Annotated in this window: 54 protein-coding genes and 1 tRNA gene (2 of these 55 cut by a window edge); 22 read left to right on the top strand and 33 right to left on the bottom strand. The window is 63.0% G+C overall.

The features are described 5' to 3' along the window. The 6 genes from ACFT1A_RS07830 to ACFT1A_RS07805 form a co-directional block, all read right to left on the bottom strand. Positions 1 to 532 carry the 5' portion of an amino acid--[acyl-carrier-protein] ligase gene (locus ACFT1A_RS07830; RefSeq protein ID WP_378446493.1) on the bottom strand. Its footprint begins 440 nt before the window's first position, so only the first 532 of its 972 coding nucleotides appear in the window; it begins with the start codon at positions 530 to 532; its stop codon lies beyond the left edge, outside the window. Beyond that, the gene (locus tag ACFT1A_RS07825; protein WP_378446492.1) at positions 529 to 1,719 is read right to left on the bottom strand and encodes an acyl-CoA dehydrogenase family protein; all 1,191 of its coding nucleotides are present in this window, start codon (positions 1,717 to 1,719) and stop codon (positions 529 to 531) included. The genes ACFT1A_RS07830 and ACFT1A_RS07825 overlap by 4 nt, the downstream gene beginning before the upstream one ends. Continuing rightward, entirely contained in the window at positions 1,716 to 1,958 is a 243-nt protein-coding gene (locus tag ACFT1A_RS07820) for an acyl carrier protein (protein ID WP_283301892.1), read from the bottom strand. The genes ACFT1A_RS07825 and ACFT1A_RS07820 overlap by 4 nt, the downstream gene beginning before the upstream one ends. Beyond that, complete coding sequence (locus tag ACFT1A_RS07815) at positions 1,951 to 2,397, bottom strand: holo-ACP synthase (RefSeq protein ID WP_378446491.1); 447 nt, start codon at positions 2,395 to 2,397, stop codon at positions 1,951 to 1,953. Before ACFT1A_RS07815 ends, ACFT1A_RS07820 begins: the two co-directional genes overlap by 8 nt. 286 nt (positions 2,398 to 2,683) lie before the next feature. Next, positions 2,684 to 3,325, bottom strand: a complete 642-nt coding sequence (locus tag ACFT1A_RS07810; RefSeq protein ID WP_003946317.1) for a ScbR family autoregulator-binding transcription factor — start codon at positions 3,323 to 3,325, stop codon at positions 2,684 to 2,686. A 189-nt stretch (positions 3,326 to 3,514) separates the two neighbouring features. Continuing rightward, positions 3,515 to 4,168, bottom strand: coding sequence for a TetR/AcrR family transcriptional regulator (locus ACFT1A_RS07805; protein WP_095972137.1), 654 nt, complete (start codon positions 4,166 to 4,168; stop codon positions 3,515 to 3,517). 154 nt (positions 4,169 to 4,322) lie between these two features. Between ACFT1A_RS07805 and ACFT1A_RS07800 the strand changes: the two genes are divergently transcribed. From ACFT1A_RS07800 to ACFT1A_RS07775, 6 genes are all read left to right on the top strand, one after another. Beyond that, positions 4,323 to 4,393 (top strand) — tRNA-Gln (locus tag ACFT1A_RS07800). A gap of 90 nt (positions 4,394 to 4,483) precedes the next feature. Next, positions 4,484 to 5,974: a bifunctional UDP-N-acetylglucosamine diphosphorylase/glucosamine-1-phosphate N-acetyltransferase GlmU gene (glmU, locus tag ACFT1A_RS07795; protein ID WP_378446490.1), complete on the top strand. Its 1,491-nt coding sequence runs from the start codon at positions 4,484 to 4,486 to the stop codon at positions 5,972 to 5,974. Then, positions 5,971 to 6,951 (top strand): ribose-phosphate diphosphokinase, encoded by a 981-nt coding sequence (locus ACFT1A_RS07790; RefSeq protein ID WP_019744654.1) that lies wholly within the window; start codon positions 5,971 to 5,973, stop codon positions 6,949 to 6,951. Before glmU ends, ACFT1A_RS07790 begins: the two co-directional genes overlap by 4 nt. A 239-nt stretch (positions 6,952 to 7,190) precedes the next feature. Continuing rightward, on the top strand, positions 7,191 to 7,847 hold the full coding sequence (locus ACFT1A_RS07785; protein WP_378446489.1) for a hypothetical protein: 657 nt from the start codon (positions 7,191 to 7,193) through the stop codon (positions 7,845 to 7,847). A gap of 79 nt (positions 7,848 to 7,926) precedes the next feature. Further along, entirely contained in the window at positions 7,927 to 9,507 is a 1,581-nt protein-coding gene (locus ACFT1A_RS07780) for an SLC13 family permease (protein WP_378446488.1), read from the top strand. Next, the gene (locus ACFT1A_RS07775; protein WP_378446487.1) at positions 9,507 to 10,394 is read left to right on the top strand and encodes a cyclase family protein; all 888 of its coding nucleotides are present in this window, start codon (positions 9,507 to 9,509) and stop codon (positions 10,392 to 10,394) included. Before ACFT1A_RS07780 ends, ACFT1A_RS07775 begins: the two co-directional genes overlap by 1 nt. 14 nt (positions 10,395 to 10,408) lie before the next feature. Here ACFT1A_RS07775 and ACFT1A_RS07770 read toward each other — a convergent pair whose 3' ends face one another. Continuing rightward, a complete protein-coding gene (locus tag ACFT1A_RS07770) occupies positions 10,409 to 11,614 on the bottom strand; it encodes a PQQ-dependent sugar dehydrogenase (protein WP_378446486.1) in 1,206 nt (401 codons plus the stop codon). A 106-nt stretch (positions 11,615 to 11,720) separates the two neighbouring features. After that, complete coding sequence (locus ACFT1A_RS07765; RefSeq protein WP_378446485.1) at positions 11,721 to 13,262, bottom strand: DUF222 domain-containing protein; 1,542 nt, start codon at positions 13,260 to 13,262, stop codon at positions 11,721 to 11,723. A gap of 95 nt (positions 13,263 to 13,357) precedes the next feature. On the opposite strand from ACFT1A_RS07765, the gene ACFT1A_RS07760 reads away from it, so the two are divergent. Continuing rightward, complete coding sequence (locus ACFT1A_RS07760) at positions 13,358 to 13,702, top strand: DUF4288 domain-containing protein (RefSeq protein ID WP_378446484.1); 345 nt, start codon at positions 13,358 to 13,360, stop codon at positions 13,700 to 13,702. 12 nt (positions 13,703 to 13,714) lie between these two features. Here the strand turns inward: ACFT1A_RS07760 and egtD are convergent, their stop codons facing one another. From egtD to ACFT1A_RS07735, 5 genes are all read right to left on the bottom strand, one after another. Next, positions 13,715 to 14,686, bottom strand: a complete 972-nt coding sequence (gene egtD, locus ACFT1A_RS07755) for an L-histidine N(alpha)-methyltransferase (protein WP_378446483.1) — start codon at positions 14,684 to 14,686, stop codon at positions 13,715 to 13,717. Next, the gene (gene egtC / locus ACFT1A_RS07750) at positions 14,683 to 15,429 is read right to left on the bottom strand and encodes an ergothioneine biosynthesis protein EgtC (RefSeq protein WP_378446482.1); all 747 of its coding nucleotides are present in this window, start codon (positions 15,427 to 15,429) and stop codon (positions 14,683 to 14,685) included. The genes egtD and egtC overlap by 4 nt, the downstream gene beginning before the upstream one ends. Before the next feature lies 1 nt (position 15,430). Then, positions 15,431 to 16,738 (bottom strand): ergothioneine biosynthesis protein EgtB, encoded by a 1,308-nt coding sequence (gene egtB, locus ACFT1A_RS07745; RefSeq protein WP_378446481.1) that lies wholly within the window; start codon positions 16,736 to 16,738, stop codon positions 15,431 to 15,433. Continuing rightward, a complete protein-coding gene (egtA, locus tag ACFT1A_RS07740) occupies positions 16,735 to 17,958 on the bottom strand; it encodes an ergothioneine biosynthesis glutamate--cysteine ligase EgtA (protein WP_378446480.1) in 1,224 nt (407 codons plus the stop codon). Before egtA ends, egtB begins: the two co-directional genes overlap by 4 nt. A gap of 78 nt (positions 17,959 to 18,036) precedes the next feature. Continuing rightward, positions 18,037 to 19,311 (bottom strand): APC family permease, encoded by a 1,275-nt coding sequence (locus tag ACFT1A_RS07735; RefSeq protein WP_378446479.1) that lies wholly within the window; start codon positions 19,309 to 19,311, stop codon positions 18,037 to 18,039. A gap of 14 nt (positions 19,312 to 19,325) precedes the next feature. Between ACFT1A_RS07735 and ACFT1A_RS07730 the strand changes: the two genes are divergently transcribed. Then, on the top strand, positions 19,326 to 20,507 hold the full coding sequence (locus ACFT1A_RS07730; RefSeq protein WP_378446478.1) for an aminotransferase class V-fold PLP-dependent enzyme: 1,182 nt from the start codon (positions 19,326 to 19,328) through the stop codon (positions 20,505 to 20,507). Positions 20,508 to 20,589: 82 nt separating this feature from the next. Beyond that, a complete protein-coding gene (locus ACFT1A_RS07725; protein ID WP_378446477.1) occupies positions 20,590 to 22,050 on the top strand; it encodes an FAD-dependent oxidoreductase in 1,461 nt (486 codons plus the stop codon). Here ACFT1A_RS07725 and ACFT1A_RS07720 read toward each other — a convergent pair. Next, positions 22,047 to 23,252, bottom strand: coding sequence for a GAF domain-containing protein (locus ACFT1A_RS07720; RefSeq protein WP_378446476.1), 1,206 nt, complete (start codon positions 23,250 to 23,252; stop codon positions 22,047 to 22,049). The genes ACFT1A_RS07725 and ACFT1A_RS07720 overlap by 4 nt on opposite strands. A gap of 290 nt (positions 23,253 to 23,542) precedes the next feature. Here ACFT1A_RS07720 and ACFT1A_RS07715 point away from each other — a divergent pair, with 290 nt between their 5' ends. After that, positions 23,543 to 24,151 carry a 50S ribosomal protein L25/general stress protein Ctc gene (locus ACFT1A_RS07715; RefSeq protein WP_230814263.1) on the top strand — a complete coding sequence of 203 codons (609 nt, stop codon included), beginning with the start codon at positions 23,543 to 23,545 and terminating at the stop codon, positions 24,149 to 24,151. 109 nt (positions 24,152 to 24,260) lie between these two features. Continuing rightward, complete coding sequence (gene pth, locus ACFT1A_RS07710) at positions 24,261 to 24,833, top strand: aminoacyl-tRNA hydrolase (protein WP_317554351.1); 573 nt, start codon at positions 24,261 to 24,263, stop codon at positions 24,831 to 24,833. A 3-nt stretch (positions 24,834 to 24,836) separates the two neighbouring features. On the opposite strand, the gene ACFT1A_RS07705 is transcribed toward pth, so the two are convergent. After that, on the bottom strand, positions 24,837 to 26,471 hold the full coding sequence (locus tag ACFT1A_RS07705) for a fatty acyl-AMP ligase (RefSeq protein ID WP_378446475.1): 1,635 nt from the start codon (positions 26,469 to 26,471) through the stop codon (positions 24,837 to 24,839). 352 nt (positions 26,472 to 26,823) lie between these two features. Between ACFT1A_RS07705 and ACFT1A_RS07700 the strand changes: the two genes are divergently transcribed. The 3 genes from ACFT1A_RS07700 (at position 26,824) to ACFT1A_RS07690 (ending at position 29,712) form a co-directional block, all read left to right on the top strand. Beyond that, a complete protein-coding gene (locus ACFT1A_RS07700; protein ID WP_378446546.1) occupies positions 26,824 to 28,428 on the top strand; it encodes a peptide chain release factor 3 in 1,605 nt (534 codons plus the stop codon). After that, the gene (gene pnuC / locus ACFT1A_RS07695; RefSeq protein ID WP_378446474.1) at positions 28,428 to 29,084 is read left to right on the top strand and encodes a nicotinamide riboside transporter PnuC; all 657 of its coding nucleotides are present in this window, start codon (positions 28,428 to 28,430) and stop codon (positions 29,082 to 29,084) included. Before ACFT1A_RS07700 ends, pnuC begins: the two co-directional genes overlap by 1 nt. Positions 29,085 to 29,403: 319 nt before the next feature. Beyond that, positions 29,404 to 29,712, top strand: a complete 309-nt coding sequence (locus ACFT1A_RS07690; protein ID WP_283301934.1) for a hypothetical protein — start codon at positions 29,404 to 29,406, stop codon at positions 29,710 to 29,712. Positions 29,713 to 29,727: 15 nt separating this feature from the next. Here ACFT1A_RS07690 and ACFT1A_RS07685 read toward each other — a convergent pair whose 3' ends face one another. From ACFT1A_RS07685 to ACFT1A_RS07660, 6 genes are all read right to left on the bottom strand, one after another. After that, the gene (locus ACFT1A_RS07685) at positions 29,728 to 30,402 is read right to left on the bottom strand and encodes a pyridoxal 5'-phosphate synthase (protein WP_378446473.1); all 675 of its coding nucleotides are present in this window, start codon (positions 30,400 to 30,402) and stop codon (positions 29,728 to 29,730) included. A 25-nt stretch (positions 30,403 to 30,427) separates the two neighbouring features. Next, positions 30,428 to 30,928, bottom strand: a complete 501-nt coding sequence (locus ACFT1A_RS07680; RefSeq protein WP_283301938.1) for a nuclear transport factor 2 family protein — start codon at positions 30,926 to 30,928, stop codon at positions 30,428 to 30,430. Positions 30,929 to 31,025: 97 nt separating this feature from the next. Next, positions 31,026 to 31,667 (bottom strand): TetR/AcrR family transcriptional regulator, encoded by a 642-nt coding sequence (locus tag ACFT1A_RS07675; RefSeq protein WP_378446472.1) that lies wholly within the window; start codon positions 31,665 to 31,667, stop codon positions 31,026 to 31,028. 21 nt (positions 31,668 to 31,688) lie between these two features. Then, a complete protein-coding gene (locus tag ACFT1A_RS07670) occupies positions 31,689 to 33,425 on the bottom strand; it encodes an ABC transporter ATP-binding protein (protein ID WP_378446471.1) in 1,737 nt (578 codons plus the stop codon). After that, on the bottom strand, positions 33,422 to 35,311 hold the full coding sequence (locus ACFT1A_RS07665; RefSeq protein WP_378446470.1) for an ABC transporter ATP-binding protein: 1,890 nt from the start codon (positions 35,309 to 35,311) through the stop codon (positions 33,422 to 33,424). The genes ACFT1A_RS07670 and ACFT1A_RS07665 overlap by 4 nt, the downstream gene beginning before the upstream one ends. After that, on the bottom strand, positions 35,308 to 35,454 hold the full coding sequence (locus ACFT1A_RS07660) for a hypothetical protein (RefSeq protein ID WP_378446469.1): 147 nt from the start codon (positions 35,452 to 35,454) through the stop codon (positions 35,308 to 35,310). Before ACFT1A_RS07660 ends, ACFT1A_RS07665 begins: the two co-directional genes overlap by 4 nt. A gap of 551 nt (positions 35,455 to 36,005) precedes the next feature. Between ACFT1A_RS07660 and ACFT1A_RS07655 the strand changes: the two genes are divergently transcribed. Next, entirely contained in the window at positions 36,006 to 36,980 is a 975-nt protein-coding gene (locus tag ACFT1A_RS07655; protein WP_378446468.1) for an ABC transporter substrate-binding protein, read from the top strand. A 1-nt stretch (position 36,981) separates the two neighbouring features. Here ACFT1A_RS07655 and ACFT1A_RS07650 read toward each other — a convergent pair whose 3' ends face one another. From ACFT1A_RS07650 to ACFT1A_RS07630, 5 genes are all read right to left on the bottom strand, one after another. Next, the gene (locus ACFT1A_RS07650) at positions 36,982 to 38,022 is read right to left on the bottom strand and encodes an ABC transporter substrate-binding protein (RefSeq protein ID WP_378446467.1); all 1,041 of its coding nucleotides are present in this window, start codon (positions 38,020 to 38,022) and stop codon (positions 36,982 to 36,984) included. Continuing rightward, complete coding sequence (locus tag ACFT1A_RS07645; RefSeq protein ID WP_378446466.1) at positions 38,019 to 38,870, bottom strand: ABC transporter ATP-binding protein; 852 nt, start codon at positions 38,868 to 38,870, stop codon at positions 38,019 to 38,021. The genes ACFT1A_RS07650 and ACFT1A_RS07645 overlap by 4 nt, the downstream gene beginning before the upstream one ends. A gap of 23 nt (positions 38,871 to 38,893) precedes the next feature. Further along, positions 38,894 to 39,943, bottom strand: coding sequence for an iron-enterobactin ABC transporter permease (fepG, locus tag ACFT1A_RS07640; protein WP_378446465.1), 1,050 nt, complete (start codon positions 39,941 to 39,943; stop codon positions 38,894 to 38,896). Then, positions 39,940 to 40,920 (bottom strand): Fe(3+)-siderophore ABC transporter permease, encoded by a 981-nt coding sequence (locus ACFT1A_RS07635; protein WP_228118027.1) that lies wholly within the window; start codon positions 40,918 to 40,920, stop codon positions 39,940 to 39,942. The genes fepG and ACFT1A_RS07635 overlap by 4 nt, the downstream gene beginning before the upstream one ends. Before the next feature lie 173 nt (positions 40,921 to 41,093). Continuing rightward, positions 41,094 to 41,981: a siderophore-interacting protein gene (locus tag ACFT1A_RS07630; protein ID WP_378446464.1), complete on the bottom strand. Its 888-nt coding sequence runs from the start codon at positions 41,979 to 41,981 to the stop codon at positions 41,094 to 41,096. 257 nt (positions 41,982 to 42,238) lie between these two features. Here ACFT1A_RS07630 and ACFT1A_RS07625 point away from each other — a divergent pair, with 257 nt between their 5' ends. After that, the gene (locus tag ACFT1A_RS07625; protein ID WP_378446463.1) at positions 42,239 to 43,897 is read left to right on the top strand and encodes an ABC transporter ATP-binding protein; all 1,659 of its coding nucleotides are present in this window, start codon (positions 42,239 to 42,241) and stop codon (positions 43,895 to 43,897) included. Beyond that, on the top strand, positions 43,894 to 45,651 hold the full coding sequence (locus ACFT1A_RS07620) for an ABC transporter ATP-binding protein (RefSeq protein WP_378446462.1): 1,758 nt from the start codon (positions 43,894 to 43,896) through the stop codon (positions 45,649 to 45,651). The genes ACFT1A_RS07625 and ACFT1A_RS07620 overlap by 4 nt, the downstream gene beginning before the upstream one ends. Here ACFT1A_RS07620 and ACFT1A_RS07615 read toward each other — a convergent pair. After that, positions 45,593 to 46,318, bottom strand: coding sequence for a hypothetical protein (locus ACFT1A_RS07615; RefSeq protein WP_378446461.1), 726 nt, complete (start codon positions 46,316 to 46,318; stop codon positions 45,593 to 45,595). The two genes, ACFT1A_RS07620 and ACFT1A_RS07615, sit on opposite strands and share 59 nt — an antisense overlap. A gap of 171 nt (positions 46,319 to 46,489) precedes the next feature. Here ACFT1A_RS07615 and ACFT1A_RS07610 point away from each other — a divergent pair, with 171 nt between their 5' ends. From ACFT1A_RS07610 to ACFT1A_RS07600, 3 genes are read left to right on the top strand one after another with little or no spacing between them, the layout of a single operon-like run. Continuing rightward, positions 46,490 to 47,767, top strand: a complete 1,278-nt coding sequence (locus ACFT1A_RS07610) for a histidine kinase (protein ID WP_378446460.1) — start codon at positions 46,490 to 46,492, stop codon at positions 47,765 to 47,767. Continuing rightward, the gene (locus ACFT1A_RS07605) at positions 47,758 to 48,411 is read left to right on the top strand and encodes a response regulator transcription factor (protein WP_208114824.1); all 654 of its coding nucleotides are present in this window, start codon (positions 47,758 to 47,760) and stop codon (positions 48,409 to 48,411) included. Before ACFT1A_RS07610 ends, ACFT1A_RS07605 begins: the two co-directional genes overlap by 10 nt. Continuing rightward, entirely contained in the window at positions 48,408 to 49,184 is a 777-nt protein-coding gene (locus ACFT1A_RS07600) for a DUF4097 family beta strand repeat-containing protein (protein WP_378446459.1), read from the top strand. Before ACFT1A_RS07605 ends, ACFT1A_RS07600 begins: the two co-directional genes overlap by 4 nt. 6 nt (positions 49,185 to 49,190) lie before the next feature. Here the strand turns inward: ACFT1A_RS07600 and ACFT1A_RS07595 are convergent, their stop codons facing one another. Next, the gene (locus ACFT1A_RS07595; protein ID WP_003946247.1) at positions 49,191 to 50,015 is read right to left on the bottom strand and encodes an AraC family transcriptional regulator; all 825 of its coding nucleotides are present in this window, start codon (positions 50,013 to 50,015) and stop codon (positions 49,191 to 49,193) included. 139 nt (positions 50,016 to 50,154) lie between these two features. Here ACFT1A_RS07595 and ACFT1A_RS07590 point away from each other — a divergent pair, with 139 nt between their 5' ends. After that, a complete protein-coding gene (locus ACFT1A_RS07590; protein ID WP_378446458.1) occupies positions 50,155 to 51,645 on the top strand; it encodes an acetyl-CoA acetyltransferase in 1,491 nt (496 codons plus the stop codon). 95 nt (positions 51,646 to 51,740) lie between these two features. Here the strand turns inward: ACFT1A_RS07590 and ACFT1A_RS07585 are convergent, their stop codons facing one another. Then, positions 51,741 to 52,979 (bottom strand): DUF222 domain-containing protein, encoded by a 1,239-nt coding sequence (locus ACFT1A_RS07585; RefSeq protein ID WP_378446457.1) that lies wholly within the window; start codon positions 52,977 to 52,979, stop codon positions 51,741 to 51,743. Between the two features lie 288 nt (positions 52,980 to 53,267). Here ACFT1A_RS07585 and ACFT1A_RS07580 point away from each other — a divergent pair, with 288 nt between their 5' ends. Continuing rightward, positions 53,268 to 53,765: a TetR/AcrR family transcriptional regulator gene (locus ACFT1A_RS07580; protein WP_378446456.1), complete on the top strand. Its 498-nt coding sequence runs from the start codon at positions 53,268 to 53,270 to the stop codon at positions 53,763 to 53,765. On the opposite strand, the gene ACFT1A_RS07575 is transcribed toward ACFT1A_RS07580, so the two are convergent. From ACFT1A_RS07575 to ACFT1A_RS07560, 4 genes are all read right to left on the bottom strand, one after another. After that, on the bottom strand, positions 53,762 to 55,570 hold the full coding sequence (locus ACFT1A_RS07575) for an ABC-F family ATP-binding cassette domain-containing protein (protein WP_003946255.1): 1,809 nt from the start codon (positions 55,568 to 55,570) through the stop codon (positions 53,762 to 53,764). The two genes, ACFT1A_RS07580 and ACFT1A_RS07575, sit on opposite strands and share 4 nt — an antisense overlap. Then, complete coding sequence (locus ACFT1A_RS07570) at positions 55,570 to 56,505, bottom strand: 4-(cytidine 5'-diphospho)-2-C-methyl-D-erythritol kinase (protein ID WP_378446455.1); 936 nt, start codon at positions 56,503 to 56,505, stop codon at positions 55,570 to 55,572. The genes ACFT1A_RS07575 and ACFT1A_RS07570 overlap by 1 nt, the downstream gene beginning before the upstream one ends. 81 nt (positions 56,506 to 56,586) lie before the next feature. Then, positions 56,587 to 57,363, bottom strand: coding sequence for an ABC transporter permease (locus tag ACFT1A_RS07565; protein WP_378446454.1), 777 nt, complete (start codon positions 57,361 to 57,363; stop codon positions 56,587 to 56,589). A 37-nt stretch (positions 57,364 to 57,400) separates the two neighbouring features. Further along, on the bottom strand, positions 57,401 to 57,671 hold the end of the coding sequence (locus tag ACFT1A_RS07560) for an ATP-binding cassette domain-containing protein (protein WP_378446453.1). It continues 710 nt past the right edge of the window; only the last 271 of its 981 coding nucleotides appear in the window; its start codon lies beyond the right edge, outside the window; the stop codon is at positions 57,401 to 57,403.

Here is a 57,671-nt window from a genome sequence, read left to right as displayed (position 1 = left end):
GAGCCGGATCGATCGCCGGTTCGTGCCGGAAGCAAAAACCGTAGATGTCCAGCAGTACCCCACCTTCGGGGAGAACTCCGGTATACCGCGCATAGGCGGGATGGCATGCAGCGGACACGAGCATGGTCTCGGTCGGTTCGAGATGGCGATCCCACGATTGCCCATCGGCGCGATCGGCCAGCAGTCGCGCGTGATCGCGATTGGAACCGGCGAAGGTGTTGATGGCGCCGGTGAGGTTGGGAAACGAAGCGATGTAGTCGGTGCGCTCGAAACTGCTCCGCGGGAACACCGGCGGGAACCGCAGGCGGGTCGCAGCTGCGCCTGGCCCCGCTGCAACCACGACGCGATCAATGCCGTCGACGATGTCCTCGAACACACCGGAACGCCCGTAGAGTCCCGGTACTTCCGTCTCTACGAGAAGCCCTTCGACAAGCAGTTCGCGTTGAAATGCAGCTCGAGCCCGATCCAGATCGGTTTCGGTTGTCGCTGTTTCGGTTGTCGCTGTTTCGGTTGTCACAGTCTCGGTTGTCATAGCGTTCCCCGGTATCCGATAGCCATGTGAGCTGAACTTGCCATGATTCGATCGTTGTTCACCATCACCGCTGCGCCGTGCGCATCACGAAGGTGGCGGCCGAGCGAGAATTCGGTGTCCTCGCGATATCCGGAGATTCCGCAGATCAACATTGCCTGCCCCACGATTTCCACCACCGCGGTGGAGGTGGTGACCTTCAGGTTGTTCATCGCGAGCGAAAAGCCCACCGCGCCCGTCGCCTCGAAATCGGCAGCGCCTTCCTCAGCGTGGACTGCGCGGTCGTACCTACGCGCAGAAGCGTCCACGAGATCGGCGAATTGTTGTGCCGAAGCAGCAACTTCGGCGAGACGCAGCGCTCCGGGCGAAGTGACTCCTGGCTGCTTGCGAGCGGCGGCACGTACGTACTTGCGCGCCTTCTCGACTGCCGCGTCGGCAATTCCCAACCACACCGAACTCCAGACGACGTGCGAGACCGGGAGCATCGTATGGGTGGAGATATCGGAATACGGTACGTCGGCGACCATCTCGGGTGTCGAGGTGGCCCGAAGGATGTAACCCAGGCTGCAAGTTCCCCTCAGCCCCAGCGTGTTCCACTCGGTGGTGCGTTCGAGCGTCAGGTCTGGGGTGCGACACACCACGAGAACCTGATCGTTGGGCTGGCTCTCCGGCGTTCGCCGAGCCGTCACGACTATCGCGTCGGAATGCTCACCGTAAGAAATGACGGGCGCATTCTTGATCAGTAGTAGATGACCACCCAAATCTTCTACGGCGCAGTAGCTCCGGCTGACGTCACCACCGATTCCCAGCTCGGTAGTCGCCGACGCCAACAGCAATTGCTTGTCGGCAGTTTCTTCGACGAACTCGCGGAGCGCTTCGGTATTGCCGTGCTTGACCAGCGAGTAGATCTGCGTCTGATGCATCGCAAAAATCATTCCGCTTGCTGCACAGCGCGTTCCGATCACACGGGCGATATGCGCCACCTCCTGCAGCGAGAGCCCTTCGCCGCCGAGCTCCCTCGGTACAGCGACGGACAGCAGCCGTTCACTGCGCATGGCGTCGACGGCTTCACGCGGAAACCTTGCCTCGGCATCAACTTCGTCGGCCCACACCGCTGCAACTTCGTCGGCCAACCGAACGGCCCGCTCGAGAGCCGTCCCGGTGGAGCACTGCGATTGCGGAGCGTTCATGCAGCACCCAACTCTGCCAACGCACCCTCGATCGCCTTGACGCTCGCGAAAGTACTCTTCCGCAACAATTCGTCCGGAAACTCGATGTCGAACGAATCCTCCAGCGCCAACATGACATTCACGCTCGCGTGCGATGTCAACCCCAACTCGTAAAGATCGGCCTCTCCGTCGATCGTGCTCACGTCGACTGCCAGCCGACCGTGCTCGACGAGCACTTTCCGAATTGCCTGATCAATCATCAGCGATGTCGTCCTTCTTTTCGATGCGAGCGCCCGAGCGCGTTGCGATCACCATTGCGATGGCCACGTCCGCTTCGTGCGAGATAGATACTTGAAAGTCGTGCAGATCCTGGGCCCGCGCGAGTTCCGCGGCATTGCCGGACAGAGTCACCCCACAACCACCCCACTCGGCCCGAGTGATTTCGATGGATGTCCACGGCACGGGAACGTCACCCGGCCTGAGCACCTTCACAACGGCCTCTTTGGCCGCGAAACGCGCAGCCAGTCGTTGATCCCGCGCCGGCCCGGCGCACGTCTGCGATTCATGAGGAGTGAAGGTCCGATCGAGATACCTCCGCCCGAAGAGGTCGATACTTCGAGTGACATCCACGACGTTCACGACGTCACAGCCGATCCGCGGACCGATGTCGAGCATCGGCGTCGGTGCAGTGTCACCCATCTTCTGACTCCCCCCTTTGGGGTCGTACACGCCGGGCAGCCCCCTATGCTGCCCGGTGTGCCGACGCCGTCACCCTGCCCTGACAAACCTGCATACTCAGCAATTCTTCAGCTACCGGTAGAACATACCGCAATCCGAAGATAGTCGGCAAGATCGGACTTCCAGATTCCCATCCACACTATAAACATACTCTCAGTTTGTTTCGAATGCAGAACAAAGAGAACAATCTCCCTACCAGGACATTTCCAACAAATTGATCAAAGGAGCGCGCGGAGAGCCCGTGCTTTCAGTGATCGCTGGCGAGACGTCGCGCTGCGAATTGTCTGAAGTACTCCACTTTGGATTCCGGGACCACGATCGGAAGTATCAGGTTCCACGATGCCTTCATGGAGTCCGAAAGCTCACGAACAGTCCCGGTCGCCGCTGCCATCAGCCGAACTCCGGACGCCACTTCCAACAGGAAACGAGCGATATCGGCAGAATCCGCGTCCGAACGCAGATCACCTTCGTCGGCGGCGCGGCTGGCAAGTTCGCGGTAAATGTCGAGCCAGACATCCAGCGTTGCCGGCCCGGATCCCCGATAGTCCCCGATCTCGACCAGCAAGCGGAAAGTCGCACGAACCATCGCGTCGTGCGCACCGATGTCGACGATGACGGACGAAATACCGATCAACGACTCGAGCGCGGGAGTGCGACGGTCCAACCAGAGTTCACATTTCGCGTCGAACCGTGCCGAACCCTCGTCGATCACCGCCCGCGCGAGTTCTTCCTTGGACCCGAAATGGAAGTACAGGGCGCCTTTGGTCACCTGTGACTCGGCGATGATCTCGCTCAAGCTGGCATTGGCATAGCCCAGGCGCAAGAACACCCCCGCTGCTCCGCGCAGCACCGAATCACGGGTGGCTTCTGCCCGCTCTTGCCTCACCATCGATCCGGCCTCCAATCACCACACATCGAACGAATCCTTGGTCTTACCCGTTCACAGCGTCAAAATGGAAGGCACGGTTCGGCATTCAACCCACCTTGCAAACAAATGAGACATTTGCCCATCAAACGATCGTGATACAGCGAACACAGCTTAGACCGCGATCCATCTCTGCGTGGCAGGCGCGCCTGGTTAACCCTCCAATTGTGGGTCGGCTTCCAGATTCGTCAGGCCATTCCAGCACAAATTCACGAGGTGAGCGGCGACAACTTCTTTGGACGGAGTCCGTTCGTCGAGCCACCACGTAGCCGTCGTGGACACCATGCCGACAAGCGCCTGGGCGTACATCGTTGCTAGTCCGGGGTCGAAACCGCGTCGGGAGAAGTCCCCCGCCAGCAGGTAGCCCACCTGACTGATCGCGTCGTTGAGCAAGCTCGAATACGTCCCACTCGGCGCGACAACGGACGAATCGCGCACGAGTATCCGAAATCCGTCAGTGTGCTCTTCCACGTAGGTGAGCAAAGCCAACGCAACCCGCTCGACTCGAACTCTCGAGCGATTTTGAGAGAGCGACGAAGTGATCATTTCGAGAAGCCGCGACATCTCCCGGTCCACTACGACGGCGTACAGCCCCTCCTTGCCGCCGAAGTGCTCGTACACGACCGGCTTGGACACGTTTGCTCGCTGGGCGATCTCCTCGATCGAGGTCGCCTCGTATCCCCGTTCGGCGAACAGTGCCCGCCCGATCTCGATCAGTTGTTGCCGACGTTGGGTACCGGTCATCCGGATCCGTGTCGCTCGTTCGGGAACTGGATCCCCGCCACCCGAACCGGACACCGTCGCCATTGTCTTCCTCTCGCCGACACACAAATTACTGCTGTGGACGCTCAGCCTATCGGGACTTCGGGGGCCCAATCGGAGGAGCGGTTCGACCTACGACGGGTCGGCATGCGATTATTCTTTCGCGCGTTCGGCCGCAAGGCTCGGCAATGCGTGGCAATCCGCCGTGGTGTAATGGCAGCACCTCTGATTTTGGTTCAGATAGTTCAGGTTCGAGTCCTGGCGGCGGAGCTGGTGAACTACATGCGTTTTCCGAGCGAAAATGCATGTCTTGATCGACAGTTTGATCGACAGTTTGATCGACAGAGGGAGCTCAAACCAGTGCAGACCGCCGTGATCGTTCTCGCAGCGGGTGCCGGTACACGAATGAAGTCGAAGACTCCCAAGGTCCTCCACACTCTCGCCGGACGCAGCATGCTGGCACATTCGCTTCACGCGGCAACCTCACTGAACCCCACGCACCTGGTGACCGTCGTCGGTCACGATCGTGAGCGTGTCACCGAAGCGGTCAGCGCAGTCGCGGGTGAACTGGGTCGCCCTGTCACCGTGGCCGTTCAGGACGAGCAGAAGGGCACCGGGCACGCCGTCAGTTGCGGACTCGAGGGTCTGCCGGCCGACTTCGCCGGAACCGTACTCGTCACAGCCGCCGACGTGCCCCTGCTCGACGGCAAGACCATCGCAGACCTCCTCGCTCAGCACACTGCCTCCCCTGCGGCTGCGGTCACGGTGTTGACGTCGACGGCGCTCGACCCCACCGGCTACGGTCGGATCCTTCGTACGACGGACGGCGAAGTCAACGCCATCGTCGAGGAGAAGGAAGCCACCGATTCGCAGCGCTCGATCACCGAGGTCAATTCAGGTGTATACGCCTTCGACTTCGAGACTTTGCGTGACGCGCTGGCGTCTCTCGACTCCAACAACGCCCAGCACGAGTTCTATCTCACCGATGTGATCATGATCGCCCGTCGCGCAGGCAAGCGTGTTCGTGCGCAGCACATCGCGGATTCGGTTCTCGTCGCGGGCGCCAACGACCGCGTGCAACTCTCGACGCTTGCCCGCGAGATGAACCGTCGGATCCTCGAGACGTGGATGCGTGCCGGCGTCACCGTCGTCGATCCCGCGAGCACGTGGATCGATTGCGGCGTGCAAATCGCACAGGACGTGACGCTCCTGCCTGGAGTTCAGTTGACCGGCACCACGTCGGTGGGCGAAGACGCCGTGATCGGCCCGGACACCACCTTGGACAACGTGAGCGTCGGGGAGCGCACGGTGGTCGTGCGCTCACACGGGACCGACTCCGTGATCGGCGCGGACGCAACCGTCGGTCCGTTCGCCTACCTCCGGCCGAACACCCGTCTCGGTGACCACGGCAAGATCGGCGCCTACGTGGAAACCAAGAACGCCGACATCGGCGAACATTCGAAGATTCCGCATCTTACCTACGTCGGCGACGCCACCATCGGCCATCACAGCAACATCGGGGCTTCGAGCGTCTTCGTCAATTACGACGGGGTGAACAAGAGCCGTACTGTGGTGGGGTCGCACGTCCGAACAGGCTCCGACACCATGTTCGTCGCCCCTCTCGTCGTGGGAGACGGCGCTTACACGGGTGCGGGCACGGTCTTGAAGAACGACGTACCGCCTGGGGCGCTTGCCGTCTCGGGTGGAGCGCAGCGCAACATCGAGGGTTGGGTCCAGAAAAATCGACCCGGAACTCCTGCAGCCGACGCCGCTGCAGCGGCTGCACAACCTGACAGCACAGATCACCACCAGATCGACCGGCAAGTACAAAAGGACGGCATGAACCAGTGACTGCGAATTGGATCGACAACCAGAAGAACCTGATGTTGTTCTCGGGTCGCGCACATCCCGAGTTGGCGGAGCAGGTGGCGAAGGAACTCGACATCCGCGTCACCCCGCAGACCGCGCGCGACTTCGCGAACGGTGAGATCTTCGTTCGATTCGAAGAGTCGGTTCGCGGCTCCGACGCGTTTGTCCTGCAGAGTCATCCGGCACCGCTGAACACGTGGGTGATGGAGCAGCTCATCATGATCGACGCGCTCAAGCGTGGATCGGCAAAGCGCATCACTGCCGTTCTTCCGTTCTACCCGTACGCCCGCCAGGACAAGAAGCACCGCGGACGCGAGCCGATCTCCGCTCGCCTGATCGCGGACCTGCTCAAGACTGCCGGCGCAGATCGCATCATCACGGTCGACCTGCATACCGATCAGATCCAGGGCTTTTTCGACGGCCCCGTCGATCACATGCACGCACACAGCCAGTTGGCCAACCACATTCGCGCCGGATACAACCTCGAGAACATCACGGTGGTCTCCCCCGACTCGGGCCGCGTTCGTGTCGCCGAGAAGTGGGCCGACTCGCTCGGCGGAGCACCGTTGGCGTTCATTCACAAGACGCGCGATCCGTTGGTCCCCAACCAGGTCAAGTCCAACCGCGTCGTCGGTGATGTCGAAGGTCGCACCTGCATCCTGATCGACGACATGATCGACACGGGCGGAACGATCGCCGGCGCGGTCAAGGTACTCAAGGAGGCCGGCGCGGGTGACGTAGTCATCGCCGCAACCCACGGCGTGCTCTCCGACCCTGCGGCCGAGCGTCTGTCGACGTGTGGCGCGAAGGAAGTTGTTGTCACCAATACACTTCCGATCGACGAGTCGAAGAAGTTCCCGACGCTGACGGTGCTGTCCATCGCACCGCTGCTGGCTCGCACCATCAAGGAAGTTTTCGAGAACGGTTCTGTGACTTCGCTGTTCAACGGCAGCGCCTAGTCTTCCGCCGCTCTACGGGCGCGTACCTGTGACTTCACTGTCACCGGTACGCGCCCGTAGTCGTCTTCGCGAACCCCACGAAAACAGACCACGCGGTCATCATGAAACCACCTGTGCGACACACGAATACCAGAAAATGCGGCAAACAGCATGATCTTGATCACGCCCGCGTCGAGAAACCCAGGTCGATGTTGGGGCGGTGTTCACCGCGCCGCAATCTTCGCCTAGTGTGGCTCGTCGTGATCGACGCGCAAACCCTGGAATCCCGGCCCGAATCTCATTCCCTGAATTCATCAGTTCCGACGATCCGGCGGTGGCGCCCAGGATCTTGTGTCTGGTGCGGAGACGACAACTCCGTGGACATGTTCCGCAACGAACCCCGCTGTGGAAAATGCCGTGAAAACGAAGGCATCATCGACGACGCCAAGCGCTTCCTCGGGATGTACGGTCTGCGCCCGATCGGCGGCACGCTGCAGTCCGACGACGACGAAGAGCGCGAGTACCGCGTCAACGCACGTGAGGCACGCCGAGTCCTGAACGAGATCCGCATGGACGTCCTTCCCGATGCGGCCGCTGTTCGCAAGGCAATTCGGCCCCGCGCCGCAACGGTTGTCGCCGACACGTCACCCGCGCGGGCTTCTCGCCCCTCCAGCACGGGCACAGCGACGCGCGTTGCCGCTCCGGTCAAGACGGACACCGTGGACATCGACACGCTCCAGACGCGCGTCCTGGGGCTTCTCGATCAGCTCGGTTCGATCGACGAGCAGATCAAGGTCGCCGAACTCGCACAAGGGTTGCCGGCTCGCGCACGACTGAGCGATCTGAACAAGCAGAAGGCCACGGTTCTTCGCACGCTGGCCGCTCTCGAGAAGGCCCGCATCGCCGCCTCCAACTAATTCTCCTCGCGTCCATCCCACGGCCCCGTCTCGCTTGCGAGACGGGGCCGTTCTGTATGAGCAGGTACCTTTACGAATCGTGAATGACATCACCATCACTTTTGTCGTGCTTGCACTGGTCGTGGCGCTGTTCGTGATCGGCCGAATCCCGGTCGGCATCATCGCGATCGGCACTGCCCTGGCGCTGTACGCCACCGGTGTGATCACGATGGAACAGGCGCTCGCCGGATTCGGCGATCCCACGGTGGTGTTCATCGCCGCGCTTTTTGTCGTCAGCGAGGCCCTCGACGCCACCGGCGTCACTACCTGGGCGGGTGAGAAACTGCTGGCGAAAGTCGGCGAATCCCGAGTCCGTCTCGTGAGTGCGATCATGTTGCTGGTTGCCGCGTTGACCGCATTGATCAGTGTCAACGGGGCCGTAGCCGCATTGGTACCGATGGTGGTCGTCTTGGCGGTGCGTCTCGGTAAATCGACGTCACAACTGCTTCTCCCGTTGGCATTTGCCGCCCATGCCGGATCGATGCTCACCTTGACCGGAACACCGGTCAACATCATCGTTTCCGAAGCAGCCGAAGAATCCGGGGCCGGCGCGTTCGGGTTCTTCAGTTTCACTTTGGTCGGTGCGCCGCTGGTGCTGGGAACTATTGCGATCGCCGTGCTACTCGGGCCCCACGTCCTCCCCCATCGTGCGGGGACGTCCATGTCACCTGATCTGAGTCGGCACGCCAAGACCCTCGCGAAGCAATATCGCCTCATGGGCAAGGATGCCCCGTCCGCCGAACCCTTGATCACCAAGTACGACGGTGTGGTCGAAGTGATCATCCCGCCGCGCTCGGAAATGATCGGCGACAGGGCTTTTCCCGGCATGGTGACCGACAGCGGCGATCTGGTGATACTCGCAGTCCAGCGCGCCGGTGAGGACTGCGGCCCCAAGGGCGTCAAGTTGGCGGCCGGTGACACGCTTCTCCTGCAAGGCAGCTGGGACGATCTCGACACCCACACCGCGGTCGATCCGAACGTCCTCGTGGTCGACGCACCTGCCCAGATCCGTAAGCAGGCAGCCCCGTTGGGAATCCGCGCGGTCATCGCTCTCGTCGTCGTCGCAGCGATGGTCGTGTTGCTGACCTTCGGATTGGTGCCGTCGGCGATAGCCGGACTCCTCGCTGCGTGTGCGATGGTGCTGCTACGAGTCATCAGCGTGGAGCAGGCGCATCGGTCCATCTCGTGGACCACGTTGATTCTCGTCGGCGGAATGATCCCGCTCTCGACCGCGATCCAGCAGACCGGCGCAGCCGAAAAACTCGCTCATGCCTTCGTCGACGTCGTCGGCGGTGCAAGCCCCTATGTCGTTGTCGCCGGACTCTTTGTCGTGACGGCGACTCTGGGTCAGCTGATCAGCAACACCGCGACCGCGCTGATCATCACGCCGATCGCCATCTCGGTTGCCGGCGAACTCGACATCTCGGTGCTGCCCCTTCTGATGACGGTCACCGTCGCTGCCGCGGCCTCCTTCCTGACGCCCGTAGCCACTCCCGCGAACATGATGGTGATGGGCCCTGGTGGGTACAAGTTCGGCGACTACTGGAAGCTCGGGCTCCCGATGTTGTTGTGGTTCCTGGTAGTTGCGACCGTGTTGATCCCAGTGATCTGGAGTTTCTGATGTGCTCACCGAAGGTGTTGTCGGAGGTCTACGAATCGATCGGACGAGAAGGCAGGAAAGTCAGTCGACGATCGATGTTCGCGGCGCTCGGCTCTACGGCGCTAGGCGCAACCGTCGTGGCCGGCGCGGTGCAGCCCACTGCGTCGGCAGCGCCGGCGGGCCAGACCATCGTCGATCTGACGCACGTGCTGACGCCCGATTTCCCGGTGTGGCCGGGCGCGCGCTCGTTCGAGATGAGGAACCTGGCGAAGATCGCCGACGCCGGCGGGTCTCTGGGCTCGCTCGGGTCCGCTGGTTTCGGCGGAAACTTCTACCTCAACGAACTCCGTCTCGAGGAACACACCGGTACTCACATCGACGCGCCTGCTCACGCCAGTGCGGACGGAATCACCGTCGAGAAGATTCCGGTTGCCGACCTCGTCGTACCGATTGCGGTCATCGACATCAGTGCCCGAGCCTCCGTCGACCCTGACACACTGCTCACCCGCCAGGACGTCCTCGACTGGGAAACCCTCCACGGGACGATCGCTCCCCGCAGCCTGGTGGCGATGAACTCAGGCTGGGATACCCGGGCCGGTGCCGGTGGGACCTTCACGAATCGAGATGCACTCGGCGTGCAGCACACACCGGGGTTCGCCCCCGAGGCGATCGACTTCTTGGTGTCCGAGCGCGACATAGTCGCCGTGGGCTCTGACACCCTCAGCATCGACGCGGGCCGAAGCACGACCCACGGGGCTCACCGAAGCGCCTTGGGCTCAGGAAAGTACGCGGTCGAAGCCCTTGCAAACCTGTCCGCACTTCCAGCCGTCGGCGCTACCGTGATGGTGGGAGCGCCGACGCATGCTGGTGGCTCTGGTGGTCCGTGCCGGGTTATCGCCTGGTACTGACGGATGACTGAGGTTTACGGCGTGGGTGTCACCCGGAGCACCTTGTCGCCTGTTCCGTTGTCCGTGGTCACCAGGAGCGAGCCGTCCGCCGTCGGAGTCACCGAGCGCAGGCGCCCGAACTGGTTCACCAATCCGAAGGTCTGAGCGTCGACCGAACGGCCGTCGGCACTGAGGCGGAGGAAGATCAGTTCCTTGCTCTTGAGACCACCCATCACGAGTGCACCGTCCCAGGCACCCCATGCAGCTCCACCGGTGAAGGCAGCGCTGGCGGTAGCCAACGTGGAGCTACCCGAACGCCACACCGCCGCAATCGCTCCCGGCACGCGCACGGGATCGGTCATCGGCACGGATTCGTCGTACGTTCCGGGAAGACGATCCGGACGGTAGCCGTAGTTTCCGCCAGGGGTAAGCAGGTTGACTTCGTCGTCGACGCTCGTGCCCTGCTCAACCGAGTACACCCGGCCGGTTCCGGGTTGCACGGCCAAACCTTGCACGTTGCGGTGCCCGAGCGTGTAGACGGGGCTGCCTGCATTCGGATTTCCCGCCGCCGGAGTTCCGTCGGCGTTGATGTGCAAGACTTTGCCGCCCAGCGAATTCGGATCCTGCGGAACGCTCGGCGTCGCGGTGTCACCCGTTCCGACGAACAGCGTTCCGTCCTGGGCGGCAAGAATTCGGCAACCCCCGTGACGCCCGGACGAGACCGGGATTCCTGGCAATACAGTTCCGGTTCGCGTCAGTGCGGTCCATCCGGCGTCGACGGTCCACGAGATCACTCGAACGTCCGTGACTCCCCCCGCGCTGAATCCCTGGCAGGTGTACAGGGTGCGCGATTGCGCGAAGTCGCGGGCAAGCGCGATGCCCATGAGGCCGGTTTCGGACTGAGCGTAGAGATCCGAAAGATCTGCAGCGACTGGACCTGTCGTGTTGTCGCTTCGGCGCACGAAGAATCCGCCGGAGCGTTGTCCCGTCAGGATTGCACCGTCCGGGGCCACCGCGACGTCCCAGGGGTGATCGAGTCCGTCGACGAGTGTGGTGACCGATAGCTGCGGGAGGGTGTTCTCGATGGGGATGTCCGGGTCTTCACCGCCCAGCGACCCTGTACTTCCGTTGCCGAAACTGCCGGGGTCGAAGGGGAAGGGTTGAGCCACGCTCTGCGTTACCGGCATCACCAGTACTGCAGTCAGGGCCACGGTCAATGCGGCGAGCTTCGGATGACGCACGCGTTCTCCTCGGGTCGGAAACCGTTCTGCGCCTCACTATAAACAGACAAACACCATTTTTCGGGCCGTCGCGGCATACCTGCAGGCCACAGGGCAACAAACCCCTTCAGAAGTCGGCAATCTCCGGCAAAACGTTCGCCAATGCGGACGCGGTCCGCCTCGAGGCAGATCGTGTCTTCCGCCAGCCGGGCACATTCCAGTCCAGGAGGTACTCGAGATCCGCTTCCACTCCCTTGTCCCGCAACCCGAAACGTCGTTCCAGCGCATACTCATCCACGAAATTCAGTCTCGCCGCATCGGTGGCACTCAGTTCGGGGTCGCAGAACGGGCCGACGGGGGCGGTAGCCGCTCGACGCCCTGACGGGTCTTCCCACTCCAAATGACCACCTCCGATTTGCTTCACCGACCACCTGCCAATCGTCTTGATTCGGTGATGTTTTCGACACAGACAGGCCAAGTTCCGCTCCGCAGTAGGTCCTCCCTGGGCGGGGCTGCCGTGATCGAACGGCACCGTGTGATCGATGTCGCAACTATCAGAACGCACAACACAATTCGGAAAGCGGCACGTGCCGTCTCGCGTCCTTACAATCTTCGCCAACGCTGCGGATGGCCGGTACGTGCACTCGGTGCGCCGAGAACCATTGTCCCGCGTCGAGCGATGGCCCCTTGCCACGTCGGGCAAGACCGCCGGCGAGGGCATCGACCGACCCACGTCAATTACGGGCCCAACCGTCCCGGCAGTCGAACACCGTTGCACCTCGGACGGTGCGCGGGTGAGGACTCTCTGCCATGTACTGTCCGCGGCGATCGCGCGCGCAAGGTCAGCATCGATGTGGCCGTACCCCTGCAAATAGCCTGGCAGGTCATCGAATCCGAGCAGGGTGGAAGCATTGACACCCACAAGAATTGTCGCAATCGGGAGCGCGGAGGTCTTCGAGTCATCCCGACGGGTGCAATCGCCGTCGCACTGACAATCCAACGACGTCTTTCCTTCCGCCAATGCGATCAGCGCATCGGCACGACGTTGCCCGAAAGTTCTCGGATCGGAACCACACACCTGCATCGACATCGCACGGAGTCTGGTGGCCAAAGTCTGAGCGCCGACCGCTGGAAGCATTCCGTCCAGAGTCGACATACCGTCGTGCGACGCGCACGTCCGAACGTCCCGATCCGCCTCCGCACGAACTCGCCTGGCACGCACCCCATCAGGGTCGTGCCGAGCAATGAGACCTCGTGCGCGCGCCTTCAACTTGTTACCGGTTGCGCGGCAGGCACCGTCCACTAGGAGTCGCTCGATCTCATCGAGCACGTGCTCGGAAACATTGGCGAGAGCTTCGGACAGTGCCGTCGCTTTGGCCAGATCTATGTCACCGCAAGCAAAAGCGGCCGCTACCCGCGGAAGTCGCCAGCGCAGGTCACACCCCAGTGCAATCATTTTCTGCGCGGCGTACTCCGTAATGCTCAGTATCGACGCGATCTCCACGTGCGCGAATTGACCCCGAAAAGCCTCATTGACTCCAACCGCGGCATCCTCCTCACAACGGTCCAGGTACAGCGCAGTGACCGCGTCGATCTCGAGGAAGTGGGCGCGCGCGATTTCCGCATGCTGCCGAAACAGCGCGTCCGCGGAAGTCTTCGATTCGAACATATGAGCGATTCTACGGGTGCCCACCGACAAGTTTTTCGGAATCACGGGGTATTCACCGATACCCTTTGCGCTCCGATGTCACTACGTTCAATCGCATGACTCAGCATCCGGCACGAGATCAACCGTACTTCGGCATAGCGATATTCGAGTTGGGGAAGAATGACGGAGTCGGGTGCTTCTACCGAGAGGACTGTTATCTCATCTGGGCCGGCGACCCCGCTGAGGCACAGTCAAAATTCGAACGCAAGGCCGGCGAGCAGGAGTATCCGGTCGGCGCGAGCGATGACCAGTCCTATGTAAAACTCGCGCATCTCGTGGATCTTGCGCCGGTGTCCGACACTGTCCATACTGGTACCGTAGATCTCTACTCTCGACACTTCTCAAATATTGCCGCCTACAGAACTTTTGAGGCACTTCTAGGAGGAGACAGTATCCTCTGACGTGCGCCCACTTCACGCCCGCTGCGCGCACAACAGCGCGAAGCGCTGATCCTCATCCGTCCACACCTTCCGCACCCCGAAGCCCGCGGACGCGAGCTCCGCGGCAATCCCGCCCTCGGTGAACTTCGCCGAGATCTCGGTTCGCAGCTGCTCGCCCGCTGCGAAGGTGATCTCCAGATCCAGGTCGTCGATCCGGACCGAGAGTTCACGAAGTGCTTCCAGCCGCATCTCGATCCACTCGTTCTCGGCATCCCAGAGCGCGACGTGACGGAAGTCCTCCAAGGGAAAGTTCGCTCCCAGTTGCTTGTTCAGGACCGAGAGAACATTGAGATTGAACTGCGCGGTCACACCGGCAGCGTCGTCGTATGCGGGCACGAGGACTGCGGGATCGATCACCAATCCCACGCCCAGGATCAGGTTCTCACCGGGATCGAGCACGGCTGCAATGCCCGAGAGGAACTCGGCGCGTTCTGCCGGAACGAGATTGCCGAGAGTTCCACCGAGAAACGCGACCGCTCGCCGTCCACCACCGGGCAGATGGTGCAGCGAACCGGTGAAGTCGCTGACCACCCCGACCACGTCGATGCCGGGGAATTCGGCACCGACCTGCCGCGCCGCGCCTTCCAGCGCCGTCACCGAAACATCCTGCGGTACATACGTTCGCAGAGTTCCACGAGCGGTCATTGCATCGAGCAGCAACCGCGTCTTCTCCGAGGAACCGGAACCCAGTTCGATCAGGATCTCAGGTTCGGTCAACGCAGCGATCTCGTCGGCGTACCGAGTAAGCAGGCCGCGCTCGGTACGAGTGGGGTAGTACTCGGGTAAGGCCGTGATCTCCTCGAACAGTTCACTTCCACGCGCGTCGTAAAACCATTTGGGCGAGAGCCACTTCGGCGTAGCGGTCAGACCCTCCTTGGCCTCGGCTCGCAATGCGTCGACCGATTCGGCCGGTGTCAGATAAACCTCGAGCGTAGGGGTTTTCATTGTTCTCCCATCGGTATCGGGGTGATGATCAAGTGGCCGGGACGCGCGCAGACGATGTGCCGGTCCGGCACCTGCTCCCAGTCCGGCGATCGATCGAACGGTTCGGAAACGATCAGGGCCCGCGACTCGTCGACCCGCGTGTACAACGTGTGGCCCCAGGCCGTGGCCCACAGTTCCTGCCCGTCGCCGAACAGGAGGTTCAGTCGTGAATCCGGTGCCACCGCAGCCACATCGTGAACGAGGCTCGTCACGGCGGCCTCCGCGGGCTTCGAGGTCAACCGATGCCGAAGCACTGTCCACAACAAGGCAGCATCCGTCGGGGCGGGCATCTTCAGCAGTTCGACGGCCGGAACTTCTGCCGCCAATTCGGCAAGGGAACCAGGCCAACCGGATACCGCTCCGTTGTGGCTGAAAGCGTAGGTTCCGTCGACGAACGGTGCGCAGGCACCGATCTCGACGGCCATCCCCTCCGTCGCGGAACGGACGGCGGCGAGAACGGATCCGGAAACGATGTGGGACAACGTCTCGTCGACGGTCGGGTCCGACCAGATCGGCGAAATGCTGCGATACCGCCCCTGCCTTCCGTCGTTCCACCACACCGCGCCGAATCCGTCGGCATTGATGGTCCCGCCGCCACGCATCTCGCGAGGTGCCCACGACTGGCGCATCAGTGAGTTCTCGCCGTCGTGGATGAGTTCACGAACCGAACGCGGCGGCCCGAGATACCCGAGGTGCCGACACATGTCAGGATCTACCCGAAATCGTTCTGGCGCAGCGAAAACCCGAGAAGATCTGGCGCCTGATCGGATGGTCCCAGTTGCGGAACGTCCCCCGGCAGGCAACGCTGTCGGTCCCGAACGATCCCCCTCGCAACACCTTGTAGTCGCCGCCGAAGAACACCTCCGAATACTCCCGATACGGGAAGGCCCGGAAACCCGGATACGGATGGAAACCCGAAGAGGTCCACTCCCACACGTCGCCGATCAACTGCTCGACACCTGCTGCCGACGCACCCGCCGGGTACGAGCCGACGCCCGCTGGACCGAGATGGCGCTGACCGAGATTGGCAAGATTCTCGTCGGCGGACGCGTCCCCCCACGGGAACCGTCGTGATCTCCCGGATTCCGGATCCCACCGCGCGGCCTTTTCCCATTCCGCCTCGGTGGGAAGCCGTTTGCCAGCCCAGCACGCGTAGGCCTCGGCTTCGTAGAAGCTCACGTGAACAACCGGCTTGTCGGGTGGAACCGGAGCCTCGACGCCGAAAGTCTCGTGCCACCAACCCGAACTGTCATGTTCCCAGAACAGAGGTGCACGAAGTTTCGCGTCGACGCGATGCCGCCAACCGTCTCGAGACCACAATTCCGGTCGGGAATAGCCGCCGTCCTCGATGAATTCGACGAACTGCCCGTTGGTCACCGGGAATCTGTCGAGTGCGAAATCGGTGAGATAGACCTGATGTGCAGTGCGCTCGTTGTCGAGTGCCCACGGCTCGTCGTCGGTCCCCATGACGAAGGAGCCGGCCGCGATGGTGACCTCGTCGAGTTCCGGCATGCGGGCCGCTTGCGGAGCGGGTGTCGCAACGAGCGCCGTGGGCCCCGAACGTAATTGGTGTGTCGCGAGCATGGTCTCGGCGTGTTGCTGTTCGTGCTGCGCGATCATCCCGAACGCAAAGCCGTCCACGTCGAGTTCTGTGCGCCCGAACGTGCTGGCTTCGAGCACATCCCAGACCTTCCCACGAACCGTACGTACGTATTCGCGCGCCTCGGCCGGGTTGAGCAGGGGAAGTGTCGGTCTCGACGATCTCGAATGCTTGAAAGCGTCGTACAGCTCGTCTATGTCGCTACGCACCGGATCGCGGCCACCGACATCGCGCACCAGCCAGAGTTCCTCTTGATTGCCGATGTGCGCCAGGTCCCACACCAGCGGACTCATCAACGGGGAATGCTGAGCGATCAATTCGGTATCGTCGACGCAGTCGGTGAGCAGCGTCGACCGCTCGCGCGCTCGCAGAAGTACGGCCTCGACCGCTTCCTTGGTGATCTCCCCCGTCATGTGTCGCTCTCACCGGGCACAATTGCGCGACAACACCGTTCGGCTGCGGCATCGAGAAGACGGACAAACTGTGGCTCCGGCGCGTAGGACGCGGCAAGCGACATCAGAGATGTTGCCGCCGAACGCAGTTCGACGTCGTCCAAACCGTACTCTGCCGCATCCCGCCACCTCCCGGCCGTCGACGCTGCAGCATCACTCGCCTCGCGCATCACGGCTGGCCCGGACAACAACGCGTCGATCGCTGCTATCGGCACTCGCCACAAATCTCCCGGTTGTGCGTCGATGTAGCGAACCTCCAGATGGCCGACAGCGCGAACCGGCGGGAACAGCGTGGACAGGTGATAGTCCAAGTCCGCCCAGACGGGGCGACGTCCGATCTCGGCATCCAAGGCGCCGTCGATCCAGTCCGCGAAAGTCGCGCCCCGCGGAGCCGTCCAATCATCGCCTTCGTTTCGCACACACATGAGCGGAACGTCGAGCGCCCAGGCTGCGTAGTCCTGCGCTTCCGGGATTGCGGCGGTGCGCCAGGAATCGAGTTCGAGCCACGTCCGCATGCGTTGAGAAGCCCAATCTCCCCTCGGAACCCCTTGCAAGCGTGGAGAACACGCAAACGCCGCGACGAGAGCCGGACCCATGTCCCCGAGGAGCCGCCAACGCTGGGCGATGGACTCCGGACTCCCGCCGGCATCGACACTGACCTGCACTGCTGCGGTACTGCACATCATCAAGGTGCCGTACGGGCCTATCCCGGCGAAGCGGGATTCCATTGCGCAGTAACGCGGCAATCGGAGAATGCGGGAAGGGGGGCGGGCGACGTCGGCGGCAGCCGAACTGATTTCGATGGAGTACGACGCGAGAAGAGATTCGAGAGTCCGACGGTCTTCGTCGAGACAGTCACACAGTTCGCGGGCGGACGTGCGCGGAGCGGACGAGAGTTCGATCTGTCCGCCGGGTTCTACGGTGACCAGGCTGCCACGAGGAAGCGGAACCGCCGGTGAATCCGTGTCGATGCTGGTGGGTGCGTGTCGCCCGAGCGCTCTTGCCAGCGTCGCGGCGGATGGCCGCTCCCCACCGGGATCTTGCCTGGTCAGCCACTCGACCTCGGCTCCGACCAAGCGGGGTGGCCCCTGTTTGAAGCACACACCACCGACGTAGGCCTCGGCCGCAGGACGCGAATCCACCTGCGTGGTCTGTGCTGCTGTCAACGCTGCTGTCACCATTCGACTTCCCCTTCGGGCGGTCTTCGCGGTCGTTACCGACGATAGAACGCCTACGTCCGAGATGCACCCATTGTGGTGTTACGTGTCGTTGAATTTCTTCAGTCGTATCCACCGGTACCCACAACCGGCCAGAACCACACCTACCCCGGAAACAACCGCGATCCACGGAAGTGTGACCACCAGAACGACACAACCAGCCGCCCCGACTGCCTGCAGCCACTTCGGATACATCCGGTCCACTCCGCGCTGGCTGTACGCGCTCACGTTCGCGACGAAGTAGTAGAGCAGCACTCCGAACGACGAAAAGCCGATCACGCCACGAAGATCGGTTGTCGAAACCAGAACGATTACAACAGCTCCGACCACAAGTTCGGCATGGTAAGGGACTGCGAACCGTGGATGGACGGCAGCGAGAGCAACGGGCAGATCACTCTCGCGGGCCATCGCCATCGCAGTGCGACTCACCCCGGCGATCAGAGCCAGCAGCGCCCCCGCCGACGCCGCCGCGGCACCGATCACCACCACGGGAACGGCCCAGTTCCACCCGGCTGCGCCCACCGCATCGGCCAGGGGCCGCGCCGAATTCGCCAGCCGATCAGGCCCCAACGTCACCAACAGCACCACCGCTACCAGCGCATAGAGGACAACCGCGGCGGTGAGTGCAATCAGAATCGCCCGCGGAATCGTGCGGCGCGGATCACGCACTTCCTCCCCCAGCGTCGCGATCCTGGCGTAACCGGCGAAGGCAAAGAAGAGCAGCCCCGCCGACTGCAGAATCCCGTACCACGACCCGAACACGAGGTCCGGGAGCTCACGCACTGCACCAGGTCCCACGACGGCAACCAGCAATGCCACACCCAATGCCGTCGTCGACACGGCGACGATGACCCTGGCCATCTGCGCCGTCCGCGTCACTCCGCGGTAGTTGACCGCCACCAGGGCCACGACCACCAGGACGGCGGCGGGAACACGCCAGGCCGCAGGAGCAACGTACGTCGCGAAGGTCAGAGCCATTGCCGCGCAACTCGCGATCTTCCCGATCACGAACGACCAGCCTGCGGCAAACCCCCACCAGGGTCCGAGCTGCTCACGTCCGTAGACATAGGTCCCACCTGACGTCGGGTATCTGGCCGCGAGCTGCGCCGACGACGTCGCATTGCAGTAGGCGACGAACGCTGCGATCGCCAGGCCGAGCAGCAACCCGGTACCGGCCACTGCGGCAGCGGGCGCGAACACCACAAAGACTCCGGCGCCGATCATCGCGCCGAGGCCGATTACCACGGCATCGGCCGTGCCCAGTCTTCGCTCCATCGGGACAGCTTCGTTCACAGGTAGTTTGAACCACACCGACATGAACGGAAGGTGCCATGTTCGATCTCGACACGATCCGCCGCGACACTCCCGGATGCCTCGACAAGGTGTTCCTCGACAGCGCGGGATCCTCGCTCCCGCCCGAGCCGGTGCTGACCACCATGATCGAGCACCTGCGACGTGAAGCCGACGTCGGCGGGTACGTCGCCGCTGCTCGCCAGAGCGGCGCACTGGCTGCTGTTCCGCATTCACTGGCCCGCGTCATCGGCGCCCAGGCAACCGATATCGCGTTGACGGACAGCGCAACCCGCGCGTGGAACGACTTCTACGCTGCCGTTCCACTCGGACCTGGTGATCGAATCCTCATCAGCGGAGTCGAATACGCGAGCAACGCAATCGCCGCTCTGGGGCGGGCGCGTTCCACCGGCGCCGGCGTCGAGGTCATTCCGAGCGATCAGTACGGACGCATCGACCTCGACGCACTCGAAGACATGCTCGACGATCGGGTTCGACTCGTCTCCGTCGTACACGTCCCCACCAACGGCGGCTTGATCAACCCGGTCCGTGAGGTAGTCGAATTGGCCAGAGCCCACGGCTCTCTCGTCCTACTCGACGCGTGCCAGTCCGTCGGCCAGTTGCCCATCGACGTCACCGAACTCGGCGTCGACGCGCTCAGCGCCACCGGCCGCAAGTGGCTCCGCGGGCCACGCGGAACCGGATTCCTGTACGTCCGCCCCGGACTCGTCGACGCGCTCGAACCCGCTGCAATGGACCTGCACGGAGCGGAATGGACCAGCGAGAACAGCTTCGTCCCTGCGCCGGACGCAACACGATTCGAACTCTGGGAAACGAGTGTCGCTGCGCGCCTGGGTCTCGGCGTCGCCGCCGACTATCTGCTCTCGATCGGCACCGACACGGTGTGGGAGCAGATCGAATCCCGAGCCTGCGCATTGAGGGAAGGCCTGGCAGCGATTTCCGGAGTCGAAGTCCGCGATCGAGGAACCCAACTGAGCGGCATCGTTTCCTTCACCGTCGACGGTATTTCCGAGCACCTGGTTCGGGATCAGCTTGCAGCACAGAACATCACCGTCACCGTCAGCGGTCGCGGGTCCACGCTCCTCGACATGGATGCCCGCGGACTCGACGCCGTGGTTCGCGCATCGCCGCACTACTTCGTCGACGAAGCCGACCTGGACACTTTTCTGGGCGCGGTCAGGAGTGTGCAAACCTCCCGTTGACCGGGACCATGCCTGATCTGCGGAAGTCGAAACTGCAACTGTGTGGTGACCAGTAGTTTCGCCTTCCGAGAGGACGCTTCGCATGGCCGACCCCACCGTCAAACCGATCTCCGCTGCCGACATCACCACCTGGGACTACGAGGCCGACGTCGTCGTCGCGGGATACGGCATCGCCGGCGTCACCGCCGCGATCGAAGCGGCGCGGTCCGGCGCCGAGGTTCTCGTCCTGGAGCGAACGGGCGGCTGGGGTGGAGCAGCTTCGCTGGCGGGTGGATTCATCTATCTGGGCGGTGGAACGCCGCTGCAGAAGGCGTGTGGGTTCGAGGATTCGGTCGAGAACATGAAGACGTTCATGAAGGCAGCGCTCGGCCCCGGAACCGACGACGCAAAGATCGACGCGTATTGCGAGGGCAGTGTCGATCACTACAACTGGCTCGTGGATGCCGGCGTTCCGTTCAAGGAGTCCTTCTGGGGTCAGCCCGGCTGGGAACCGCCGTACGACGACGGCCTGATGTACTCGGGAGGCGAGAACGCCGCGCCGTTCAACACCCTCGTCGATCCCGCGCCCCGCGGACACGTTCCGCAGATGTCCGAGAAGAACACCGGTGAGCGGGGCGGCGGCTACATGCTGATGAAGCCACTCGTCGAGACGGCCGAAAAGCTCGGTGTCCGAGCAGAATACGATCTGCGCGTCCAAACTCTGGTGGTAGACGGCGATCGGGTTGTCGGCGTCGTCGCCAAGCGTTACGGCAAAGACGTCGCGATTCGCGCACGCAAGGGCGTCGTGCTGGCGATGGGCAGCTTCGCGTACAACAACGAGATGGTGCGCTCGAACGCACCGCGTATCTTCGGCCACCCGGCGGCCTCCATCGAGGCGCACGACGGCCGCGCAATCCAGATCGGTCAGGCGCTCGGCGCCGACACCGCGCACATGGACGCCACCGAGGTCGCGTTCTTCTGCGACCCGCAGTTGATGGTGCGCGGCATTCTTGTCAACGGCCGCGGTCAGCGATACATCCCCGAGGACACCTACCCCGGCCGCATCGGCCAGGCAACGCTGTTCCAGCAGGACAACCAGGCATTCCTCGTCATCGACGAAGCTGCATACGAGGAAGGCATGAATGCCGAGTCGTCCAGTGCGCAGTTGCGGGCGCAGCCGAGCTGGGTGGCGGAAACCGTCGAGGAACTCGAAGCCGAGATGGGGTTGCCCGCCGGATCGTTGCAATCGACTGTCGACCTCTACAACCGGCACGCGGCTGAAGGGTCGGACCCGGTGCTGGAGAAGAAGGGCGAGTGGGTGAAGCCGATTGTCGGCCCGTTCGCGGCAATCGATCTGCGCGGACGCACCGGCGGATTCACGCTCGGCGGGTTGAAGACCACCGTCGACTCCGAGGTCCTGCACGTCTCCGGTGTGCCGATTCCAGGATTGTTCGCGGCGGGCCGGTGCACTTCCGGTGTGTGCGCAGGCGGTTACGCCAGCGGAACCAGCCTCGGCGACGGCAGCTTCTTCGGACGACGCGCCGGAATCAGCGCGGCGCGCTAGATCACCACGACCCGCACACCGTCGGCAAAGCGGTACGGCTGAGTCTGTAGGACCGCGCCGAGGTGTTTCCGCAGTCTGGACACCTCGGCGCGCACTGCCACCACATGCTCGCGATCACCGAAGAGCACTTCGCTCAGGCCTGCGGCGTCCACACCCGCCGAACCGACCGCTGCCAGGGCCCTCAAGATCTGGGCGTGCCGCGGGGAGAGCGCTCGCGTCCAGTTGGCGTCACCACGCACCGTCACCTGCGGCGATGCCCCGAGGGACAGCTCAAGCTCGATCACCGGCCCGCCGACGCCGGTGCGCAACAGCCAGCCGTCCCCGAGTGGCTCGGGCAGACACATCCCCAGCCCTGGCACGATGACGGGCTTTCCCGCGCTCGGCGCTGCAACGCGGTCGGGCGCGGCTATCCCGCTGGCACCGGCCACCCAACCGAACTCGTCGACCACCAATGCCGGTCCGGTCCCGGCCGCGAACAACGGGGCTGCCCGCGAGCGCAGGCGCTCGAGCTGAGCTGCGTGCTCGCGCCACAGCGTCGCCTCCGCGAGGCGAACCGCGGTGCGAACCAGCGCGACGGTGGTGGGATGCACCGAGGCTGCGGACCCACTGATATCCACCACTCCCAGAATCTCGCCCGTCCGCGGATCGTGCACGGGCGAACCGGTACACGACCAATTGTGGTGAGTCGGCGCATAGTGCTCGGCCGAGAAGAGTTGCACCGCAGAATCTTCGATCAGTGCGGTACCTATCGCATTGGTACCCACCGACTGCTCCGACCATCGCGCACCTTCGGCGAATCCGAGTGCGTCCGCCGCCTGCTTGACCGCCTTCGACCCCTCGCGCCAGAGCAGGACACCGTCGGCGTCGGCAACGACCACGATGAAGCCCGCGTCCTCGGCCACCTCGGTCAGAGTGGTTCGCAACTCGGGCAGAACCGAGCGCAGTGCAGTACGCGAACGCCTCGACTCCAACTCGGAGAAATCAGCGACAGCAGACGCGCCGCAGTGATCCGGTGTGAGCCCGCCCGCAGCCACTCTCGACCACGACCGTGCCACGACGGTCCGCGGCTGCGCCGGTGGTTCCTGCCCGGAGAGAACTGCGTCGTGCACCCGACTGAGTAGGCGAGCATGCTGCGACAGATCGGTACCCGGCACGACGGCACCGAGCCGACTGCCTTCGGGAGCGTTCCCCAGGGTGGTCACTCCGTCAGGCTACCGCGTTCGATGTGACGCGAACCACGTCCACACGGCCAGGTCGCCGCCACCTGCGATTAGCGGCGAGGAGCAAACTCCGGTAACGTATCCAAAGTTGTCTCGGCGAGGGTGAATCGCAGCAGTTCCACACGTTGCAGGTTTACCGTGATCGACGCGGCTACGGCTCAGCTCGAGCGTTTCGCTCCTGGCCGTGTGCGCGCCTGTCCCCCTTTTCGCAGGCAAAACCACACGTCAGTAAACCGAGCACGAACCCCGTGAGTTGTAGGAGCCGTTTCATCATGTCTGAAGAAAACAACCTCGTCGCCGTCGTCCGCACCGAATTCGGCAAGGGCGCAGCTCGCCGCGCACGTCGCGACGGCCAGGTCCCCACGGTTCTGTACGGCCACGGCGAAGATCCCCGCCACCTCAACGTGCCGGCTCGCGACTTCGCTCGCATCCTCCGCGCGCAGGGCACCAACGCCATCCTCACCCTCGACATCGAGGGCACGGAGCAGGTTGCACTGACCAAGTCGGTCGTCGTGCACCCCATCCGCAGCTACATCGAGCACGCTGACCTCCTCGTCATCAAGAAGGGCGAGAAGGTCACCATCGACGTTCACGTCGTAGTCGTCGGTGACGCTGCTGCAGGCACCATGGTCGCGCAGGATGCATCCACCATCTCCATCGAGGCAGACGCCCTCCACATCCCCGAGCAGATCGAGGTTTCGGTCGAGGGCCTCGAAATCGGCACCCAGATCCTCGCAAGCCAGCTCGAACTGCCCACCGGCTCCGTCCTGCAGGCTGACGCTGACACCCTGATCGTCAACGTCGTTGCTGCACCGACCGAGGCTGACCTCGAAGAGGGCGCAGAAGCTCCCGCCGCCGACGAGGCTGCAGAAGAGGCCTGATCCTCTCGGTTCCTACAGAACTCACTGCGCGCGGCGCGTCATTCCGATTCGGAGTGACGCGCCGTTCGCGCGTAGCAGGAAAAAAGAACAAGTCAGAAAGTAGCGTCCGTTGAGCACAGATACCGCCCTCGTCATCGGCCTGGGTAACCCCGGCCCGCAGTACGAGAAGACCCGGCACAACGTCGGTTTCATGGTCGCGGGCACCCTTGCCGGACGCATGGGCGGAAAGTTCAACGTACACAAGAAGAGTGGCGCCGAGATCGTCGAAGGTCGCCTCGCCGGCCGACGCGTGATCCTCGGAAAGCCGCGCTCGTACATGAATCTCTCGGGCGGCGCGGTCGCCGGTCTCGCACGATTCTTCTCGGTCGATGCCGCGAACATCATCGTCGTCCACGACGAACTGGATCTCGATTTCGGGACCGTCAGGCTCAAACTCGGCGGTGGCGAAGGCGGCCACAACGGGCTGCGGTCCATTTCGAGTTCGTTGACCACCAAGGACTACCTGCGCACGCGCGTCGGGATCGGTCGCCCGCCGGGCCGCATGGACCCGGCGGACTACGTTCTCAAGCCGTTCTCGTCCACGGAGCGAAAAGAACTCGATCTCGTGTGCGAAGAAGCTGCGGATGCAGTGGAGCTACTGCTCGAACTCGGGCTCGAGGCAGCCCAGAACCGCCTGCACTGACAATCAGTTACCCAGCAGGGCAGCTGAATTGGCGCGGCGAAGCTTTCCCGACGACGTCTTCGGGATACTGCCGGGACCAAGGACCGCAACGGCACGAGGGCGCACGCCGACGTCGGCGACCACGGCGTGGACCACTTCGCGCTCGATGCGCTTGACCTCTTCCGGATCCTCGAAAGCGTTGGTCTCGACCGCGACGGCAAAGCTCTCACGCTTCTGGCCGGCATCCAGGCGAATGGCGACTGCATTTCCCGGGCGCACACCGGCAACGCTTCCGGCCGCCCGCTCGATGTCGGTCGGATACACGTTCCGGCCGCCCATGATGATGACGTCCTTGACTCGCCCGCACACCACAACCAGGCCTTCTTCGGTGAAATAACCGACGTCACCGGTGTCGAGCCAACCGTCGGCGTCCTGGGCCGGCTTGTGTCCGTCGACTGTGACATATCCGGGGGTGACTGCCTTGCCGCGAACCTCGATGATTCCGACGCCTCGGGCCGGCAGCACCTGGCCGTCACGGTCGACGATGCGTCCCTCGAGGTCAGGCACCATCTTTCCGAGCGTCGCAAGGGCGCGCGCATTGGGGCGATTGGACGGCACCGCGCGGGACATCGACTCGAGGAAATCGGGATCGACGTAGTCGAGAACCTGACCCTGATCGGGATCCGGAATCGACACCGCCAGGGTGGTTTCCGCCATTCCGTACACGGGAGCCAGCGCTGTCGGGTTCAAACCGAAACGCGCGCCGGCCGCGGCGAGAGCATCCATCGTGTCGGGATCCACCGGCTCGGCACCGTTCCACATGTATCGGACGCTGGACAGGTCGACCGCCCCGTCCTCTGCCTGTGCGAGTCGACGCGCCAAGAGGGAGTATGCGAAGTTCGGTGCTGCCGTGACAGTTCCGCCGTACTTGCCCATCAGTTCCGCCCACAGCACCGGGGTGCGGAGGAAATCCATCGGCGTGATGCTGATGACCTCGGCGCCCACCTGCATCGGAACCGTCAAGAACCCGACCATGCCCATATCGTGGAACAGCGGAAGCCAGCTCACCATCACGTCGTCTTCGATGGAGAACTTGATGCGGTTGATCATCGCGTATGCGTTTGTGTAGAAGTTCTCGTGCGTGATCTGCACGGCCTTGGGCGAACCGGTGGAACCGGACGTCAACTGCTGGAGCGCGATATCCGATTCGACCGTCTCCACGGGATCGATCGACGCTCCGCCACGAAGCTCGTCCACCGTCACGACGGTGATGCCACGCTCTTCGAGTAGCGGCTTGGCCGCATCGAAGGGCGCGCCCAGAATCACGGCTTTTGCCGAGATCATGTCGATCACCGTCTCGGTGTCCTGAGCCCAGACACCCAGATCCGTTCGGGGGGTCGGCTGATGCAGCATCGTCACCGACGCACCGCGCATCCACGTCGCCTGGCAGGCAGGCGCGATGTCGACTGGCTGTCCAGCGAGAATGCCGATCGCAACGCCACGGTCGATACCGACCTCGGCCAGGCCGCCGGCCATGCGCCGCGCCTCCTGGTGGATGTCGCCCCAGGTCTGACGGAAAGCGTTGTCGGGCTCTCCCGTCACCAGGCCGCGGTCGGTGACTGCGGCGGTCGCATACATCTCTTCGGTGAACTTGCTCAACGCAACTCCTCGGTCAGTGTCACTCTTCGATCAGTGCAACTCTTCGCAGGACACAAATGGCTGTGTGTTCGAACACACACATACTTGGATAATCAGCGATCGTTCGCCGAGTGTTACGCCGCAGTGGTTATTGCATCGTGGTCTGCGAGTATCCTTTCTCTGTTGTGCTGCCGCACTCTCCACCTGTCCGCGCACCGGCACGTCGCCGGCACTGACGCCCACTTCGAGAGGTTCTTCGTTGACTACCCCGTCCGACTCGACCGTCCCTTCCGACTCGACTGTCCAGTCCGACACCGAAGGCCCCGATTCCACCGAGAGCGGGTCGGTTGCGGTCACGACGACCACCAAGGGTTTGTCAGCCGAGGCGGAGCGTCGCCGCACCTTCGCCGTCATCTCGCATCCTGACGCCGGTAAGTCGACGCTCACCGAAGCGCTGGCACTGCACGCGAAGAAGATCTCCGAGGCAGGTGCCGTCCACGGCAAAGCCGGCCGCAAGTCGACGGTCTCGGACTGGATGGAAATGGAGAAGGCCCGCGGCATCTCCGTCAGTTCCACCGCACTGCAGTTCAACTACCACTCGTCCGAGACCCCGGACGAGCAGATCAACGTCATCAACCTCGTCGACACCCCCGGTCACTCCGACTTCTCCGAGGACACGTACCGCGTCCTGACCGCGGTCGACGCAGCCGTCATGCTCATCGACGCTGCCAAGGGTCTCGAACCGCAGACACTCAAGCTGTTCCAGGTGTGTCGTCACCGCGGTATTCCGGTCATCACGGTCATCAACAAGTGGGACCGCCCCGGCCAGACTCCGCTCGAACTGCTCGACGAGATCAGCGAGCGGATCGGCCTCACACCCACTCCCTTGTACTGGCCCGTCGGCATCGCCGGTGACTTCCGCGGACTGCTGCGTCGCGGCGAAGACGGTGAGGCTCGCGAGTACGTCCGCTTCACCCGTACCGCCGGCGGCGCGAAGATCGCCCCCGAAGAGGTCATGGATGCCGAAGCCGCACTCGCCAAGGAGGGATCCGAGTGGGAGACCGCGGCCGAGGAGAGTGAACTGCTCTCCGCTACCGGCCAGGACCACGATCAGGAGATGTTCCTCGCCGGTCAGACGTCCCCGGTGATCTTCGCGTCCGCGATGCTCAACTTCGGTGTCCGCCAGATCCTCGACACCCTCGTCGAATTGGCTCCGCCGCCGCGAGGCCGCGAAGACCTCAGCGGCAAGCCGCGCGAGGTCACCGATCCGTTCAGTGCGGTCGTCTTCAAGGTGCAGGCCGGTATGGACACCGCGCACCGTGACCGTCTGGCATTCATGCGCATCGTCTCCGGCGTGTTCGAGCGCGGCATGGTCGTCACGCACGCACAAACCGGCAAGCCCTTCACGACCAAGTACGCGCAGACGGTGTTCGGCCGCGAACGTTCCACTGTCGAGTCCGCGTTCCCCGGCGACGTCGTCGGCCTCGTCAACGCCACCGCCCTCGCGCCCGGCCACACGCTGTACACCGAGAAGAAGGTGGAGTTCCCGCCGATTCCGTCGTTCGCGCCGGAACACTTTTCGATCCTGCGCGCCGAAAGCGCAGGCAAGTACAAGCAGTTCCGCCGCGCCGTCGACCAACTCGACTCCGAGGGCGTCGTCCAGATTCTTCGCAACGACATCCGCGGCGACGCCTCCCCCGTCATGGCGGCCGTCGGCCCGATGCAGTTCGAAGTTGTCGCGGCACGAATGAAGGCCGAGTTCAACGTCGAGGCCAAGATGGAACCCCTCGGCTATGCATTGGCCCGTCGTACCGACGCCGCGTCCGAGGTCGAGCTGAACCGTCAGCGCGGCGTGGAGGTCTTCACCCGATCCGACGGTGTTCTGCTCGCTCTTGTCAGCGACAAGTGGCGCCTGCAGTACATCCAGAAGGAACTTCCGGATCTGACGCTCGAACCCCTCGTCGCTGCTGCGGACTGATGAGCCTGATCGAGGCGCTGTTCGACGCCGAACTGCACATCGGCAGCGCCACGATTCTCTGGCGAGAGATCATCGGAAACGCGTTCGGAATAGGCTCCGCGATCGCCGGCGCACGACGCTCGGTATGGGCGTGGCCTGTCGGTATAGCCGGAAATGCCTTGTTGTTCACGGTGTTCATGGGCGCGCTTTTCCACACGCCGCAAGAGCTCAATCTCTACGGCCAAGCCGGCCGTCAGTTGTTGTTCATCACCGTCAGCGTCTACGGATGGACTCAGTGGCGACGTGGGGCACGCGACTCCGGTCGCGCAGTCCTGCCGCACTGGGCGACAACTCGCGAGCGCTTCGCCATGATCGCCGTCATGGCAAGCGGCACAATCGCTTTCGCCTGGATTTTCGACCTTCTCGGCTCGTACGGGGCGTGGGCGGAGGCCTGGATTTTCACCGGCTCCATCCTCGCGACGTACGGCATGGCACGCGGCTGGACCGAGTTCTGGCTCATCTGGATCGGCGTCGACGCCGTCGGTGTTCCCCTTCTTTTCCGGGCCGGGTACTACCCGTCGGCGATCCTCTATCTGGTCTACGCATTCTTCGTACTGTGGGGTTTCGCGATGTGGCTGCGCATTCAACGTCGAACTCCACAAGGGGTGCGACCGTAAACGAACTCCTGGTATGTTTGCGTCGATTAAGCAAACCGGCGGTCTGTTTACGGGCATCAGGAGCGAAACAATGGAAGACAAGAATTCTCACGGAATAACGGGTCCCAACGGTTCCGGAAACGGATCGAGAGCCAATAGTTCCGCGAGTAATGGCTCCGCGGGCAATGGTTCCGCGAGCAACCTTTCCACTAGCAACGGTTCCGGCAGCGCCACCGCCACAGCGGATTTCCTGTCGACCGCACCCAAGCAATCGGATGCCTTCACGTTTCCGCTTCCCACCCGAACCACGGCCGCACACAGCAGCGGAGAGGACCTTTCAGTGCCAGCTTCAACACGCGAATCATCGAGGACACTCGAGACTCGGAGTCGCACCGTCGTACGGCGCGACGCGATGGGCGTAGCCGCCGTTCGAGTGGCCGGGCGTCTCACCCACACCGAACTGATCGCGAATCAGGCCTCACCCTCGAGCACGCATTCCTCCGATCCCACGATGGATCTGGACGAGTTGCTCACGATGCTCGGCAGCTACCTGTTGTCCTCGGGGTTCGAACATCCAGAAATCCACGCCAAGCTCGGTGGACAGTCGATCGTCGTCAACCTCGTGTCGCCGGAAATCAGCGCCAGCTGAGCTCGGCCCAGCTGTTCAGGGCCACAGCACTGCGCGTGTCCATGCTCGGTTCGAGCCACGCCGGTACAACCACCGCTGATGCCGACGCCCGGAGTCTGCCTGCCAGAACTCGACAGACTCCGGTTCGAGGCACCACGCACGCCAGTCCTTCGACACGAACCCTGGGTCGTCGCCGATTCTTGCTTCCGCAGCGGCCACCGACGTGTCGTACGCGTCGAAGTCTTCGAGCACCTCACTCTGCTTACTTGCCGTCGCCACCGCTCTCGCCGTGACGGAGCGTTCGACGAAGTCTCGGCGTCGAAGTGCGTCGTCGCCCTCGCGTACCAATCCGCGAATCCGGACCTGCTGGCCTGTCTCACGCCAGTAGAACGCCAACGATGCCCGCGGATTTTCTTTCAGCTCAATACCTTTCGGCGATGCAGCCGAACCGGAGAACCAGAACCCACCCTCGGTCACGTCCTTGAGGATGAGGAAGCGGGAATTGGGCATGCCGTCGCCGTCCACGGTCGAGAGCGCACACACGTGCGGCTCGACGACACCGGAGGCCACGGCCGCACGGAGCCAGTCGAGGAACAACTCTCCTGGGTTCTCCGGAAAACGTTCAGGCGCGGGCGGCGGAGTTCCGGTCAGTGCGGGAATACCGCGAATCCATGCCCGGACGTCCGGCAGCGAGAAATCTGCGTCAACCATGAGCCGACTCTAATCGCGTGCGACCTCAGGAGACGTTGCGAACGATCGAGTCACCGAACGAGGGTTGCTGCAGCAGTGCCCACTTGTTGGACGTCAATCGAAAGCTCGGCATGTCGGCGAGCGCCACCACCGATTCCCAGGTGCGCTCGTAGCTCGTGTGGGAGATTCGCCATTCACCGTCGCTGCAGCGGGTGTATCTGTCGTGATAGAAAGCCGATCCACGAAGCAGCATGCCGTCCTCGGGGATGACCACCGTGTCCGCAAGGCACCAGATCCCGGTTGCGGTGTCTCCGTCGACGTCGATCTCGGGTTGCCCACATTGATGTTCGGTGATGATGTGCGAGCCGAGGGTGTTCTCGAGGAAGGAGACGAATGAATCTCGGGAATCGAAACTGAGTTGTTCTCCGTAGATCGCGGTGGCGTCGACAGTCAGAGTGTCGGCGAATTCGACCCACGATTTCGTGTCCAAGGCGCGTGCGTATCGGTACTTGAGTCTTTGGATGAGAACAATCGCTTCGAGATCCATGATCCCCGCCTCCCGGTGCAGCAACCACCCGTCCTATGTGTGCACATTAGCCTGTATCACGCATAAACGGGCATTACTCTCAAAGCTAGTAGAAATGTCAGCCGATAACACGCTTTTCCAGGCCGTCGAGCATGATCGTGATCTTCTCGTCCAACCAACCGCGTCCGTGCCACGTCGATTCGTCGCCGATCCCCTCGATCAACGACTCCGACGCATTCCAACTCTCCTGATACGCCTGGCGTGCAGAACGCGAATCCGCGGAACTGACGGTCTTGTCCAGTGCCGCCATCATCGCGAACTGAGTCATCGTCACCTCGGAGATGAAGTCCACCGCCAGTACCGCGTCGTGTGGTGTGAAACCTTGCGCAGTCAACGAACCGACCAGTTTCTCCACGATCTCGATTATCGCCGGCGGCGTGCCCGGAACGGCGAGACCGACCTGGGCGAGACCAGGGTAGCGCTCGAACGAGGACCACAGAACGTCGCAGAGGTCCTTCAGAAATTCACGCCACGGACGATCCGTGTCCGGCCACACAGTCTGACGCACAACGTGATCCGAGCAGGCCCGCAGCAGCGCTTCACGGTCGGCGAAGTAGCGATAAAGAGCAGAATGACTGACGCCCAGACGCTTTGCCACACTCGGCATGGTCAATTCACTCAGATCACCAGCCAGGGCGGCCTCGACGATGTCCACTCTCGACAACGTCGGCGGCCGCCCTGTCTTCTTTCCGGTCTGCATTCTGCTCAGCCTGCCACCTGCTCAGCCTGCTACCAACCGCCATCCCGACGCACGGTGGCGCTGATTCCAGAACGCGGCGTAGTTCCCACCGGCGGCAAGGAGAACTTCGTGAGTTCCCACTTCGACGATTGATCCGTCGTCACCGAGCACGATGATCTGGTCTGCGGCCACGACGGTCGACAGTTTGTGAGCGATCACGAGCAATGTGCTTTCGCTGGCGAGTTCCTGCATCGCACGCTGAACGTGCGCCTCGTTCTCGGGATCGAGCGCGGCCGTCGCCTCGTCGAGCAGCACGATGGGTGCACGTTTGAGGAGTGCACGCGCAATGGAGACGCGCTGCCGCTCTCCACCGGACAGTGCCGTCCCGCCCTCACCGACGCGGGTGTCCCAACCCCGCGGAAGTCGCTCGACGATTTCCGCGACGCCGGCGATCCGAGCGACGTCGAAGACTTCCTCGTCCGTGGCTTCGGGGCGGCCGAGGCGGATGTTCGCGATCAACGTGTCGTCGAAGAGGTACACGTCCTGGAAGACCAGGGACAACTGCGCCATCAGATCGGCGCTCGTGAGGTCACGCACGTCGACGCCGCCGACACGCACCACCCCGGAGTCGACGTCGTAGAAGCGCGAGATCAGCCGGGTGACGGTGGTTTTGCCAGAACCCGACGGACCGACCAACGCCGTCAGCGACTTCCGCGGCACGTCGAAGGAGATGTTCCGCAGAACCTGCCCGCCGTCGGCGTAACCGAAGTCGACGGCGTCGAACTGCACGGCTGTCTCCCCCGTCGCCGTCCCGCTGGTTTCGGGTTCGACCAGTGGTTCCACTTCGAGGATCTCGGACATCCGACGGATTTCGTTGCGTGCCATTCTGATTGCGCCGCCGAACTCGCCGATCTCACCCAGCGGTTGGATGAACCGTGCGGTGAGCCCCAGTAGCGCGATCAAGGTGACCGGGTCGATGTCGCCGCCGAGCGCGAGGAACGCACCCAGGATGATCACGGCCGAGAACACGAACTGCAGGGCGATCCCGTTGACCACGGAACCGATCACCACGAACCACAGTTGTGAACGACCCGCGGTGTGCTGAGCTTCGATCGCGTCGTCGAGCGGTTCGTACACCCCATGGGTGCGTCCGAAAGCACGCAGGACCGGCTGGCAACGCGCGAATTCGAGCACTCGATTGTTCGATTCGACCGCCGCGGCATGGGCCTGATCGTCGGCCTTGGCGGTCATCGCCGAGGCAAAGCGTGCTGCTGCGAACAGAATCGGAACGCCGACCACCAGCGCGAGCCCGAGCCGCCAGTCGAAGAACAGCATGCACACGACAATGGTTGCCGGGCTGGCGATTCCGGAGATGATCGGCGTCATCAGATGCGCGGCCGCCCCCATCACCGAGATGGTGCCCTTGCTGGCGACCTGCGATACCTGGCCGAGTCGGCCGGCACCGAACCAACCGAGCGGGAGCGTGACGAGGTGATCACCGAGGCGCAGATGCATCGTCCGCAGCAGGGTGAGCGCCGACTCGAATCCCTTGATTGCCTGCAGGTAATGCGCAATCGAACTGATCACCGCGCACACAGCCATGGCGGCGAGCCACCGAACGAAACTTCCCCAGTCCTGCTCGAACAGTGCCCGCACGGTCGGCACCAGCAATGCCACTGCCAAACCCTGCATCACGCCGTACATCACAGCCCACACCAGGAACTCTCGATAGCGTCCCTGATTCTGCGGGCCGAGGATCCGGAAGAGGTCGCGAATCATGAGTTGGCCTTTCCTACTGCGTCAGACGTACCTGCGATGCTGTCCGCCCGACTGTGTTCGATCGAGTCGGCCCGACTGTGACTCGCCCACATCCGGGCATACGTCGAACCATTCGCTACCAGCTGATCGTGCGTGCCCTTCTCCACGATCCGCCCGGCGTCGAGGACCACGATCTGATCGGCACTCACGATCGAAGCCAACCGGTGCGCGATCACCAGCACCGTGCGCCCCACCGTCAAACGCGACAATGCTTCCTGGATATCGGCTTCGGACTCCGGGTCCGCAAACGCGGTCGCCTCGTCGAGCACGAGAACCGGAGTGTCCGCGAGAATCGCCCGCGCGATCGAGACTCGTTGCGCCTCACCGCCCGAGAATCTGGCATCTACCCCGACCACAGAGTCGTACCCTCTCGGGAGGGCTTCGATTCGGGTGTCGATCTGCGCGGCTGCGGCAGCAGCCTTCACCTCGGCCTGCGACGCATGGGGGCGGGCAAGCCGAATGTTGTCGAGCACTGTTGCTTCGACCAGCTGCACGTCCTGCAGAACGAATCCGACGTGGCGGTACAGCTCGTCGGTGGCGACGTCCCGGACGTCGACACCACCGATGGCCACGGATCCGGTACGTACGTCATGGAATCGGGGAACGAGCGTCGCCAGTGTCGACTTACCCGAACCTGAAGGCCCGACCAACGCCGTCACCGTGCCCTCCGGCAGCGTCAGATCGATGTCGGACAGAACGTCGGCCCCGTCGTCGTAGGCGAAAGAGACTCCCGAGAATCGAACTTCGTTCCCCGCGGGCTTTTTCGGATGATCGGTTTCCGGCAGTGCGTCGGTTGCGAACAGCGCGATCAGCCGCGCCGCAGCGGCAGCAGCCTCACGGCGGGCCTGCATACCGAAACCGATGGTCGTCACCGACACCGGAATCACCATCGCGACAAGAGAACTGGTCAGGACGTCGATGGGTGACACCCACCCGGAGTGGACGAACCACGAGCCGAGACCAAGGTTCACCACCAGCACTACCGGCGCGCTCAAGGCAATCGAGGCCAGCGCCTCGGTCCGAAGCATCGGGCGAACCCAACCCTCGTACGAAACGGCAAAAGCCTTGGCGGCATCGCGGTACCGAGAATGTGACTGCTTGTCCTGACCGAAGGTCTTGACCACTGCGATGCCGGTGACGAACTCGACGATCGTATTGCTGATGGCCGCGATGCCCTCATTCATCCGGCTCATCTTGACGGCCATGTCCTTGGTCATCGACGCATAGGCGATCATGTAGATCGGGAGCGTGGCAATCGCGACCAATCCCAGACGCCAGTCGATCGAAATCACGTAGCCGAGTCCGACGAGCGGCACCGCGATGGCTCCGGTGGTCTCGACGGCGCTGTGCGCAACCAGGTAGTGGAGATCGGAGATGTCGTTCTGCGCAGCTTTGCGCACGGTTCCGGACGAGTGGGAGGTGAACCAGCCCAGAGGCAGTCGCCCGAGTGTCGCGGCGATTCGGCGTCGAAGCACAGCTTGGAGATTCACGTCGGCGAAGTGCGTGACGATCAACGCCCCGCCACCGAAGAACGCACGCATGCCCAGGCCGAAGACGACCACCCACACGATCGTCCAGACGCGGGACGAGTCGATGTCGCCGCCCACGATCAGTGTCTTGCCCAGTTCGGCGATGGCAACGTAGGGGACGATGGCAGCAACCGCGGCAATCACCTGCATCACCATCGCGATGGTCGTCCGTGTGCGAACTGGCGCAAGGAGTTCGCGTAACGCGCTCTTGTGCGCCGCCGCTTCGGCCTTGGCCAGTGAGGCTTCGGCCGCAGATCCATGCGGCGCGTTGGCCTCCTCGGGTGGAACGTCTGCTGTCTCGAGCTGTGTTGTCGTCATTTCGAGAACGCCTTCCCTCGGGTGACTGCGTCGGCGTCGGATGCGAAACCCTTCGCGGCTTGTGATTGCAGGGTGGCGAAGACCGTATCGGGCATGACCCCGAGCGTGAGTGCCACTGCTCGTAGGCCCCACTGCTGCCGCATCATCGCTCCCTGCCTTAGTTACATGCTGTCTCGATTAGGGGAGCCTACAATAACTCAAGTAGTTTGTGCAGCCCTCGTCACAGGAAGTGCAATCGCCGGCAGACACCGATGAAGCCGTACTGAAGACGCTCTTCTCGCGATACCTAGCCGAATCGGTGGGACCGCTCATTCCCGTCCTCGGCGGCAGGTTGCCCGAACACACCGAAGTCACCCGCGCCGCAGAAGAATTGGAGGCCGCGCTGCAATCAATGGTCGACATCTGCATCAGCACTGGCGAAGTCCCGCCCGACTTCACTCCTGCAGACGTCATGCTCATGGCGGTGCATCTACGACCGCCCCTGCCGATCGAGGGGGTCCGCGCCACCGCAATACACACGCGCTATCTAGTTCATGCTCGACAGACTTCGTCACGGAAGACCTCAACCGTCGACCACTCCCCCGTCCTGGAGGGAATGGCTTCAGATGTGGCAGGGCAACTGACCCTGGGGACACCCGAACGGAATGTCAGGTTAGGCTTACCTAGCTTAGTTCGCCATGTTCGGAAGGTTCTCATGAAAATCACTCACAGGCTCGCAGGCTTCGCCGCACTACCCGCCGTTGCCGCACTCCTACTCACCGGCTGCGGAAGCAGCGACGCATCAACTTCTACCGAGGCCAGTTCGACGGACCAGTCCTGGAGCTACACAACGGGATACGGAAACACGATCACCCTCGATCACGCCCCGGAGCGGATCGTCGTCGACGCGTACTCCGCTGCCGCGCTGTGGGACTACGGCATTCGGCCGGTCGGCATCTTCGGTTACGGCGTCGGCAATCCCGACGTCACCGATCACGCTGACGAGTCGACGATGACCGTCGTCGGTCGTGAAGGTGAACTCAGCGCGGAAGCTCTTGCGGCGCTGGACCCAGACCTGGTCATCGGGTACGGAAACAGCGACGACCCGACCCGATGGACTTGGTGGGACGAGCCGATGGGCAAGACCGTCAACGATGTTGCACCGTTTGTCGGTGTCAAGTTCTCCGGCTCTTCGACGCCGGACGTGTTGAGCGAATACGCCTCACTCGCCGAAGCTCTCGGCGGAGACACCGACACAGCAACGGCGCGCGAAGGCAAGGAAGCATTCGAATCCGGGGCAGCGCGCATCCGAGCCGCTGCGGGCAAGGTTGACGACATCGAAGTACTCGCTCTGAACGGCGACGGCTCCGAGTTGTACGCAGGCACAACGGCACTCGCTCAGTTCGGCTACCTGAAGGAACTCGGCGTGAAGTTCACCGGCCCGGGCGGTGACAAAGGCTGGGCCGACCTCAGCTGGGAGCAGGTCCCTGATTATCCGGCGGACATCGTCTTCCAGTTCGCGAAGTCGGCGGAAGCGTTCGCAGCATCACCCGTGTTCGTCAAGCTGCCCGCGGTGAGCGCGAACCAGGTGATCGACTTCGACGACAAGCGTCCCAACACCTACGCCAATTACGGTGCCTGGTTCGAGCAGGTTGCACAACTACTCGACCAGGCCCGCAACGTCGCCTGAATTACTCTCCAGCTGTGATTCGCCCGGCCGCTTCCTCGAGAACGTCGAGGAAGATGGCCGCGGTCAGCGCAAATCCTTGGTTGTATCGCGCGTCGCTGGTCAACACGTTGCCCGCTTGGACTGCAGGCAACCGCTGCCACGTCGGCTGCGTCTTGATCGCGTCGAGCGCTTCCTGATCGCGTGCTTGCGCGATGATCACATCCGCCGGAGCCAAGGTGTCGAGTTGCTCGAAAGACAACTCGAACGAGTTCTCTGCATTGTCGTCGTCACGGAAAAGCACGTCGAGGCCGGCATCGATTGCGACACTGATCCGCAGATTCCGCTGATGCACAAGGAATCCGGTCGGCGTCTGAACGCCGAACACGATCTTCTTTCCGCCGAGCTTCTCCTGCAACATCGGACGCAGTCTCGCGAGCTTGTCGTCGTACTCCGCAATGGAAGCCTCGGCGATCGCCACCCGGTCGAGCTGGCTCGCCTGCGCCATCAGCGCACCTCGCCAGTCGACCGGGTGTCCGGCGATCGGTTCGACGTCGTCACCGACGACCAACAGCGGCGCGATGGAGGACAAGCGCTCGGTGCCGTACCAGTCGCTGGTGTATCCGATCGCAGTGATGACGATCAGATCGGGCTCGAGAGCGAGCAACGCCTCGAAGTTGGTGGAGAAGTCGCCGGCGACGTTGACGAAGCTCGCGCCTTCGATGGTGCGGCCGGGAAACTGGAATCCCGCCTTGGCGTCGGGGAACCAGAAGTTGCCCGAGCCGACGATCGGGTAGTCCATCATCATCGCGAATTCGAGGTCGACCCGGCCGTCGAGCACCACCACACGCTTGGGGTCGCGTGGAACGTCACCACTGAACTCGGCCCACGTGTACGGGAGAGTGTCACTGGCCGAGTCGGATTCGCCATCAGAGCTTCCGCAGGCGCTCAGCGCCAGTGCTGCAGCCACACCGGCAGCGCCACCGAAGAATCGGCGTCGTGAAATGCGGTCGACGATCTGAGCCCACTCCGTGTCGGTAACCTGCGTATCCAGAACGAGTGTCATACCTTTGCTCCTTCGATGTTTCGCTGACGCTCGCGTCCCAGCGGAATGACCAGCGGTGTGTGGGAAACCGGATCGTCGATGATGCGGCACGCCATGCCGAACACCTCCTGCACCAGTTCTTCGGTGATGATCTCCGCGGGCGGGCCCTCGGCGACCACCGCGCCGTCCTTCATCGCGATGATGTGAGTTCCGTAGCGGCACGCGTGGTTGAGATCGTGAAGCACGGCCACCAACGTGTGTCCGTCGTTCTCGTTCAGATCGCGGCACAGCTCCAACAGCTCGATCTGATGCGCAATGTCGAGGAAGGTGGTCGGTTCATCCAGCAGCACCAACGGGGTCTGCTGTGCGAGAACCATAGCGACCCAGACGCGTTGGCGCTGACCTCCTGACAGTTCGTCGACCGGCCTGGCCGACAGATCCGTGACCTTGGTTGCCTCCATCGCCTTGATGACGGCGGCCTCGTCCTCTCGGGACCACTGGCGGATCAGCTTCTGGTGCGGATAACGTCCGCGCGCAACCAGATCGGCGACTTTGATGCCGTCCGGAGCGATCGACGTCTGCGGCAGAAGCCCGAGTCGCCTCGCAACTTCCTTGGCCGGGTACGACGTTATCGCCTTGCCGTCGAGGAGGACCTTGCCGGTCGTCGGCTTGAGCAACCGCGACAATGCACGCAGAAGCGTCGACTTGCCGCAGGCGTTGGGACCGACGATGACGGTGAAGCCGCCGTCGGGGATCTCGACGTCGAGGTGCTCCGAGATGACGCGCTTGTCGTAACCGATCGTGACGTCCTCGGCGCGAAGCCGATTCGTCCTTTCAGGCACGACGGCGGCCGCACTGGTCTCGTTCACACTGTTCCTCGTTCCTTCACCGATCACTGCTTACGTGCCTCTCGCGCGAGAAGCCAAACAAAATAGATGCCACCGATGGAAACGGTGACGACGCCGACCGGCAACTGCGTCGGTGCAAAAGCTCGCTGCGCCACCCAGTCACTGACCATCAGCAGTGCTCCACCCATCGCCGCCGACGGCAGCAGGGTCACTCCGGCACTACCGGTCAATCGTCTGACCAACTGCGGAGCGGCCAGCGAGACGAACCCGATGGGCCCGGCCGCAGCTGTCACCATGGCTGTCAGTGCGACGCCGAGAACAACCAGGGAAAGCCGGGTCGGTTCGGCCCGGACGCCGAGCGCCTTGGCGGCGTCGTCGCCCATCTCGAGCATCTGCATCCGCCTGCCCAACACCAGGATCAGCGGAATGAGGATGGCCAGCACGACAACCACCGGCCACACCTGAGTCCAGCCGAGACCGTTCAACGAACCGGCACCCCACACTGCCGCAGCCATGGCGTCGTCGAGCTTCGCCTTGAGGATCATCCAGGTATTGACCGAGCCCAACATCGCACTGATGGCGATACCGACGATGATCAGCCGGAATCCCTGCACGCCACGTTTGTACGCAAGAAGGTAAACGACTGCTGCGGTGGCGATTCCGCCCACCAGAGCGCCGACTGCGATCTCGTAGTAAGTGCCACCGATGAGGAGGATGACCACCAGAGCGCCCGTGTACGCACCGGAGTTGAAGCCGATGATGTCAGGGCTACCGAGCGGATTCCTGGTGAGCGACTGGAAGATCGCACCACTCATGCCCAGTGCCGCACCGAGCATCAGTGCCAACAGAACTCGGGGCAGACGCCATTCCACGACGACCATATGGATACGCGCGGGAGCTTCGCCGAACAGGGCGCCGAGGACGTCCCCGATCGGCACCTGGTAATCACCACTACCGAGGGCGATGACACCGATCGCCAGCGCAAGCGCAACGAGGATGAGGCAGACAGTGACCGTCCGGACGTCGATCCGCGCGGACCAACCTTCTTTGGGTGAGCGCACCACCGTGGTGGGGCGCCCGAAATCGATGCTCACAGACCGCTCACCTTGCTTCGACGCACCAGCATGATCAGCACCGGAGCACCGATGAAGGCCGTGACGATGCCGACCTGAAGTTCACCCGGGCGCAGCACGATTCGGCCGACTACGTCGGAGAAGAGAAGCAGAATCGGCGAGCACACCAACGTGTACGGGAGAATCCATCGCTGATCTGGCCCGACGAACCATCGCGCGACGTGGGGAACCATCAGACCGACAAATCCGATCGGGCCGGCCGCAGCTGTCGCCGCGCCGCACAGCAAGGTCACCGCAATGACGCCGAGGATACGAGTACGGGTGATGTTGGCACCGAGCGAACGTGCCAGATCGTCGCCCAAGGCCACGGCGTTGAGTTGGCGCGCCAACGCGAGCGCCAGGAAGAGCCCGATGAGAATGAACGGGGCAACGGCGAGAACGATTTCCAACGAACGTCCGCTGAGTGAGCCGGCATTCCACTGACGCATCTGGTCGAAGGCGGTCGGGTTGAGCAGGGTGATGCCGGACGAGATGCCGCCGAGCACCGAGCCGATGGCAACACCGGCCAGGGTCAGCCGAATGGGCGTCGCACCACCTCTGCCGATCGACCCCAACGTGTAGACGATCGCCGTGGCTATCACCGCTCCGAGGAAAGCGAACCAGATGTAAGACCAGATGCTGGTCAATCCGAAGACCGCGACGGCAACGACCATCGCGAACCCCGCGCCGGCATTGACACCGAGAATTCCGGGGTCAGCCAAGGGATTTCGCGTCATCGCCTGGATGAGGCCGCCCGCCACACCGAGCGCCATACCGACTATCAGACCGAGCAGAGTTCGCGGTAGCCGCAGGTCACGGATGATCACGTGATCATTGGAGTCGTCGTAGTTCACCAAAGCGTCGATCACGGTGCCGAAAGGAATGGTCTTCGAACCCACCGCGATACTCAGAAGGAGCACGGCGGCGAGCACTACCAGGCACACCAGAAGACCTGCCATACGACGAGAGTTGGTCGATACCAGCCCGTCCGGTTGCTTCTGCTTCTCTTGCAGCGACTCGTCGATCAGCTCTTCGGTGTGTTTGTCGACGGCGCTCTTGTCGACTGCACTTTTGTCTACAGCACTTTTGTCGCCAGCACTCTTGTCGACAGCACTCTTGTCGAATCCAACGGTCACAAGCCGGCGCTCTCTAGAGTCTTCTCGACCTCGTCGCGGATCTCTTCCTCGTCGCGGTCCGATTCCCAGGCCGCATCGAGTGCCGCACGGACACTTTCGTCGAGGGCCTCGTACTTCGCGTTCCACACCTCGGCCTTGTAGGTCCAGTAACCGATGACCTTGTACTGCTCACCCGGCAACTTCAGTTCGTGGCGAAGGTACTTGCGGATGTCACGGAGCATCGTGCTTTCGCCGGCCACCCACACGTATCCGAGATCGGTGGGCAGGTTCATCGCCCGGACCGCGTCCGGGAGCTTCGACGGTGCAACACCGTTGCCGCTGCCGACAAGCCAGATGAACTCGACGTCGGCCGCGGAGGTGATCTGCTGCTTGTGAGACTCGTCCACCACCTCGACGATTGCCTTCGCCGAGATGCCGGCGGGCAACTGTTCGATCAGGCGCCCGAGTGCGGGGAGTCCAGTCGCGTCGGCGACGAATACCTGCCAGCGCGCGTCGGCCGGCGGCTCGTAGAGCCCGCGAGATTCGCCGATCGCCAACTTGTCGCCGATTTCGGCTTTCTGTGCCCAGTCGCTGGCGATGCCGCCCTCGTGAACGACGAAGTCGATCGTCATGCGGCTGGCTTCGGAATCGAACCGTCGCACGGTGTACGGCTGGCACGGGGACGGTTCCTCGCCCTCCGGGTACCGCCAACCGCGCGGGGCGTCCGGATCTTCGGCCGGCAGAACGAACTTGCCCGTGGCCGGGACCGGGAAGTGCAGACGCAGGTATTCGTCGCCGGTGCCGGTGGTTTCGAACGCGGTCAGCTCCTCCCCACCGAACACGATACGAACCATTCCCGGGGTCACGTACTCCTTGTGAAGTACCTCGCCGAACACAAGACTCACAACAATCTCCAACATCGATGGAACATGAACCGGACCCGAACACGAGGATCAATCCGACTTCCGGACATAGTTAACCCGCGCTAAGTAAGGTAGACCTTAATTTATTGCAGTGTTGTCGATGAGTCGATGCCTTCCCCGCCGCAACGGGGCCAACTACTATCGCGATTCGGCCACCGCCAGACGTATGGCCTGTTCACGACAAGTATTGGCACCTGTGTGACTTCTGACTACCGCCCACGGTCCCTAGCGTGGACCCAGTGCCTTCGACACCACTTCTTTCGGCCGATACAAACGGTCCCCCAACCAGCCCGGCGATCACGCCGCGCCAGGTAATCACACGCGCGATCGCCTCCGACGGACGCGGAGCCAAGCTGGCGGCAGCGTCCGTCGGCTTCACGGGCCACCAGGTCGCGGAAGCGTTGGTGCCGGTGGTGATCGGTGCGGTCATCGACCGAGCTGTGGCGACCAGCGATGCGGCAGCACTGGGAAAGTGGATCCTCGTTCTCGGAATTCTCTTCACGGGCTTGTTGCTCAGTTGGCGCTTTGCGGCGCGCATCTCCGATTCCGTCACCGAGCACGGAGCACACCGCTTGCGGATGGACATCGCGAGCCGAAGCCTCGATCCGCACGGCATGTCACCGCGGCGCATGCCCGGCGAGGTCTACTCGATCGCAACATCCGACGCCGGTTCGGTGGCCGGATTCACGCACACACTGAGCACAAAACTCGCCGCGGCCTGCGGAGTACTGACCGCAGCGATCTCGCTGCTCGTGATCTCGGTACCGCTCGGCCTGCTCGTCATCCTCGGCACTCCCCCGGTACTCGCCCTCATGCAGGTGGTCAGCCGGCCGCTCGAACGCCGAGCCGAAACCGATCAATGGCAGGGAGCCAAAGCCGGTGCACTGGCCGCAGACCTCCTGTCGGGGCTCCGGATCCTGTCCGGAATCGGCGCCGGAGACGCTGCAGCGCAGCGTTATCGGGGAGCCAGCCGGACTTCGCTGGAAGCAACCCTTCGCGCACAGCGATACCAAGCGATGTACTCCGCCGCGAACGTGGCGATCGCCGGCGCTTTCCTGGCCGTCATCGCGTACATCGGTGGACGGATGGCAGCATCCGGGAGCATCTCGGTCGGTGAATTCGTGGCCGTGGTGGGTCTGGCACAGTTCCTTCGAGGTCCGTTGATCGACATCATCTACTTCGGCGCCGGGCTGGCACGGGCCCGCGCTTCCGCCAACCGCGTCGCAGCGCTTCTCGGGACCGGCGAGGCTGTCACACCCGCGAGTGAACCTGTACCCCTGAACCACTCGGAGTTCCTGATGCTGCGTGACGTCGTGCTGGCCGGAGCGTCACCAGTCGATCTCGACGTCAAACGCGGTGAGATCATCGGCATCGTCACCGAGAATGCGGCATGGGCGGATGCGTTGGTCGACGCACTGGCGCGTCGAATCGAGCCTTCGAGCGGAACGATTCATCTCGGCGACAACGCCATTCACGAACTGCACATCGACGAGCTCCGGTCCCATGTTCTGGCTGCGCCGCACGACGCGGCACTGTTCATCGGCACAGTGGGCGACAACATCGAGGCACTCGCACCGATCGGCAGCCGCAGTGACGAGGCAATCGCCGCCGCTGCCGCAGATCAGGTGATCTCGGCCCTTCCACTTGGCCTCGCCACCCGAGTCACCGAGCAGGGAAATTCGCTCTCCGGCGGTCAGCGTCAGCGCATCGCTCTGGCAAGGGCACTGGCGAGTGAAGCTCCGGTCCTGGTGCTGCACGATCCCACCACTGCCGTCGACTCCGTCACCGAAGCGCGAATTGCACGCGGGATCGCCGAGGTGCGCGGTGCTCACGCGACTCTACTTCTGACCAGCAGCCCCGTGCTGCTCGATATCTGCGATCGGGTGATCGAGCTGTGACCGAACTACTCCCCACCGCGACACCGAAACAGGCACGCCGCGCAGCACTTCGGTTGATGGGTCCGCACCGGATATCCGCCGTCGCCGCCGTCGTCACTCTGACTGCTGCGACCGCGATCGGCCTGCTCACGCCGCTGGTCCTCGGCGCGATGGTCGACGCTGTGACAGACGGAGACGGCGACGCTGTCTCGCGCATCGGCACGCTGACTCTCGCGTTGGTCGCCATCGCGGTTGCCTCCTCCCTTCTCGTCGGAGTCAGCAACTACCTGCTCGCCGGTGTCGGCGAAAGGGTTGTCGCCGACCTGCGCGAAGAAGTTGTCGTCCGGGTTCTCGATCTTCCGCAGAGCGACGTCGAACGAGCAGGGCGCGGAGATCTCGTCTCCCGCATCACCGGGGACGTCCGCTTGGTGACCCGCGCTGTATCCGAAGCACTTCCGGTTTTTGCCACCGCGGCACTGACCATCGTGTTGACCCTGATCGGATTGGGCAGCCTCGATTGGCGATTCGCCATTGCCGCGGTGATCGCGGCGCCCATCCAGATCCAGGCGCTGCGCTGGTATCTCTCGAGGTCGGCACCGGTCTACCGCGAGGAGCGGGAGGCAGAAGGTGCACGTGCGCAACAACTCCTGGACTCACTGAGCAACTCCGATACCGTCGGATCACTTCGTCTGGCTCAGCCCCACCTGGAACAGATCGAATCTCGATCGATGGCAGCGGTCCGGCTCAGCTTGTTGACCACGCGTCTACGCACCAGGTTCTTCGGCCGACTCAACATCGCGGAATTCATCGGCCTGTCCGCCGTGCTGATCACAGGCTTCTGGCTGGTGAAGGACGGTCAGATCAGCATCGGCGCCGCCACCGCCGCAGCATTGTTCTTCCACCGGCTCTTCGATCCGGTCGGCGCGGTTCTCAGCGTGTTCGACGAATTGCAGGAAGGCACAATCGCATTGGCTCGGCTGGTCGGAGTCACCCTTGCATCCGTGCCACCCGCGCCGTCCGATCCACATGAACCTGTCGACAGCTCAGCGACTTTGGAAAGCGTGACATTCTCGTACCGTAGCGGCGATGCTCCTGTTCTGCGCGACATCGACATCACCATTCCGGCCGGGACCGTCACGGCACTCGTGGGCGCAACCGGAGCCGGAAAATCGACAGTCGCAAAACTGATCGCGGGCACCTATGAGCCGACCGAAGGCATCGTGAAGATCGGGACGGTGCCCCGGAACGAATTGCCACGATCGACTTCTCGGAGCGCGGTGGCCCTCGTGACTCAGGAGGTCCACGTCTTTGCCGGCACGTTGGCCGAGGATCTACGGCTGGCTGACCCGTCCGCAACCGACAACGACATCATCGCGGCGCTCGATACCGTCGGTGCGTCGGATTGGCTGCGGGCACTGCCGGACGGACTCGAAACCGTGGTCGGGGACGGTGGACACCGATTGACCGCGACGCAGGCACAGCAACTCGCGTTGGCAAGAATCGAATTGCTGGATCCGCCGCTGTTGATTCTCGACGAGGCGACCGCCGAAGCGGGCAGCGCCGGAGCCAAGGTCCTCGACGATGCCGCGCTGGCCCTTACCCGGGGTCGCACTGCTGTCACAGTGGCACACCGACTCTCACAGGCCGTCGACGCCGACCAGATCCTGGTCATGAACGACGGCCGCGTCGTCGAGCAAGGCTCTCACGACGAGTTGGTCAACCTCGGGGGTCGGTACGCGGAACTGTGGGAAGCGTGGTCCGTGCCGCGACGCTAGGTGAGATCGATACGCCGACAGCCTTTTCGGAACCGAGATGCCGGCGTATCAATGACGTCCCGACAACCACCACGACCGGCACCCACATGAAGCTGTACAGGGTGCGAAACGTCTCGCTCTCCCCGGCCAGAGCTCCTACCGTCACCAATCCGGTAGCCCAGATCAGCGCTGCGAGCGCGTTGAGCAGCGCGAACTCTTTGTGCTGCAGGGTGCTACCAGCCAACAGTCTCGGTGCCACGGTCCGAACAGCGCCCACCGGATGCGCGCACAGTGCGGTCAGCTGAGGGCGCTTGTGAACTTGCTCGATCAGCGCGCCCTGCCACCGCACCGCGACCTTGGGCAGTTTGGCTTCGAGCCCTTGTGGAAGCACCACAGTTCCACGAACCCGCGACCTACGAAACGCGAGTTGTGCCCCAGCACTGGAACCCACAGCAACCGCGATCACCGCAGACACTGCGTCGACCGCACCGGCAGAAACCAACACACCCATCGTGACCGGAAGGCTGTTGCCCGGAGTCGCCAAGCCGAACAGAAATCCCGACTCGATCAGCAGAAGAAGTGCGACGCCGGCGAGTAGGACTGCTGACGGGACAGCTGCGAGGTTGTCGACATCGACTACGCGGGTGAATTGCGTCGCGAGCATTTGGATCCACTCCAGAAGTTCCATAGGTACCAGCGTCGCGATACCGGCAGGCGAATTCGGCAGCGTGCGCCGACTGATACGCGGTGGGGTTTCCCCTACTATCAGACGTCAGTTGGCCTGAATGTTCGGACGACACAGTGCCTCTAGGCTGCTCACAACCGGCAACGCGTCGGTCCGTAGAGGGAGGTGAACCAGATGCTGGATGGCGCCCTGCGCATTCCGCGCAATCCGCTGCGCGCCTGGTTCGCCACGTCGTGGTGGCTGGCGCTCGCTTCTCTTGGCACCTCGGTGGTCTCGGGCTCCGTGGCAATCATCGTCATCGCATTGCTGACACTCACCGTCGTCACACTGCCATTTGCGCTGGTGGGCGTGTTGATCTTCGCGCTCTTGATCTCCCCACTCCGGTACGCCGACCGAGCACAACTGTGGTCAGTGGAGTTTTTCAGTGGCGTACACACCGACCGCGTTTCGCCACCAAGTGTTGCCAACATTCGTGGTCGCTTCGTCGAGTCCGTTCGCAGCCCGTCGCTGTGGAAGTCCTTACTTCACTGGATTCTTCGCCTTCCACTCTCAGTTGCAGTTCTTGTTCTTGTCACAGCGCAGCTGATTGTGCCTGTCGTTTTCGCCGTTGCGCCCGTCGCCTGGATCATCACTGATCCGCCCGGCTCGCAGCTCGAAATCGCCGAAATGTTCACATTGGAATTGGTGATACTCATCGCGGTCCCCGCAGCCCTGTGGTTTGTATTGGTCACGCCACCGCTGGTTACCGGTCTCGCGCGCGCCGACTGGTGGTTCAGCCGTTCGCTGCTGGGTGCGTCCGCCCAGGAAACACGCGTAGAAGAGCTGACGCACAGCCGGACACGGGTAATCGACGCGGCAGAGGCGGAGCGATTGCGCATCGAACGGGACCTTCACGACGGTGCCCAACAACGCCTGGTGGCGGTGTCGATTTCTTTGGGTCACGCAAAGTCTCGCGCCAAATCTTCCGACGACGCCCTGCTTCGTTCCTTGCTGGACGACGCGCATCGCGAGACCCGGAATGCGATCGCCGACATTCGTGCGTTGACCCGCGGCCTGCATCCACCCATACTGACCGATCGTGGACTCGACGCCGCTCTGTCGTCCGTCGCGGCACTGTGTTCGGTTCCGGTGGGCATCAAGATCGCTTCCGAGTTGAGCGGAACATCGCGGCCCACCGCCACCATGGAGTCGACCATTTACTTCCTTGTATCGGAGGCACTCACCAACGTGACCAAGCACTCGCAAGCAACCAGCGCAACCGTTTCCGTCGAGCGTCTCGGACAAAGCTTGAAGATCGAGGTCTGCGACAACGGCCACGGCGGTGCGGCCATCCAACTCGGTGGCGGACTTGCCGGACTGGCAGATCGACTCAGCGGGGTCGACGGAAGTTTGCACATCGAGAGTCCAACCGGTGGCCCGACCTCGATTACAGTGGAGGTACCGTGCGGGTAATGCTTGCCGACGATTCGGTCTTGCTTCGAGAGGGCATCAGACGACTTCTCGCCGACCAAGGGGTCGACATCACGGCCAGCGTAGGCGACGCTGAGAGCCTGCTCAAAGAACTCTCGGAGGTGGACGAGTTACCCGATGTCTGCGTCGTCGACGTGCGTATGCCACCGACATTTCTCGACGAAGGCCTGCGCGCCGCTCTCGTCATCCGTGAAAGATGGCCTGCTGTAGGCGTTCTCGTCCTCTCACAGTACGTCGAGGAACGGTATGCCGCAGAACTGCTTCGAAGTCGTATCGACGGCGTCGGCTACCTTCTCAAAGACCGCGTCGCGGATGTCGACGAATTTGTCGACGCCGTCAACCGGGTGGCCGGTGGCGGGACTGTGATCGACCCGGACGTCGTACAACAGTTGCTTGCTCGCGCGCCCAAGGACGACCTGCTGGCCAGGCTCACTCCGCGCGAACGCGAAGTGCTCACGGTAATGGCGCAGGGTCAGTCCAACTCGGGCATCGCGGCCACCTTGGTCATCGGCCATGCTGCTGTCGAAAAGCACATCGGCAACATCTTCACCAAACTCGATCTGTACAACGACTCTGCCGACCATCGCCGAGTTCTTGCGGTACTCAGATATCTGGGGGCGACGTGAAATTCACCGAGACACCGCGGCGATTTGTCGCGATCGCCTGCGCACTGACTACCGTTATCCTCGTCAGCCTTCTTGCGGGCTCCACTCTCGTCTACGCCTTCGGCGTGCCGAAATGGCAAGACTTTCGCACGACAACAACCCACGAATCCAGTTCGTCGCTCGCGGTTCTCACAGAGAGCGGCGACATCGATGTTCGACTTCAACCGAGTACCGACGGTCAGGTTCACGTAACGGCCGAGGGCCGGTATCGGGGTGATCCACCGAGCATCGACTTCGCTTCAGACAATTCATTGATTGCGCACTGCCCAGACCTCGGCTTTGCGCGATGCGATCTGACCGTCATCGTCCAAATCCCTCCCGATACAAGCCTTACCGTCGAATCGCGGGCAGGGTCTGTCGAGGCCAGCGATCTGTCCGGTCGTATACGAGTGACCTCATACGTCGGCGATGTCACACTGCGTCGCCACTCCGGGGACATCACCACGCGAACGACAGTCGGCCGGATCAACGTCAGTGCCGAATCCGCCGATCCGATCGACGCACAGTCCACCGTGGGCGATATTCGAATCAGTGCGGAATCGCCGCCGTCATCGGTGAAAGCACTCACTACTCATGGCGATATAGCGGTGCATGTTCCGAACAACGTGACCTACATGGTCGACGTGCGGTCTGCGATCGGACAATCGATGTCATCGGTTCCCGAGGACCCGATGAGCGCCCACCGGATAGATGCTGAATCCGCCGCCGGAACCGTGCGTATACGCCCACTTTGATCCGAATCAAGCGTGCAGAAGGTACGGCACCGATTCGGGCGCCACACTCCCCTTGTTCATCATGCTGCCGGGCGTACGGCCGGTGACCCGACGGAACACTGCGACAAAAGCACTCGGAGTTTCGTACCCGACTCGCCTACTGACAACCGAAACCGGCACTCCAGCAGCCAGATACGTCAGTGCTGCGCGGACTCGAACCTGAATTCGCCACTGTGCAAAGGTCATTCCCGTGCCCTGCGCGAACACGCGCGTCAACGTCCGGACGCTGCCACCAGCTGTCAGTGCCCATTCCGACAGCGACCGCTGGTCTGCCGGATTGGCGACCAATGCTTCGGCAACGAACAGCGCCCGCGGATCGGTCGGCATCGGAACCTCCACCGCAGCAACTTCGAGCGGTTGCAGCATGTCGAATGCCACCCGCTCGGCGCGACTACGCGCCTCGTCGGGCATATTCCGCCGATGCATGTGCAGGAGTACCTCACGCAGGAGAGCACTGACGCCGAACAAGCCCGGAACGCCAGAGGGCGCGGCGTGAGCCTCGGGCCGGAAATAGGTACAGAAGAACTCCGTACCCGGACCTGCCTTCACGGCATGCAACGCGCCGGCGGGCAACCACAGCCCCGCCGAAGGCGGAACCTCCCAGGTGATGCCGTCAGCGACAACCGTGAGCATTCCGCCGGAGTTTCCCCAGATCAGCTCATGTTCAGGGTGACGGTGCGGTGCCCACTGCCGCTGGTGCGAGAGCTTCAGAGTCACCGTTGTCATCGAGTAGGGGTGATCGATGGAACGCGGCCCCACGGGCACCGAAATTCTCTCTGCCACAGCTGTCATGATGACGAGTATAGGACTTTCGTTAGGCATACCTAAATAGGAACCTTAAAAATGTTGACTGTGACCCGCGAGTTACACATACCGGGGTCCCCGATATCGTGACTGCAACTCCCGGCTACGGGTCGGCAACGAGAGGTACATGATGGTTGACGCATCACGAATCCCGGTCATCGTCGGCGTCGGCGATCTGCGCTGGAACCCAGCCGACGGGCACCGCGAACCTCTCGATCTGATTCACGACGCCACCGTTGCCGCCTTGAACGACAGTGGACGCACTGAGCTGGGAACACAGATCGATTCCGTGTACGCGGTCAAAACCGTCAGCTGGTCGTACGACGACCTCCCCGGACTGCTCGCCTCTCGACTGGGCGCGACTCCCAGCATCACCTCGACCTCTCCGATCGGTGGACACTGGCCCGCGGCGCTCCTCGATCGGATCGGCGCGTCCATCGCCCGCGGTGAGTCTTCGGTTGCTCTGCTCGTGGGCGGAGAATCGCACGCCAGCAGCACCGCGCTGCGAAAGTCCGGAGTCACCCCCGACTCGATCGGGTGGACGGCAGCGCCCGGAGGGCCTCCCGGATTCGATCCGACCGACCTGGGAAGCCCCGAAATGCAGCGCGCCGGCTTCATCGTGCCGACGCGCGTCTACCCGCTCTTCGAGAACTGCTTCAGTGCAGCCGAGGGCCACGGCGCCCGCGAATCACTCGCCTGGTCCGCGAGGATGTACGCCGCGTTCTCGGAGCTGGCATCGAAGAATCCCGCCTCCTGGACGTCGGAGATCCGATCGGCGGAAGAGATCGGCACCGTCGGCCCCGGCAATCGGATGGTCTCCGAGCCGTACCCACTGATGCTCAACGCCATGCCCTTCGTCAATCAGGCTGCGGCGGTTGTCGTCTGCTCGTTGTCGACGGCCCTCGAATTCGGTATCGACGAAGGCAAACTGGTCTACCTCTGGGGCGGCGCGGGCGCCAGTGATCCATTGGACATCCTCAGCCGCAACAGCTTCGACAGCTCAGCCGCGATGCACGACGCCGTGCATCGCACACTCGATGGTGCCGGAGTAGGCGCCGACGCACTCGACATCGTCGATGCCTACAGCTGCTTCCCGATCGTGCCCAAGCTGTTGATCCGCGAACTCGGACTCCCGGATACCGCGATCCCGAGTGTCACCGGAGGTCACTCGTTCTTCGGTGGGCCACTCAACAGCTACACCCTGCATTCCGTCGCCGAGGTCACCAGGCAAATTCGTGACGGCGCCAACCTTGCCCTCGTCCACGGCAACGGTGGATTCCTCACCTACCAGCACTGCGTACTGTTGTCCGCCGCTGCTCATGCTGACGGGTACGTCGGCGACCCCGACGCACGCGCGATAATTGCGGAGGTTCCGGAACTGATCACTGATTACACGGGCACGGCGGAAATAGTCACAGCCTCCGTCGAATACGGCCGCACTGGCGAGCCTGAGATCGGGTTCGTGATCGCGACGACGCCGGACGGACGTCGCGTCGCCGGTCACGCTGGTCCCGAGAATGCCGCCGAACTGACCCAGCTTCGCGGCGACAACCCGCCGGCGATCGGGCGAACTGTTCACATCAGCGACAAGAACGGGCGACTCACGCTCACATTCTGACAGTAGCGTTCTGACAGTAGCGTTCTGACAGTAGACAGCCGTGAGCACCGGGGCATGGTGATGCCCCGGTGCTCGCGTCTGCAGTTTGTGCCCGTTCAGGCGGCTGTGGGTGGGCTGTTCCCGCCGATCGGATGCTGGAACGGGTCTATCGACATCGGTGGATAGAACACCGCCTTCCGATCCGGGCCTATCTCGACCCTCCACTCGGTGTGGTGCAGTGTCCGATGATGATGACCGCACAACAAGATCAGGTTGTCGAGATCTGTTGGGCCGCCATCATTCCAGTGAACAATATGATGGGCATCGCACCATCCTGATGGTGTCCCGCACCCCGGAAACGCGCACCCGCCATCACGGACGGCCAGAGCCCGCCGCTGCGGAACCGTCGCGGTTCTTGCTTCCTTGCCGCAGTCGAGCGGAACACCGTTCTCATCCAACAAAATCCGGGTGACCGTGCAGTCGCAGGCCAACATCCGGGCGGTGTCGATGCTGATCGGGCCCACCCAATCCGTCCACGCGAACCCGAGTTCCTGAGTCGACGGCAGTAGATCCTTCAGCGCCTGCAGATCCGTCATGTCTTTCGCCGACGCAGTCACCGTGATGTGCGGTTTCACCCCACCCTCGATCGGACCCAACCCCGCCCGCTCGTACCGCCGCAGTAGTTCGCAGAACCCATCCGCGCGCCGTAGCGCCGGAGTGCGAGTGTCCTTGACGCCGTCTTTCTCCGGCGTCGGCGCCGACAGGCTCGACAGCAACGTGATCAGACGGGCCCCGTTGACCGCATCCAGATCGCCTTTCACGCTGACCCGCCCGTACAGGCCTTTCGAGGCGTAGAACTCGTTACGCTCCGAATCCTCACCGACAGGGACGCCGTCCTCGCGTTTGCCGTACTGCTTCTCGATCCGCCGGATCGCCGCCCGCACCGCATCACAATCAGCGATGTTCTTCGACGCCAACCCGAGCAGGATCCCGCGGGCCTGGTCCACATCCGCCGGCGTCATGTTCTTGGGCGGATGCTGACAAAACGACGCCACCTGACGGGCCTTCAACGCATCCACATCGCCCCGGTGAAAAGCATCCGCCACAACAGGTTCGAGCAACAACAACCGCGCCAAACTGACCAACAGACTGCACTCACCGATCTCCAAATTCGTCGAACCATGCAACCACTGCGCGATCGCCCGAAAACCCTTCCCGACCACAGTCTCCCGGGAAAACATCTCCACGATCAACAACACCATCCGCGACTGCAACTCGTGCCGGACACGCACCAGATCCAGAACCTCACTCTTGAGGCCCTCGCCATCCAGCTGCCACGCTTCCCGACTGTCCATGCTCAAAGTTTAATCGAACAGACTTTCGATAACCAGAGACATAACAGACAACTTCAAAAGCAAAGAACACCCGAGACCCGTTGAAGTACATCAACATTTAACTAGCCGTCAAAGACGACGCGATAGAGGACGTATCCCGCGAAACACACAATCGCAACAACGCACAGCACAAGCAGGATGTCGAAAAAGATGACCACGCTTCACCCCAATCAGTTCGACCCACCGGTCACTTCTCCGTGCGGAGAAATTCTCCAAGTGGAGAAGAGGCTAGCACGGTATCTTCTCTGCGTGGAGAAATCGACGCGAGAAGCGCTTCTGGACGCTGGGCTCGAACTACTGGGCCGGGTTGGGTTTCGGGCTTGGTCGATGAGAGGCGTCGAGGACGAAGCCGGCGTGCCACACGGCAGCGCACGGCACTACTTCGCAAACCAACGTGGACTGATAGTCGAAGTGGTACGACATCTTCTGGACGGTGATCTTCCTCGCCCGGGCGAGACATCGAAGCAACAGGTGGCCCGGTGGCTGGGACCCGAGTCCGGTCGCACTCGTGCTCGCTACGAACTGATCATCGCGTCATTCCACGATCCCGACCTCGCAGTGGAACTGGTGCGTGGTCGGGATCGATTTGTTGCCATCTTGATCGAACGCGGCATGACCTCGTCCGATGCAGCGGAATTGGTCGCAGCACTGGACGGGCTCGTTCTGGACGCACTGCTGCGCAGGCAGGCGCCGGAAACCCTGGATCCAGAGCGAACCTTCAAGAAGTTCGGGGCGAAGTTCCCCTAGCCGTCCAGCTCGGCGAAGAGCTCCATCCACTGCTCTTCGGCGGCTTCCTTGTCGGCGATGACCTGCTTGAGTTCTGCGCCGAGCTTCTGCAGCTTGTCCGGGTCGGTGGCCGCGTCGGCGAGTGATGCGTGCAGCTTCTTCTCACGGTCGTCGAACTTCGCAATGGACCGCTCGAGCTTCGAAAGTTCCTTGCGCGCAGCGCGATCCGCGGCACCGTCGCGAACCTGCTTGCTCTTCGACGCACCACTCGCGGTCGAGGCAACAGACGGATTGTCGCCATCCCCCATCGCGGCGCGTCGACGCAAGTAGTCCTCGATCCCACCGGGCAGGTTGGTGAGCTTGCGATCACCGAAGAGCGCCCAGGTGGTGTCACAGATTCGCTCGATCAGGTAGCGGTCGTGCGAGATCACAACCATGGTGCCTGCCCAGCCGTCGAGCAGATCCTCGAGTTGCTGAAGCGTGTCGATGTCGAGATCGTTGGTGGGCTCGTCGAGAAGCAAGACGTTGGGCTCGGCCATGAGAACACGCGTCAACTGCAGACGTCGGCGCTCACCACCGGACAGGTCACCGACGGGGGTGCGCTGACGCGCCGGTGTGAAGCCCAGCCGCTCAGCGAGCTGACCAGCCGATACTTCCTTGTCACCCAGGGTGATTCGCTCTGCAACGTCCTTGACCGCGTCGAGTACGCGCATGTCTGTCGGAAGATCGTCGAGTTCCTGCTTGAGCCAACCGATGTGGACGGTCTGTCCCTGAATGCGCTTTCCGGCTGCGGGCTCGAGTTCGCCGGCCAGCGTCCGCAGCAGCGTCGTCTTGCCCGAGCCGTTGACGCCGACCAGGCCGACACGCTCGCCCGGCGCCAGACGCCAGGTCAGATCCTCGACGAGTACGCGGCCGTCCGGGGTTTCCAGACGCGCGTCTTCGAGTTCGATGACTACCTTGCCGAGCCGACGCTGCGCGAACGACGCGAGCGCCACCGCGTCACGAGGTGCCGGAACGTCGGCGATCAAGGCTTCTGCTGCTTCGATGCGGTACTTCGGCTTGGACGTACGGGCAGGAGCACCGCGGCGCAGCCACGCCAGTTCCTTGCGCGCAAGGTTGCGGCGACGCTCTTCGGAAGCGTCGGCCTGACGGGAACGCTCGGCACGGGCGAACACCCAGTCGTTGTAGCCACCCTCGTAGCTTTCGACGCCGCCACCGACAACCTCCCAGGTGCGGGTGGCGACGGTGTCGAGGAACCAGCGATCGTGGGTCACGACAACAAGCGCACTGCGCCGTGAGACGAGATGCTCGGCCAACCACTGAACACCTTCGACGTCGAGGTGGTTGGTGGGCTCGTCGAGCACCAGCAGATCGAGGTCCTGAACAAGAGCTGCAGCCAGCGCGACGCGACGGCGCTCGCCGCCGGACAGGCCGTCGACCTTGGCGTCCAATGCAGACCGCTCGCCGCCGGCGCCCAGATTGTCGATGCCGATACCCGAGAGCACCGAACGGATGCGCGCATCGCCGGCCCACTCGTGCTGAGCTACTCCGAGCGGCCCCAGGACCACTTCACCGACCGTGGAGCCGGGAGGCAGTACACCGCGCTGCGTCACGACGGCCATCCGCAATCCGCCGACGCGGCTCACTCGTCCCGAATCCGGCTGCTCCACACCCGCGAGGACCTCGAGCATCGTTGTCTTGCCGCCACCGTTGAGACCGACGACGCCGATGCGCTCGCCTTCCTCGACGCCCAGGGAGACCCCGTCGAGCAACGGCTTGACGCCGAAAGACTTCGACACGTTTTCCAGATTGATCAGATTCGCCATCAGTGCTGTCCCTTTGCCGCATTGTCGAGTATTCGTGCTCCGGGAACAGGTCCGCTCGCCACGCGAACGGTGCGGCACACCCCCGCTCCCGCAAGTTCTGCGCTCACTTCCACCGCGGACTGTGCGTCGGCGCAGAGAAACGCGCATGTCGGTCCGGAGCCGGAGACGATGCCGGCCAAAGCTCCGGCTTCGACGCCCGCTCGCAGCGTCCGTCGTAGGTCCGGGTTGAGTGAGAGTGCTGCCGCCTGCAGATCGTTGCCGAGGAGCGGCGCAAGCAGATGAGCGTCACCGGTGGTGAGCGCCTGAATCAACGCATCGGCGCTGCCCAGCCGTTTCGGGGAACCTTCGGCCCGCAGCTTGTCCAGTTCGCGGAACACGACCGGTGTGCTCAAGCCGCCCTTGGCCAGCGCCAGCACCCAGTGGAAGGTGTGGCGGGTCAAGACGGGCACAAGTTGTTCGCCGCGGCCGGTCCCGAGGGCGGTGCCACCGTGCAGGGAGAACGGAACGTCGCTCCCGAGGCGTGCCGCGAAGGCGTCGAGATCAGGCCGTGAGAAGTCGAGCTTCCACAACGAGTTGAGCGCAACCAACGCAGCGGCCGCGTCGGCGCTCCCACCGGCCATTCCGCCCGCGACGGGAATGCCTTTCTCGATGACGATCTCGACGTTCGGGGCCACGCCACCCTCGACCGCAAGCATCTCGGCGGCACGCCACACGAGATTGGTGCGATCGGTAGGCACGGCCGCGGCGTCGTCGCCGATAACCCGCACGGTCAGGATGTCCGCAGGCGCCACCGTGACGGTGTCTGCCAGCGACAATGCCTGAAACACCGTCGTCAGTTCGTGATAGCCGTCCTCGCGCAGGTCCCCGACGGCAAGGTGGAGATTCACCTTGGACGGGGCCCGAACGACTACGGGGCGAGGAACGACGGAGAGCACAAGGAACAACAATAGGCGCTGCGAACACCTGGGCGAAAACCTGCGACCGCCGCACCCCGTCCGACAGCCAGTACACCCACGCTATTTCACCGCGCGCACACCTACGCCCAGACCGACAACCGCAACGCCCACAGCGGCCACGATTCCTGCCAGAACGCTGCCCGACGCGAAGTCACCGGCAAACAGTGCCCGCTCGGCATCGACGACATAGCCCAGCGGATTGACGTTCACGAGGACCTTCATCCAACCTGGCGCATCATCGAGTGGAAGCATGGTTCCGGACAGGATCAGGAGCGGGAACATCAGCGTCTGCTGAACGACCCAGAACATCCAATCCTGCTCCCGCACAGCCAGAGCGAGAGCGTACGAGAGCGCACCGAGTCCGACGCCGAACACTCCGAGCAGGACGATCCCGAGCGCGGCGCCCGCTGCGTTGACGTCCAATCCGAGCGGAAGCGCAACCAGAATGATCAAAATCGCCTGCGCGGCAAGCGGAACCATCTCCTTGCACGCTCGCCCGATCAACAAGGACGAGCGTCTGAGCGGAGTCACCAACATTCGCTCGTGCGATCCCTGCTGCATCTCCATCAGGAGGTTGGACCCGGTCATCGTCGTTCCGAAGATCGCGATCATCACCAACACACCGGGAATGAACCAATTCCACACGCCGTCACCGGTACCCGGGACCCCTTTGAGCAGAGGCCCGAACAACGCCAACAGGATCAGCGGCTGAATCAGGCTGAAGATAACGCTGACCGGATCGCGCAACATCGGTCGCAGTTCACGACCCATCACGATTGCGCTGTCTCGAACGATGTTGCCGTGCACGGTACGTGGGGTATCGAGTGTGATTGTCATGGCAGATTCCTGTTCTTCGAAGTACTTTGTCGTGGTTTCAGGAAGCGACCGCGGCGGCGCTCTCGCGCAGGCTGCGACCGGTGAGGGTGAGGAAGACATCGTCGAGAGTCGGCCTGGTGATGTCGGCGGTGAGAGCGCGGGCACCTCGGGCATCCGCTTCACGCAGCAACACCGGTAGCGTCGAATCACCCTCGCCGGCACGGATACTCACCGTGCTTGCGTCGACAGTGACTTCACGGACAGTGACAAGTTGCTCGGCCACCGACGCTGCGACGCCGGCCGCCTCGACGCTGTCGAAGGTGAGCAGA

The organism is Rhodococcus sp. NPDC057135 (genome assembly GCF_042670865.1).
Classification (GTDB): domain Bacteria; phylum Actinomycetota; class Actinomycetes; order Mycobacteriales; family Mycobacteriaceae; genus Rhodococcus_F.
The sequence above is the reverse complement of the archived record's forward strand: the minus strand, read 5'-3'. Positions and strand labels throughout refer to the sequence as shown.

Excerpts from the sequence above, each read along its gene's own strand:
- ACFT1A_RS07825 (WP_378446492.1), bottom strand. The coding sequence starts at position 1,719 with ATGAACGCTCCGCAATCGCAGTGCTCCACCGGGACGGCTCTCGAGCGG.
- ACFT1A_RS07820 (WP_283301892.1), bottom strand. The coding sequence starts at position 1,958 with ATGATTGATCAGGCAATTCGGAAAGTGCTCGTCGAGCACGGTCGGCTG.
- ACFT1A_RS07815 (WP_378446491.1), bottom strand. The coding sequence starts at position 2,397 with ATGGGTGACACTGCACCGACGCCGATGCTCGACATCGGTCCGCGGATC.
- ACFT1A_RS07810 (WP_003946317.1), bottom strand. The coding sequence starts at position 3,325 with ATGGTGAGGCAAGAGCGGGCAGAAGCCACCCGTGATTCGGTGCTGCGC.
- ACFT1A_RS07805 (WP_095972137.1), bottom strand. The coding sequence starts at position 4,168 with ATGGCGACGGTGTCCGGTTCGGGTGGCGGGGATCCAGTTCCCGAACGA.
- ACFT1A_RS07775 (WP_378446487.1), top strand. The coding sequence starts at position 9,507 with ATGTGCTCACCGAAGGTGTTGTCGGAGGTCTACGAATCGATCGGACGA.
- ACFT1A_RS07765 (WP_378446485.1), bottom strand. The coding sequence starts at position 13,262 with ATGTTCGAATCGAAGACTTCCGCGGACGCGCTGTTTCGGCAGCATGCG.
- ACFT1A_RS07760 (WP_378446484.1), top strand. The coding sequence starts at position 13,358 with ATGACTCAGCATCCGGCACGAGATCAACCGTACTTCGGCATAGCGATA.
- egtD (WP_378446483.1), bottom strand. The coding sequence starts at position 14,686 with ATGAAAACCCCTACGCTCGAGGTTTATCTGACACCGGCCGAATCGGTC.
- egtC (WP_378446482.1), bottom strand. The coding sequence starts at position 15,429 with ATGTGTCGGCACCTCGGGTATCTCGGGCCGCCGCGTTCGGTTCGTGAA.
- egtB (WP_378446481.1), bottom strand. The coding sequence starts at position 16,738 with ATGACGGGGGAGATCACCAAGGAAGCGGTCGAGGCCGTACTTCTGCGA.
- egtA (WP_378446480.1), bottom strand. The coding sequence starts at position 17,958 with ATGGTGACAGCAGCGTTGACAGCAGCACAGACCACGCAGGTGGATTCG.
- ACFT1A_RS07735 (WP_378446479.1), bottom strand. The coding sequence starts at position 19,311 with ATGTCGGTGTGGTTCAAACTACCTGTGAACGAAGCTGTCCCGATGGAG.
- ACFT1A_RS07730 (WP_378446478.1), top strand. The coding sequence starts at position 19,326 with ATGTTCGATCTCGACACGATCCGCCGCGACACTCCCGGATGCCTCGAC.
- ACFT1A_RS07725 (WP_378446477.1), top strand. The coding sequence starts at position 20,590 with ATGGCCGACCCCACCGTCAAACCGATCTCCGCTGCCGACATCACCACC.
- ACFT1A_RS07715 (WP_230814263.1), top strand. The coding sequence starts at position 23,543 with ATGTCTGAAGAAAACAACCTCGTCGCCGTCGTCCGCACCGAATTCGGC.
- pnuC (WP_378446474.1), top strand. The coding sequence starts at position 28,428 with ATGAGCCTGATCGAGGCGCTGTTCGACGCCGAACTGCACATCGGCAGC.
- ACFT1A_RS07685 (WP_378446473.1), bottom strand. The coding sequence starts at position 30,402 with ATGGTTGACGCAGATTTCTCGCTGCCGGACGTCCGGGCATGGATTCGC.
- ACFT1A_RS07680 (WP_283301938.1), bottom strand. The coding sequence starts at position 30,928 with ATGGATCTCGAAGCGATTGTTCTCATCCAAAGACTCAAGTACCGATAC.
- ACFT1A_RS07675 (WP_378446472.1), bottom strand. The coding sequence starts at position 31,667 with ATGCAGACCGGAAAGAAGACAGGGCGGCCGCCGACGTTGTCGAGAGTG.
- ACFT1A_RS07670 (WP_378446471.1), bottom strand. The coding sequence starts at position 33,425 with ATGATTCGCGACCTCTTCCGGATCCTCGGCCCGCAGAATCAGGGACGC.
- ACFT1A_RS07665 (WP_378446470.1), bottom strand. The coding sequence starts at position 35,311 with ATGACGACAACACAGCTCGAGACAGCAGACGTTCCACCCGAGGAGGCC.
- ACFT1A_RS07660 (WP_378446469.1), bottom strand. The coding sequence starts at position 35,454 with ATGCGGCAGCAGTGGGGCCTACGAGCAGTGGCACTCACGCTCGGGGTC.
- ACFT1A_RS07655 (WP_378446468.1), top strand. The coding sequence starts at position 36,006 with ATGAAAATCACTCACAGGCTCGCAGGCTTCGCCGCACTACCCGCCGTT.
- ACFT1A_RS07650 (WP_378446467.1), bottom strand. The coding sequence starts at position 38,022 with ATGACACTCGTTCTGGATACGCAGGTTACCGACACGGAGTGGGCTCAG.
- ACFT1A_RS07635 (WP_228118027.1), bottom strand. The coding sequence starts at position 40,920 with ATGGCAGGTCTTCTGGTGTGCCTGGTAGTGCTCGCCGCCGTGCTCCTT.
- ACFT1A_RS07615 (WP_378446461.1), bottom strand. The coding sequence starts at position 46,318 with ATGGAACTTCTGGAGTGGATCCAAATGCTCGCGACGCAATTCACCCGC.
- ACFT1A_RS07610 (WP_378446460.1), top strand. The coding sequence starts at position 46,490 with ATGCTGGATGGCGCCCTGCGCATTCCGCGCAATCCGCTGCGCGCCTGG.
- ACFT1A_RS07595 (WP_003946247.1), bottom strand. The coding sequence starts at position 50,015 with ATGACAGCTGTGGCAGAGAGAATTTCGGTGCCCGTGGGGCCGCGTTCC.
- ACFT1A_RS07590 (WP_378446458.1), top strand. The coding sequence starts at position 50,155 with ATGATGGTTGACGCATCACGAATCCCGGTCATCGTCGGCGTCGGCGAT.
- ACFT1A_RS07585 (WP_378446457.1), bottom strand. The coding sequence starts at position 52,979 with ATGGACAGTCGGGAAGCGTGGCAGCTGGATGGCGAGGGCCTCAAGAGT.
- ACFT1A_RS07575 (WP_003946255.1), bottom strand. The coding sequence starts at position 55,570 with ATGGCGAATCTGATCAATCTGGAAAACGTGTCGAAGTCTTTCGGCGTC.
- ACFT1A_RS07565 (WP_378446454.1), bottom strand. The coding sequence starts at position 57,363 with ATGACAATCACACTCGATACCCCACGTACCGTGCACGGCAACATCGTT.